Origin of the sequence: Methyloceanibacter methanicus (genome assembly GCF_001723285.1) — a bacterium.
GTDB lineage: Bacteria > Pseudomonadota > Alphaproteobacteria > Rhizobiales > Methyloligellaceae > Methyloceanibacter > Methyloceanibacter methanicus.
On the sequence record NZ_LPWG01000013.1, the window covers coordinates 166241 to 221027 of the forward strand.

General features: G+C 64.0%; 61 protein-coding genes, 1 tRNA gene and 2 pseudogenes (2 of these 64 cut by a window edge). 34 read left to right on the forward strand and 30 right to left on the reverse strand.

The features are described 5' to 3' along the window. A protein-coding gene (locus AUC68_RS12580; protein WP_069437966.1) for a tetratricopeptide repeat protein crosses the window boundary here: on the reverse strand, positions 1–737 show its 5' portion. 142 nt of this gene lie to the left of the window's left edge; the window shows 737 of its 879 coding nt (coding positions 1–737); its start codon is at positions 735–737; its stop codon lies beyond the left edge, outside the window. A gap of 246 nt (positions 738–983) precedes the next feature. Between AUC68_RS12580 and AUC68_RS12585 the strand changes: the two genes are divergently transcribed. Together AUC68_RS12585 and AUC68_RS12590 are read left to right on the forward strand one after the other, a co-directional pair. After that, positions 984–1412: an MAPEG family protein gene (locus tag AUC68_RS12585; protein ID WP_069438176.1), complete on the forward strand. Its 429-nt coding sequence runs from the start codon at positions 984–986 to the stop codon at positions 1410–1412. Next, the gene (locus AUC68_RS12590) at positions 1412–2707 is read left to right on the forward strand and encodes an RsmB/NOP family class I SAM-dependent RNA methyltransferase (protein WP_069437967.1); all 1296 of its coding nucleotides are present in this window, start codon (positions 1412–1414) and stop codon (positions 2705–2707) included. Before AUC68_RS12585 ends, AUC68_RS12590 begins: the two co-directional genes overlap by 1 nt. 42 nt (positions 2708–2749) lie before the next feature. Here the strand turns inward: AUC68_RS12590 and AUC68_RS12595 are convergent, their stop codons facing one another. Then, positions 2750–3790 (reverse strand): methyltransferase, encoded by a 1041-nt coding sequence (locus AUC68_RS12595; RefSeq protein WP_069437968.1) that lies wholly within the window; start codon positions 3788–3790, stop codon positions 2750–2752. 195 nt (positions 3791–3985) lie between these two features. Here AUC68_RS12595 and guaA point away from each other — a divergent pair, with 195 nt between their 5' ends. Both guaA and AUC68_RS16535 read left to right on the forward strand, forming a co-directional pair. Next, the gene (guaA, locus tag AUC68_RS12600; protein WP_069437969.1) at positions 3986–5572 is read left to right on the forward strand and encodes a glutamine-hydrolyzing GMP synthase; all 1587 of its coding nucleotides are present in this window, start codon (positions 3986–3988) and stop codon (positions 5570–5572) included. Between the two features lie 134 nt (positions 5573–5706). Next, positions 5707–6426, forward strand: a complete 720-nt coding sequence (locus tag AUC68_RS16535; RefSeq protein ID WP_141701270.1) for a class I SAM-dependent methyltransferase — start codon at positions 5707–5709, stop codon at positions 6424–6426. Between the two features lie 115 nt (positions 6427–6541). Here the strand turns inward: AUC68_RS16535 and AUC68_RS12610 are convergent, their stop codons facing one another. Beyond that, positions 6542–6724 carry a hypothetical protein gene (locus tag AUC68_RS12610; RefSeq protein WP_069437971.1) on the reverse strand — a complete coding sequence of 61 codons (183 nt, stop codon included), beginning with the start codon at positions 6722–6724 and terminating at the stop codon, positions 6542–6544. Positions 6725–6803: 79 nt separating this feature from the next. Beyond that, positions 6804–7277 (reverse strand): YaiI/YqxD family protein, encoded by a 474-nt coding sequence (locus AUC68_RS12615; RefSeq protein WP_069437972.1) that lies wholly within the window; start codon positions 7275–7277, stop codon positions 6804–6806. Between the two features lie 120 nt (positions 7278–7397). On the opposite strand from AUC68_RS12615, the gene AUC68_RS12620 reads away from it, so the two are divergent. After that, the gene (locus AUC68_RS12620) at positions 7398–8534 is read left to right on the forward strand and encodes a TIR domain-containing protein (RefSeq protein WP_158008311.1); all 1137 of its coding nucleotides are present in this window, start codon (positions 7398–7400) and stop codon (positions 8532–8534) included. A 31-nt stretch (positions 8535–8565) separates the two neighbouring features. Here the strand turns inward: AUC68_RS12620 and AUC68_RS12625 are convergent, their stop codons facing one another. Beyond that, a complete protein-coding gene (locus tag AUC68_RS12625; RefSeq protein ID WP_141701271.1) occupies positions 8566–9126 on the reverse strand; it encodes a hypothetical protein in 561 nt (186 codons plus the stop codon). A gap of 203 nt (positions 9127–9329) precedes the next feature. Further along, positions 9330–10406: a cysteine synthase A gene (gene cysK / locus AUC68_RS12630; protein ID WP_069437975.1), complete on the reverse strand. Its 1077-nt coding sequence runs from the start codon at positions 10404–10406 to the stop codon at positions 9330–9332. Positions 10407–10615: 209 nt separating this feature from the next. On the opposite strand from cysK, the gene AUC68_RS12635 reads away from it, so the two are divergent. The 9 genes and pseudogenes from AUC68_RS12635 to AUC68_RS12675 all read left to right on the forward strand — a co-directional run bounded on the left by AUC68_RS12635 (position 10616) and on the right by AUC68_RS12675 (position 18912). After that, positions 10616–10870, forward strand: a complete 255-nt coding sequence (locus tag AUC68_RS12635; RefSeq protein ID WP_244500518.1) for a YdeI/OmpD-associated family protein — start codon at positions 10616–10618, stop codon at positions 10868–10870. Positions 10871–11075: 205 nt separating this feature from the next. Further along, on the forward strand, positions 11076–12434 hold the full coding sequence (locus tag AUC68_RS16540; RefSeq protein ID WP_069437976.1) for a murein L,D-transpeptidase catalytic domain family protein: 1359 nt from the start codon (positions 11076–11078) through the stop codon (positions 12432–12434). 28 nt (positions 12435–12462) lie between these two features. Further along, a complete protein-coding gene (locus tag AUC68_RS12645) occupies positions 12463–13194 on the forward strand; it encodes a class I SAM-dependent methyltransferase (protein WP_069437977.1) in 732 nt (243 codons plus the stop codon). 222 nt (positions 13195–13416) lie between these two features. Further along, positions 13417–14424 (forward strand): murein L,D-transpeptidase catalytic domain family protein, encoded by a 1008-nt coding sequence (locus AUC68_RS12650; RefSeq protein ID WP_083240750.1) that lies wholly within the window; start codon positions 13417–13419, stop codon positions 14422–14424. A gap of 101 nt (positions 14425–14525) precedes the next feature. Beyond that, positions 14526–15097: pseudogene (locus tag AUC68_RS12655) on the forward strand (NnrU family protein). Between the two features lie 95 nt (positions 15098–15192). Then, positions 15193–16050 carry a 3-methyl-2-oxobutanoate hydroxymethyltransferase gene (gene panB, locus AUC68_RS12660; RefSeq protein ID WP_069437978.1) on the forward strand — a complete coding sequence of 286 codons (858 nt, stop codon included), beginning with the start codon at positions 15193–15195 and terminating at the stop codon, positions 16048–16050. Positions 16051–16236: 186 nt separating this feature from the next. Beyond that, the gene (locus AUC68_RS12665; protein WP_069437979.1) at positions 16237–16980 is read left to right on the forward strand and encodes a tetratricopeptide repeat protein; all 744 of its coding nucleotides are present in this window, start codon (positions 16237–16239) and stop codon (positions 16978–16980) included. 103 nt (positions 16981–17083) lie between these two features. Then, entirely contained in the window at positions 17084–18454 is a 1371-nt protein-coding gene (gene der, locus AUC68_RS12670) for a ribosome biogenesis GTPase Der (RefSeq protein WP_069437980.1), read from the forward strand. Next, entirely contained in the window at positions 18454–18912 is a 459-nt protein-coding gene (locus AUC68_RS12675) for a DNA polymerase III subunit chi (RefSeq protein ID WP_069437981.1), read from the forward strand. Before der ends, AUC68_RS12675 begins: the two co-directional genes overlap by 1 nt. Positions 18913–18932: 20 nt before the next feature. On the opposite strand, the gene AUC68_RS12680 is transcribed toward AUC68_RS12675, so the two are convergent. Beyond that, a complete protein-coding gene (locus AUC68_RS12680) occupies positions 18933–19283 on the reverse strand; it encodes a DUF3147 family protein (protein WP_069437982.1) in 351 nt (116 codons plus the stop codon). Between the two features lie 162 nt (positions 19284–19445). On the opposite strand from AUC68_RS12680, the gene ndk reads away from it, so the two are divergent. Continuing rightward, on the forward strand, positions 19446–19868 hold the full coding sequence (gene ndk, locus AUC68_RS12685) for a nucleoside-diphosphate kinase (RefSeq protein WP_069437983.1): 423 nt from the start codon (positions 19446–19448) through the stop codon (positions 19866–19868). An 81-nt stretch (positions 19869–19949) separates the two neighbouring features. Here the strand turns inward: ndk and AUC68_RS12690 are convergent, their stop codons facing one another. From AUC68_RS12690 to purM, 3 genes are all read right to left on the reverse strand, one after another. Then, a complete protein-coding gene (locus tag AUC68_RS12690; protein ID WP_244500519.1) occupies positions 19950–21314 on the reverse strand; it encodes a cytochrome P450 in 1365 nt (454 codons plus the stop codon). 292 nt (positions 21315–21606) lie between these two features. Continuing rightward, positions 21607–22308, reverse strand: a complete 702-nt coding sequence (purN, locus tag AUC68_RS12695) for a phosphoribosylglycinamide formyltransferase (RefSeq protein WP_069437984.1) — start codon at positions 22306–22308, stop codon at positions 21607–21609. Next, positions 22305–23384, reverse strand: coding sequence for a phosphoribosylformylglycinamidine cyclo-ligase (gene purM, locus AUC68_RS12700; RefSeq protein ID WP_204377034.1), 1080 nt, complete (start codon positions 23382–23384; stop codon positions 22305–22307). The genes purN and purM overlap by 4 nt, the downstream gene beginning before the upstream one ends. 289 nt (positions 23385–23673) lie before the next feature. Between purM and AUC68_RS12705 the strand changes: the two genes are divergently transcribed. The 9 genes from AUC68_RS12705 (at position 23674) to AUC68_RS12740 (ending at position 31689) form a co-directional block, all read left to right on the forward strand. Then, positions 23674–24618 carry a hypothetical protein gene (locus tag AUC68_RS12705; RefSeq protein ID WP_141701272.1) on the forward strand — a complete coding sequence of 315 codons (945 nt, stop codon included), beginning with the start codon at positions 23674–23676 and terminating at the stop codon, positions 24616–24618. Beyond that, positions 24615–24752, forward strand: a complete 138-nt coding sequence (locus AUC68_RS16845) for a hypothetical protein (RefSeq protein ID WP_158008312.1) — start codon at positions 24615–24617, stop codon at positions 24750–24752. The genes AUC68_RS12705 and AUC68_RS16845 overlap by 4 nt, the downstream gene beginning before the upstream one ends. 148 nt (positions 24753–24900) lie before the next feature. After that, a complete protein-coding gene (locus AUC68_RS12710; RefSeq protein ID WP_069437986.1) occupies positions 24901–25554 on the forward strand; it encodes a CDP-alcohol phosphatidyltransferase family protein in 654 nt (217 codons plus the stop codon). Then, on the forward strand, positions 25551–26228 hold the full coding sequence (locus AUC68_RS12715) for a P-loop NTPase family protein (RefSeq protein ID WP_069437987.1): 678 nt from the start codon (positions 25551–25553) through the stop codon (positions 26226–26228). Before AUC68_RS12710 ends, AUC68_RS12715 begins: the two co-directional genes overlap by 4 nt. Positions 26229–26330: 102 nt before the next feature. After that, the gene (locus tag AUC68_RS12720; protein WP_069437988.1) at positions 26331–28511 is read left to right on the forward strand and encodes an RNA degradosome polyphosphate kinase; all 2181 of its coding nucleotides are present in this window, start codon (positions 26331–26333) and stop codon (positions 28509–28511) included. A 9-nt stretch (positions 28512–28520) separates the two neighbouring features. Continuing rightward, positions 28521–30038, forward strand: coding sequence for an exopolyphosphatase (ppx, locus tag AUC68_RS12725; protein ID WP_069437989.1), 1518 nt, complete (start codon positions 28521–28523; stop codon positions 30036–30038). 165 nt (positions 30039–30203) lie between these two features. Continuing rightward, positions 30204–31148: a DnaJ C-terminal domain-containing protein gene (locus AUC68_RS12730; RefSeq protein ID WP_069437990.1), complete on the forward strand. Its 945-nt coding sequence runs from the start codon at positions 30204–30206 to the stop codon at positions 31146–31148. Further along, the gene (locus tag AUC68_RS16545; RefSeq protein ID WP_141701273.1) at positions 31145–31534 is read left to right on the forward strand and encodes a MerR family transcriptional regulator; all 390 of its coding nucleotides are present in this window, start codon (positions 31145–31147) and stop codon (positions 31532–31534) included. Before AUC68_RS12730 ends, AUC68_RS16545 begins: the two co-directional genes overlap by 4 nt. Continuing rightward, a complete protein-coding gene (locus AUC68_RS12740; RefSeq protein WP_069437992.1) occupies positions 31492–31689 on the forward strand; it encodes a DUF2905 domain-containing protein in 198 nt (65 codons plus the stop codon). Before AUC68_RS16545 ends, AUC68_RS12740 begins: the two co-directional genes overlap by 43 nt. Here AUC68_RS12740 and rnd read toward each other — a convergent pair. Continuing rightward, positions 31657–32826 (reverse strand): ribonuclease D, encoded by a 1170-nt coding sequence (gene rnd, locus AUC68_RS12745; RefSeq protein WP_069437993.1) that lies wholly within the window; start codon positions 32824–32826, stop codon positions 31657–31659. The two genes, AUC68_RS12740 and rnd, sit on opposite strands and share 33 nt — an antisense overlap. A 221-nt stretch (positions 32827–33047) precedes the next feature. On the opposite strand from rnd, the gene aspS reads away from it, so the two are divergent. The 4 genes from aspS (at position 33048) to AUC68_RS12765 (ending at position 38661) form a co-directional block, all read left to right on the forward strand. Next, positions 33048–34826, forward strand: a complete 1779-nt coding sequence (aspS, locus tag AUC68_RS12750) for an aspartate--tRNA ligase (RefSeq protein WP_069437994.1) — start codon at positions 33048–33050, stop codon at positions 34824–34826. A gap of 227 nt (positions 34827–35053) precedes the next feature. Further along, the gene (locus AUC68_RS12755) at positions 35054–36175 is read left to right on the forward strand and encodes a ceramidase domain-containing protein (RefSeq protein ID WP_069437995.1); all 1122 of its coding nucleotides are present in this window, start codon (positions 35054–35056) and stop codon (positions 36173–36175) included. Positions 36176–36283: 108 nt separating this feature from the next. After that, positions 36284–36371, forward strand: a tRNA-Leu gene (locus tag AUC68_RS12760). Between the two features lie 154 nt (positions 36372–36525). Continuing rightward, entirely contained in the window at positions 36526–38661 is a 2136-nt protein-coding gene (locus AUC68_RS12765) for a molybdopterin-containing oxidoreductase family protein (protein ID WP_069437996.1), read from the forward strand. A 34-nt stretch (positions 38662–38695) separates the two neighbouring features. Here the strand turns inward: AUC68_RS12765 and hmuQ are convergent, their stop codons facing one another. The 13 genes and pseudogenes from hmuQ to AUC68_RS12820 form a co-directional block, all read right to left on the reverse strand. Next, a complete protein-coding gene (gene hmuQ, locus AUC68_RS12770) occupies positions 38696–39025 on the reverse strand; it encodes a heme-degrading protein HmuQ (RefSeq protein ID WP_069437997.1) in 330 nt (109 codons plus the stop codon). A 64-nt stretch (positions 39026–39089) separates the two neighbouring features. Next, positions 39090–39323, reverse strand: a complete 234-nt coding sequence (locus AUC68_RS18390) for a hypothetical protein (RefSeq protein WP_342027487.1) — start codon at positions 39321–39323, stop codon at positions 39090–39092. Then, positions 39305–39487 (reverse strand): cation:proton antiporter, encoded by a 183-nt coding sequence (locus tag AUC68_RS18395; RefSeq protein ID WP_342027488.1) that lies wholly within the window; start codon positions 39485–39487, stop codon positions 39305–39307. Before AUC68_RS18395 ends, AUC68_RS18390 begins: the two co-directional genes overlap by 19 nt. Before the next feature lie 4 nt (positions 39488–39491). Beyond that, the gene (locus tag AUC68_RS12780) at positions 39492–39761 is read right to left on the reverse strand and encodes a K+/H+ antiporter subunit F (protein ID WP_069437998.1); all 270 of its coding nucleotides are present in this window, start codon (positions 39759–39761) and stop codon (positions 39492–39494) included. Continuing rightward, positions 39758–39982: a Na+/H+ antiporter subunit E gene (locus AUC68_RS18400; protein ID WP_342027489.1), complete on the reverse strand. Its 225-nt coding sequence runs from the start codon at positions 39980–39982 to the stop codon at positions 39758–39760. The genes AUC68_RS12780 and AUC68_RS18400 overlap by 4 nt, the downstream gene beginning before the upstream one ends. Before the next feature lie 23 nt (positions 39983–40005). Continuing rightward, entirely contained in the window at positions 40006–40248 is a 243-nt protein-coding gene (locus AUC68_RS18405) for a Na+/H+ antiporter subunit E (protein ID WP_342027490.1), read from the reverse strand. A gap of 2 nt (positions 40249–40250) precedes the next feature. Next, positions 40251–40688, reverse strand: coding sequence for a proton-conducting transporter membrane subunit (locus AUC68_RS18410; RefSeq protein ID WP_069437999.1), 438 nt, complete (start codon positions 40686–40688; stop codon positions 40251–40253). Next, positions 40649–41101, reverse strand: a complete 453-nt coding sequence (locus AUC68_RS18415) for a proton-conducting transporter transmembrane domain-containing protein (protein WP_342027491.1) — start codon at positions 41099–41101, stop codon at positions 40649–40651. Before AUC68_RS18415 ends, AUC68_RS18410 begins: the two co-directional genes overlap by 40 nt. Continuing rightward, a complete protein-coding gene (locus tag AUC68_RS18420; protein WP_069438001.1) occupies positions 41098–41859 on the reverse strand; it encodes a proton-conducting transporter transmembrane domain-containing protein in 762 nt (253 codons plus the stop codon). The genes AUC68_RS18415 and AUC68_RS18420 overlap by 4 nt, the downstream gene beginning before the upstream one ends. Beyond that, on the reverse strand, positions 41856–42209 hold the full coding sequence (locus AUC68_RS12805; RefSeq protein ID WP_069438002.1) for a Na+/H+ antiporter subunit C: 354 nt from the start codon (positions 42207–42209) through the stop codon (positions 41856–41858). Before AUC68_RS12805 ends, AUC68_RS18420 begins: the two co-directional genes overlap by 4 nt. Before the next feature lies 1 nt (position 42210). Then, positions 42211–45069, reverse strand: a pseudogene (locus AUC68_RS18795) (monovalent cation/H+ antiporter subunit A). 92 nt (positions 45070–45161) lie between these two features. After that, a complete protein-coding gene (locus AUC68_RS12815; RefSeq protein ID WP_069438003.1) occupies positions 45162–46400 on the reverse strand; it encodes an FAD-dependent monooxygenase in 1239 nt (412 codons plus the stop codon). Positions 46401–46412: 12 nt separating this feature from the next. Next, entirely contained in the window at positions 46413–46676 is a 264-nt protein-coding gene (locus AUC68_RS12820; RefSeq protein ID WP_069438004.1) for a zinc-finger domain-containing protein, read from the reverse strand. A 76-nt stretch (positions 46677–46752) separates the two neighbouring features. On the opposite strand from AUC68_RS12820, the gene AUC68_RS12825 reads away from it, so the two are divergent. From AUC68_RS12825 to AUC68_RS12840, 4 genes are all read left to right on the forward strand, one after another. Then, a complete protein-coding gene (locus AUC68_RS12825; protein ID WP_069438005.1) occupies positions 46753–47505 on the forward strand; it encodes an alpha/beta fold hydrolase in 753 nt (250 codons plus the stop codon). A gap of 94 nt (positions 47506–47599) precedes the next feature. After that, positions 47600–48442, forward strand: coding sequence for a serine O-acetyltransferase (cysE, locus tag AUC68_RS12830; protein ID WP_069438006.1), 843 nt, complete (start codon positions 47600–47602; stop codon positions 48440–48442). 25 nt (positions 48443–48467) lie between these two features. Continuing rightward, entirely contained in the window at positions 48468–48680 is a 213-nt protein-coding gene (locus AUC68_RS12835) for a DUF3126 family protein (RefSeq protein ID WP_069438007.1), read from the forward strand. Between the two features lie 112 nt (positions 48681–48792). Continuing rightward, positions 48793–49104, forward strand: coding sequence for a DUF6949 family protein (locus AUC68_RS12840; protein WP_069438181.1), 312 nt, complete (start codon positions 48793–48795; stop codon positions 49102–49104). 160 nt (positions 49105–49264) lie between these two features. On the opposite strand, the gene AUC68_RS12845 is transcribed toward AUC68_RS12840, so the two are convergent. The 3 genes from AUC68_RS12845 to AUC68_RS12855 all read right to left on the reverse strand — a co-directional run bounded on the left by AUC68_RS12845 (position 49265) and on the right by AUC68_RS12855 (position 51548). Next, entirely contained in the window at positions 49265–49801 is a 537-nt protein-coding gene (locus AUC68_RS12845) for a transglutaminase-like cysteine peptidase (protein WP_244500520.1), read from the reverse strand. Between the two features lie 370 nt (positions 49802–50171). Beyond that, positions 50172–50819, reverse strand: a complete 648-nt coding sequence (locus tag AUC68_RS12850) for a PilZ domain-containing protein (RefSeq protein WP_083240723.1) — start codon at positions 50817–50819, stop codon at positions 50172–50174. 132 nt (positions 50820–50951) lie between these two features. Next, entirely contained in the window at positions 50952–51548 is a 597-nt protein-coding gene (locus tag AUC68_RS12855) for a PAS domain-containing protein (RefSeq protein ID WP_069438009.1), read from the reverse strand. A gap of 290 nt (positions 51549–51838) precedes the next feature. On the opposite strand from AUC68_RS12855, the gene AUC68_RS12860 reads away from it, so the two are divergent. Further along, positions 51839–52480, forward strand: coding sequence for a rhomboid family intramembrane serine protease (locus tag AUC68_RS12860; RefSeq protein WP_244500521.1), 642 nt, complete (start codon positions 51839–51841; stop codon positions 52478–52480). 106 nt (positions 52481–52586) lie between these two features. Beyond that, positions 52587–53018, forward strand: a complete 432-nt coding sequence (locus AUC68_RS12865; RefSeq protein ID WP_069438183.1) for a CBS domain-containing protein — start codon at positions 52587–52589, stop codon at positions 53016–53018. 106 nt (positions 53019–53124) lie between these two features. On the opposite strand, the gene AUC68_RS12870 is transcribed toward AUC68_RS12865, so the two are convergent. The 3 genes from AUC68_RS12870 to folE form a co-directional block, all read right to left on the reverse strand. Continuing rightward, on the reverse strand, positions 53125–54054 hold the full coding sequence (locus AUC68_RS12870) for a patatin-like phospholipase family protein (protein WP_069438011.1): 930 nt from the start codon (positions 54052–54054) through the stop codon (positions 53125–53127). Positions 54055–54198: 144 nt separating this feature from the next. Further along, a complete protein-coding gene (hisI, locus tag AUC68_RS12875; protein ID WP_141701274.1) occupies positions 54199–54672 on the reverse strand; it encodes a phosphoribosyl-AMP cyclohydrolase in 474 nt (157 codons plus the stop codon). 34 nt (positions 54673–54706) lie between these two features. Then, a protein-coding gene (folE, locus tag AUC68_RS12880) for a GTP cyclohydrolase I FolE (protein ID WP_069438012.1) crosses the window boundary here: on the reverse strand, positions 54707–54787 show its end. The gene runs 573 nt beyond the window's last position; only the last 81 of its 654 coding nucleotides appear in the window; its start codon lies off the right edge, out of view; it ends in the stop codon at positions 54707–54709.

Sequence of the window (54787 nt, forward strand, 5' to 3'; positions counted from 1 at the left end):
CCCTGAATCTTCAGCGCCGTATCGAAATCGGGACCGGCCTTGTCGAGGTCGTCCTGCAAGACATAGACCCAGCCGCGGTCGACATAGCCCTTCGCAGTCTCCGGATCGAGCTCGATGACCTTGGTGTAGTCGGCAACCGAATTGTCGTACTCCTTGCGCTTCCGATAAAGCTCCCCGCGGCTCGCGTAGCCGTTGATCGCTTTCGGATCCAACGCGACTTTCTTGTTCAGGTCGTCGAGCGCGGCGTCGTACTCATTCTTGTGGCTGTAGACGAGACCGCGCAGGAGGTAATAGTCCGCGTCGTCGTCCTTCAATTCGATGGCCGTATCCAGGTCGGCAACCGCCTTGTCGTAGTCCTTCTTGGCATCGTAGGCGGCCGCGCGCATGAAGTAGCTGTTGGCGCGCTTCGGATCGATATCGACCGCGGCGTTGATCTCGACCATGGCGGCGTCGATATCGCCGGTGGCCGACAAGCCCATGGCCCGCACGCTGTGGGCGCGGATGAGGAGCTTCTTGTCGTCGTTGCCGTTGTCGATGAAGGCCTGACAGGCGTCCAGCACCTCCTTGATGCTCAACTTTCCGTCGAAGCAGGGGTCAGAGGCCGCGTCGTCCATCGCGGCGGCAGGGCTCGCGACAGGGGCCGCGATGAGGGCCGTGGCCAGCAGCCCGGCCGAGAGCGCGGCGCTCACGGACAACGCGGCGCTTGCCGAAAAATTACGAAAAGCGCGGATGCGCATGGAAATCCTCCTTAGGAACGCTTTGAACTTTGCTGTTTTGCGTAGGTTTAAAAGGGGCGGAGCTGTCCCGTCAATTGAACATCCCTCCATGTTTCGAGGACATTCTGGTATGGATCGGGGTCGGGGCGGAAATTCGAGACGTTGGACGAACGTCGTCTCTACAAGGTTAGGCGCCGCGGAGTATAAAGGCGCAAAGCGCGCGCAATGCCGATGCTGCCGCGCATCGCACCCCACAAAGGATACCGCATGTCGTTCGGAGCCATCCTACTGCCTATGTTTCTGCAGGTCGCGCTGACCTTTGCCCTGCTGTTCTGGATGATCATTCTGAGGCTCCGGGCCGTCCGGAAAGGCGAGGTCCAACTCGAGGCCGCCGCCACGCGCCAGGCGGACTGGCCGCCTTATGTGCAGCAGGTGAGCAACGCCTTTCACAACGCCATGGAGATGCCCACGCTGTTCTACGTCGTCGTGCTACTCGGCTTCATGACCAAGACCCTCGATACGACCGTCTACGTGCTGATGTGGATGTTCACGCTCTCCCGGATCGGCCATACCGCCATCCACGTGACGAGCAACAAGCTCGCGCATCGCACGCCCATGTTTCTGCTGGGCGCGATCGCGCTGGCGCTGATGTGGATCCTCGTGGGCGGCCGGATCATCGTGTTCCAGACGCTGTAATGACACCGGCAGGGCGGGCCAGCGCGGCTATCGAGGTGTTGACGGATCTGGCGGCGCGCAAGCGGCCGGCCGCCGAGGCGCTGAAGGATTGGGGGCTTGGCCACCGCTTCGCGGGATCGGGCGATCGGGCGGCGATCGGCAGCCTCGTCTACGATTGTCTGCGGCAGCGCGCCTCGTCTGCTTTCGCCATGGAGGACGACAGCCCGCGCGCACTGGTGCTGCGGGCGCTCGTGAGCGCCTGGGGCATGACCCCCGAGAGCATGGGCACGCTTTGCGACGGAAGCCGGTTCGCCCCCGAGCCGTTGAGCGATGCCGAGCAGGCGGGACTGACGCGGGTGCTCCCGCCGGACGCCCCATCCTGGGTTCGGGGCGATTACCCGCAATGGCTGGAGGCGGCGTTCGCGGGCATCTTCGGCGCGGCGGCGGCCGAGGAGGGCGCGGCGCTGTCGCTCCGCGCACCGGTCGATCTGCGGGTGAACACGCTCAAAGCAAAGCGCGACAAGGTCTTGAAAGCACTCGCGCGTTCGAACCCCAGCCCACCGGCCTACGCGGCGCCGGGCCTGCGCATCGCCCCCCGGCAGGGCCCCGCCCGCACGCCGAACGTGGAGGCGGACGCCGCCCATGGGAAGGGCTGGATCGAGGTGCAGGACGAGGGCTCTCAGATCGCCGCGCTCATGTCGGGGGCGGGCCCTCGGCAGCAGGTCATCGACCTTTGCGCCGGCGCGGGCGGTAAGACCTTGGCGCTGGCGGCTGCGATGGAGAACACCGGTCAGCTCTACGCCTATGACGCCAACCGCGTGCGCCTGCGTCCGATTTTCGAGCGGCTGCGGCGCGCGGGCGCGCGAAACGTCCAGGTGCTGGAGGCCGGGCAAGAGGACGGGCTCAAGCCGCTCCGGGACCGGATGGATCGCGTGGTCATCGATGCCCCCTGTACGGGGTCGGGAACCTGGCGGCGGCGTCCGGACGCCAAATGGCGTTTGAGCCCGGACATGCTGGCCGCGCGCGTGGCGGACCAGGCGGCGGTGCTCGATGCCGGCGCGGCGCTCGTGAAGCCGGGCGGCAGCCTCACCTACATCACCTGCTCGGTGCTGCCGCCCGAGAACCGGGAGCAGGTCGACGGGTTCCTCTCCCGGCACCCGGACTTCGCCGTGAAGCCCTGGCGCGAGGCCTGGGACGCCGCGATCGATGCAGAGGCGCCGCCGTCCGCGGACGGGTCCGACGAGACGCTGCTGATGACGCCGCGCAGCCACGGCACGGACGGATTCTTCGTCGCGAGTCTCGAACGCCGGGCCTGATCCGCGACGCGGGTTTCGCGAGTCCTTTGAATCGGTTGGCCGCTAGCCTTGCGTTTCCGAATCAAGGCGCCGCGCCTCGATGGCCGTCATGCCGTCTGCTGTCGTGCGGTCTCCGGTGATCTCGAACCCGGCGTTCGCGAGCAAGGTTTCCATCTCCATCCGGGTGCGCGCCTTGCCGCCCGTGATCGCCAGCATATGCAGGTCCAGCATGATCGCGTCCGGGTCGTCGAGGGGCTCCGCCGCCATCAGCCGCTCATGGACGATGAGCCGCGCGGTTGGAGCCATGGCGGCGCGGCAGTTCCTCAGGATCGTCGCGGCTGCGTCGTCGTCACGCTGCTGGAGCACGCTCTTGAGGACATAGACATCCGCTTCGACGGGGACCTCCTCGAGGATATCGCCGGGGAGGAACTGGACCCGGTCGGCGAGCTCCAGGGCATCGAAGAGCCGCATGGCATCGTCCAGCACCGGCGGGGCGTCGTAGACGATGGCGTTCAGGGAGGGGTTGCCGTTCAGGACAGGTGCCAGCCAGGCGCCATAGCCGCCATAGAGGCTGGCGACGACGGCGCCGTCCGGCACCGCGCCCAGGGCTTCGGCGATCCCGCCCGGATTGGCGAGGTCCTCCTTGGCCACGTAGCGGAAGAAGAAGCGGCCTTCCTCGGATCTCGCCCCGCGCCAATCGGCGACGGATTTGTTGAGCGCGAAGGGGAGCGAGGGTTCGCCGGTGCGTAAGGAATACATCATCGACATCCACGGCATCCAGTACTGGCCCACGGTGACGAAGGATTTCTCGCTCAGGTTCGAGGGATTGCCAAAGGTGAGCGCGTTGGCGGCGGGCGTGAGGACAAAGCGCCCGTCCTCCCGTTCCTCGCAAAGCCCCATGGCGGCGAGGCCGCGTAGGAATCGGCGCAAGGGTTCGGGCTTCAGACCTAAGTCGGCGGCCAGCACCTCCGGCGTGCGGGGCTCGGCTTTCAACAGATCGGGCAGGCCCGCCGTGACCGCCGTGAAGAGCAGGGCCGCTTCGTGATAGGAGGCTAGTCTGTCCTTGAGCCGCTCCTCGATGGCCCGCTGCTCGTTCTCGTCCATGCGGCAATTCTCCTTGAGGGCGACTCGCGTTCCCTTGATAGGAGCAAAGCGACGCCTTTCCGAGCGGAAAACTCGGAAAGGGCCGCCTGAAACCCCTGTTCTCGATGAGACTCCTGCTATAACGAGCGGCCAAAGAGGCCCAGATCGCAAGGCCCAAACCAACACGCCCAAACGGCGGAACCGAACACGGCGCAGATGGATCAAAAGACCAACGACGAGACCGCTATCGACGCCGCCCCGGACCGGGTGCTGATCGTCGACTTCGGCAGCCAGGTGACCCAGCTCATCGCCCGGCGCGTGCGCGAAGCCGGCGTCTATTCGGAGATCGTCCCCTTCGACAAGGCGGAAGAGGCGCTGGCCGCGGCAAAGCCCAAAGCCATCATCCTGTCGGGCGGGCCGGCATCCGTGCACGAAAGCGGCACGCCCCGCGCGCCGGATACGCTCTTCACCGCCGGCGTGCCCGTGCTCGGCATTTGCTATGGCGAGCAGGCCATGGTGGCGGCGCTGGGCGGCCAGGTGGAAGCGGGGCACGAGCGCGAGTTCGGGCGCGCCGAGCTCGAGGTCGTCGGTGACACGGCGCTGTTCGACGGCGTGTTCGAAACGGGCGAGCGCGCGCAAGTCTGGATGAGCCATGGGGACCGGGTGACCAAGCTGCCGCCCGGTTTTCGAGCGGTGGGCGTCTCCACCGGCGCGCCCTTCGCCGCCATCGCCGACGACGCGCGCAAGCTCTACGGCGTGCAGTTCCACCCCGAGGTGGTGCACACGCCCAAGGGGGCCGCGATCATCGAGACCTTCGTGCGAAGAATAGGCGGCTGCTCCGGGACATGGAGCATGGCCCAGTTCCGCGAGGCCGAGGTGCAGCGCCTGCGCGAACAGGTGGGCACGGGCCGCGTCGTGTGCGGCCTATCGGGCGGCGTGGATTCGTCCGTGGCTGCGCTGCTCATCCACGAGGCCATCGGCGATCAGCTCACCTGCATCTTCGTGGACCACGGCCTGTTGCGCAAAGACGAGGGCAAACAGGTCGTCGAGCTGTTCCGCGGGCACTACAACATTCCGCTCGTCCATGTGGATGCGTCGGACCGGTTCTTGCGCGCGCTCGACGGCATCTCCGACCCGGAAGCCAAACGCAAGATCATCGGGCGGCTGTTCGTCGAGGTGTTCGAGGAGGAATCCGAGAAGCTCGAAGACGCGCAGTTCCTTGCCCAAGGCACGCTCTATCCGGACGTGATCGAAAGCGTCTCGGCGACGGGGGGACCTTCCGTCACCATCAAGTCGCACCACAATGTGGGCGGACTCCCTGAGACCATGAAACTGAAACTGGTCGAGCCCTTGCGCATGCTGTTCAAGGACGAGGTGAGGGCGCTCGGCCGCGAGCTCGGCCTGCCCGAGACCTTCGTGGGGCGCCATCCCTTTCCGGGGCCGGGGCTCGCCATCCGCATTCCCGGCGAGATCACGCATGAGAAGCTGGAGATTTTGCGCGCCGCCGACGCGATTTACCTCGAAGAGATCCGCAACGCGGGCCTCTACGACACGATCTGGCAGGCCTTCGCCGTGCTGCTGCCCGTGCGCACCGTGGGCGTCATGGGCGATGCGCGCACCTACGACTTCGTCTGCGCGCTGCGCGCCGTCACCTCCACCGATGGGATGACGGCGGACTATTTCGACTTCTCCCACGATTTTCTCGGCCGCACCGCCACGCGCATCATCAACGAGGTGCGCGGCATCAACCGCGTGGTCTACGACATCACCTCCAAGCCCCCCGGCACGATCGAGTGGGAGTAGATATTTATAACCTTGATTTAGCGTAAGTTTTTAGCTTCGCGCCACTTTCTCCAAGCAGTTAAACATTTGTGCAAAGTGCTTTGATTTATTGCGGGCATGCTCAAGCGTTCCTTGGCTCAAGGTAGGAAGAAGACATGACGTACAAATTGCCAGATTCTGCACGTGAATATGTTTTGTACCAACGAACAGAATTGCTTCCAAAGTGGAATGCAGGATGGCTAAAAATAAAACTTCTCCGCCTCGGCTTCATGAAAGATAACTATAGAGATTTTGTGAGGAGTGTCGCCGAGCAGGACGGTCATAATATCGATGAACAGTATTTCAGTATAATGAAGAATAAAGCTGACAGCATAGTTGAGTTTATACCAAATTCTGTATCATCTGTTCTTGATATTGGTTGTGGAATAGCGGCCCTAGATTTGTTCTTATTCGAAAGATTAAATATTCGCGACATCTTTTTGCTGGACAAAACGGATATGGAAAGCCAAATCTGGTACATGTTTGAGCAGAAGGGGGCCTTCTACAACTCACTTGACCTCGCGAAAGAGACGTTGACGATTAATGGTGTTGACCCGTCGATAGTTAAACTTATCGAAGCGCCTAGCAATGGCGAAATTCCCCTCGAAGAAAAAAGTATTGATCTCGTTTTATCTACTATATCTTGGGGATTTCATTATCCTGTCAGCACCTATATTGATAGTGTTGCTAAGATATTGAGCGATGACGGAGTTCTTATTATTGATGTGCGAAAAGGCACCGATGGCGTTGCGGAATTGCAAAATCACTTCAAGGTGAGCGTGATTGAGGAAATAGGGAAAATTCAAACTGTGAAATGCACCAAGGAGATTGCGTAGCGGCAGTTCGGCCGCTGGCGCTTCCGCCGTTTCCAGTAGGGTGAAGAACATGTGCGCGGTGTTGGCGATCAGCTGATTCGACGATGTTGAGTACGATGTCCGTTTGCTAATCCCCTCACCACTGCGCCATCTGATAGCCGGGCGTGGACTTCATGAGGGCGCGTTCGTCCTCGGTCATGACCTCTTCGATGTTTTCGAACAGCGGGGTCGAGAGATAGCGCTTGCCGCCGGCATCGACTTGGGGCGCATCATCGACAAGGTGTGCGGCGCGGGCGCGTCTGTCTACGACATCACTCAAAGCCCCCCGGCACGATCGCGTGGGCGTCATCCCTCTCTGCGGCGCGCATCACGGCCCAGGCCGATCCGTCGGGTGACCCTTAATCCGTGGGGTGACCGGTGCGCTTCAGACGCACGATTGCCGCATCGAGCGCCTGGAGGAAGGCCGAACGGTCGGCCTTCGAGAACGGGCGCGGGCCGCCGGTGATCTCGCCCGCCGAGCGCAAATCGGTCATCAGATCGCGCATGGCCAGCGTCATGCCGATGGACGCGTCGGTGAAGGCTTTGCCGTTCGGCGCGATGGCCTCGGCCTTTGCTGTCACGGCGCGATGGGCGAGTGGCACGTCGTTCGTCACCACGATCACGCCCGGGGCGGGCCGCTCCGCGATCCAATCATCGGCAACGTCGAGGCCCTGATCGACGATCACGCGCTCGATGTTCGCGTCCTTCGGCAGCATCATATAGGCGTTGGAAACGACGACGGTCTTGACCGCGTATCTTGCGGCGACCCGAAAAACCTCGTCTTTTACGGGACAGGCATCGGCGTCGACGAGGATCAGGATGGGTTCGAGCATGCTAGGCATGTTTAGCAGCCGCGCCCCCGCAACAGCAACGCGGTGCGCGGCGCGGGCCGCGTCGTCACCGACATGACGTTAAAGCCACCGGGGACTATTGAGTGGGAGCGGGGGGCGGGCATGAAGATATTTCTCGGATACCCTGCTGAGCACGAAAACATAGCTCGGGAAGTTTTTGGACTCCTAACGGCGAAAGGCGATGACGTCTGGTTTGACAAGGAGCGGCTCGTACCGGGAATGGATTGGGACGCGGAGCGCGACAAGGGACAGCGCGAAGCGGATCTCGCTATTCATCTCTGCTCTGATGCGATTTGGGAGCGTCGGGGCGTCGTCAATCGAGAGATTCGCCAATCGTTACGGCTTGCTGAGGATCAACCGTTTGGAGCTCGCTACATCATCCCGATTAGGATTGGCTCATTCAATTTGCCCGTCGAATTGACCCGGTTCCAATACTTTGACTTCGGTGACGGTTGGGAGGAACAACTTTCTAGCGGCGTGGAAAAGCGTCGGGAGCAGATTTCCGTTGGGGCACCTGAGCGGTCCAGGCAGGCAGTGACAGCGGGGCGTTCCCATGAGGGACTGCGGAAGGTCGAGTTTGAAAACATTACGGAGGACCACGATTGCCGCGGGGAGTATCTCAACTACGAAAATGAAGGTTTGTACTGGACCTACTTGAACGGTGCTATCGCGGCCTTGGTATTGGAGGGTTACTTTAGTGCTCTGAGTGATTTCAAACGGCTGTACCCGGACAACATGGGCGAGGACAGCGGCGAGAGGAAACATGAGTGGTCAATCAGGTCAGAGGAGTTCTTTCGCTTCGGTGACATGTTGTCCGTTAGATTTTACTCTTACATTGGCCTAGCTCATGCGGCACATCCCAGTCACTACATCACGACCCTGAACTTTTTTGGGGAGGATGCCGGTTCAATTAGCATCCAAGAATTACTCGGGCACTCACCTGATAATGCGCGCAGGGTAATTCGTTATTGTGAGAAGGTCATCATTGCGGAGTTCGAAGATGAGATCGGCCAGGACTCCTTCTTTGGGGGCTATGCGGACGACGAAGATGCGCTTTGGAAGCTGCTCTCACAATTCGGCTTTGACACAAGGGGGCTCACTTTCAACTTTTCTCCCTACGATGTGCTGCCATATGTACTTGGTTCGCATGAAGTCCTGGTTTCGTGGCGCTTTATGGAAGACCTGATTGACGCCGACTACAGGGATATTTTGAATAGGCTCTCGCCTCAGTCAGGTTAGAGCAAGCGTCGGTGGCTGCGTGGACTTGCCCTTAATCGCTAAGCGCGCCCCTTTGTCGTGCCTTCCTTTGTTCAACAATGGTACGGAAGAACTGTGTTTTCAGTTCGCCTGGGCGAATGGCGTCAGTCTGCCACAGCGTGGCGCGCGCTGGGAAGAAGGCTTTCGCTTGGTCAATGATCCGAAAGAGCAAAACCGGCTCGCCATCCAGTTGCCCCTGCTGAAGCTCAAACTTTGCTAGAGCAACCTTCTCGCCGCCAATCGCGTCCCACGCGATCCCTTCGATATTTCCTGCAGAAACCTGTCCGTCAATCTGAATTTCCGAAAAGACATAGTGCTTGCCGAGACCGCCTGAGCCTATGGCGCCGGTGACGGTGCCTCGATGGACTCTCATGTCGATGTCCACGGGCATTCCCCGACCGTCCAGTTGCTGCGGTCCTATAGAGCCGGCGATGACATCGCCTTCCGGGGCGCTAGACCACTTGCCGCTGAGCATCTTGTCGACAAACATCCAGTCGTCGACCCGAGTAGCCGCTTTGGGTAACTCGTCAAAGAAAGAATTGAACTTGGCTGGCGCATCCAAGACATCGATCACGAAGGCTGCAGCCGGAGCAAGGACCAAGAGGGCAAGCATTGCCCAGACAGACGGCTGAAAAAACCGACGTGACGTGCCGGTCAGCCTATTCGGTCGAATTCTTGTTTTCCAACCCCGACTCATAATCCATGATATTCCGCCGGGGCAATTGAGATGACAAGTTTGGATTGTGTGGGTGGATACCCAACTCGGTCCTGACAGACCTAGCGCTCCGCCATCTGGTACCCCGGCGTGGACTTCATGAGGGCGCGTTCGTCCTCGGTCATCACCTCTTCGATGTTCTCGAACAGCGGCGTCGAGAGATAGCGCTCGCCAGTGTCGGGCAGCATGGCGAGGATGACGGCGCCGTCTTCCGCCTGTTCGGCGATCTGCCTTGCGACGGCGAAGGTCGCGCCGCCCGAGATGCCTGTGAGGATGCCTTCTTCGGCCGCGAGCTTCCGGGACCACTCGATGGCGGTGGGGCCGGCCACGGGAATGAGCGCGTCGTAATAGTGCCCGTCGATGGCTTCCTGCAGGACGAGCGGAATGAAGTCCGGCGTCCACCCTTGCACCGGGTGCGGCTCGAACGCGGAGTGCCCGGCGCTCGGCGCGCCGTCGGGCCCGCGCTCCTGGGGAATGCCGCTGCCGACCAGCGCCGCGTTGGCCGGCTCGCTCAGGACGATCTTCGTGTCGGGGCGTCTTTCACGCAGCACGCGGCCGACACCGGCCACCGTGCCGCCGGTGCCGTAGCCGCTGACGAAATAGTCGAGACGCTCGCCGTCGAAATCGGCGAGGATCTCTCTTGCGGTGGTGTTCGCATGGACGAGCGCATTGTCGGGCGTCTCGAACTGGTGGGCGAGGAACCAGCCATGTTTCTTCGCGAGCTCCACCGCCTTCTGAACCATGCCGAAGCCCTTAAGCTCCTTCGGGGTCAGCACCACCTTGGCGCCGAGGAAGCGCATGAGCTTCCGCCGCTCGATGGAGAAGCTCTCGGCCATGGTAACCACGAGCGGATAGCCCTTGGCGGCGCAGACCATGGCAAGGCCGATGCCCGTATTGCCGCTCGTGGCCTCGACTACTGTCTGTCCCGGCTTGAGAGCGCCGCGCTTCTCGGCCTCTTCGATGATGCTGATGGCCAGGCGGTCCTTCACGGACGCGGCCGGGTTGAAGAACTCGGCCTTGACATAGAGGCGCACATTCTCCGGCGCCAAGCGGTTCACGCGGATGCAGGGCGTGTTGCCGATGGTGTCGACAATGCTGTCGTAGAGTTTTCCTTGTCCGGTCGTCGTTCGTGAGGTCATCGGTTCGTCCTCTGCGTTGGTCCTTGTTTCGTACTCTTCGGGTTCTTGGTGGGTTTGCCGGACGTCTTGGCCGCCATGTTATGGCGATTGGCGCGGTTTGAGTAGTTCGGCGTGACGCTCCGCACCGCGGTGACGTATGCTTCTCCGGCGGATGTGGCGCGCGGGCGCCGCGTCGCGATTGTCTGGCTTGCACCGAGGCGAAGACGACCGTGCCTTCGAAGACGGAGATTCCCGGCGGCGTGGTCCACGATCTGCCCGCCGATCTGAGACGCGCGCTGACCGCCAATCCGAAAGCGCTGGCGACCTGGGGCGACATCACCCCGCTCGCCCGCAACGAATGGATTTGCTGGATCGAGTCCGCCAAGAAGGCGGAGACCCGAACGCGCCGGATCGATTGGGGCTGCTCCGACCTTCAGGCCGGAAAGCGGCGCCCGTGTTGCTGGCCCGGCTGTCCGCACCGTTGAGCTCCGCAGGCATGGCCGATTGCAGGGAACGGCGGCAGATTGGGCCTCGCCCCCGGTTCACGGCCGATTAACCCTCGCCGCTCTAACGTCTCAAATTGAGGTATATTAAGTAGAGCAACCCGCCTTGCGTGTGTCCGGGTCGGGTTTTGGCCGGCCGGGGCGCTCCTGGGCGGGCCGGACTGTGCGTTTTGAGGGAGCCTGTCTCGTGCTAGGGACGTCTCAATGGACATCTCAGGCCACCAAGGTCTTTGGCGGCACGCCGGGCGTTGTCGTCGGCGCCGTGGTGACGGCCGCGCTCGCGTTTCCTCTTTCCGCCAACGCGCAACAGCTTCCCTGGCTTGCCGCACCGTCGCAAGGCGCGCCGTCGGCGGTCACCACCGTCCCGAAGACACCCTTGAACCGGGCCGTTCCCGGGTCCCGCTATGTGCCGGACGTTCAGGCGCCGCCGCCGCAGGCCATGCCGGCGCCACAGGCGGCTCCGGCGCCGCAGACAATGCCGCCCGGGTATGCGCCTGCCGCGACGGCGCCCTCGCCAGTGATGCCCGTGCCGAACGCGCCGATCGGGCCGGCCCATCAGGCTCCGCCTTATGCTCAGCCCGCGCCTGCCATGCGGCCCGCGCTTGCGCCGGAACCGGCGCCCGCCGTGCCGGTCGTCCCGGGCGTGCCCGCCTGGCTGAACCCGCATATCGGTGACGGCGAGGGGCAGATCTCCGCCACCGTCCTCAAGCGCGCGCACGATTTTCATCGGACGAAGGTCCGTGCCGGCGCGGTTAAGAATTCCTGTTACTTCGCCTTCGACGCGACCCGTCCGGGCGACGGCGCCAAGCGCTTCTACGTGATCTGCGAGAACAACGGCCTGTTCCGGGCGGTCTCGTCGGGCCATGGAGCGGGCCGCAACTTCCCGGGCATCGCCGATCTTTCGAACAATACCCAGTGCGCGAAGAACTTCAGCAACGCCCGCAACTCCCATCTGACGACGGGCGGCGGCTATGTGACTGCGGAAGTCCGCACGTCCTTCAAGGGCTATTACCACGACGACGACGGCTATCAGCCGCTGATGCGTTCCTTCCTCCAGTATGAAGGCGAGGGCGAGACGGCGACCGCCAGGGTGCGCGCCATCGGCGGCCATTCGGCGGCGATCGTGCGGTGGCAGTGCCGGATGAAGATGCCGTCGAGCAAATATGCCGACAGCGGCGGCTACGTTCCCTACGGCAAGCTGGTCGACTACAGCGCCGGGCGCTCAAGCGGCTGCACCAGCTGGCCGCGGGAGATCAACGAGACGATCCTGGGCATCGTGAAAAACCAGCCGACCACGGTCTATGTCTACCCCGAAGCCAAGGACATCGTGGCCGTGGGCCGCGCGGTGCGGGCCGGCCAGTCGCTGTCGCGCGCGGGTCTTTATTGGAGCGCGGCCTGCTTACGAGAGATCGGGGCGCCGAATTTCTGGCCGCGCGAGAAGCTCGAGCCCGCGCTCCTTCTGCTTGCAAAGAAGAGCAGCGGGCGGCCGCGGACCTTGTCCGATTTGCCGGTCTGCAAGAAGACGGTCGTCGGGTCCGCTCGCTAGGGCCGCCGCGCGAGGGTAGGCTTGCCCGATGACGGCCATGAACACCTTCGAGAACAAGAGGTTCCTTGCGCGCATTCGCGGAGGCGACTTCGCCCATCCCGGCGAGGAAGAGGCCATCGATCTCGTCCTGTCCCATGTGAAGCCGCAGCCGCGCGAGACCGTGCTCGATGCGGGCTGCGGTCTGGGGGCGACGGCCGACGCGATCGGCAAGAAGACGGGCGCGGTGGTCGTCGGGGTCGATCTCGACGCGGAGTCCGTGCGCCACGCCAACGCCACCTACCGGGACTTCCAATTCATACCGGGCGACGTCACCAAGCTCGGCGAGCTGGCGCTGCCCAAGATGGACGTGATCTACGCCTTCAACTCGCTCTATGCCTGCCCCGACCTGGACGCGTGCTTTGCGTCGTTCAACGAGGTTGCGAACCCGGGCGCGCGCATCGGGGTGTTCGACTACATCGCCTATGACGCCGGCGCCCTGGCCGCGACCGGCTGCCTGCCGCCAAGCGTTCATTCCATGACGCAGATGCGCCAGCTGCCCGAACGCCAGGGATGGGCGTGCACCGGCATCGTCAACCTCGATCTGGCCTATGCCGCCTGGTATGCCCGCTTCCTTGCCCGCATGGACGAGAATAGGGAGATGCTCGCGGCCGTGCGTTCGCCGGAGGTCTTCGAGGCGGTGCGCAAGAGATACGCGGACATGCTGCATTGCCTGGAACAAGGCACGCTCGGCGGGGCGCTGCACCTTTACGCCCGTGCGTGAATGCTGACGCAGATCGGGTTTCGGACCGTGCGTGGCGGCCAAAGGACGCGTTTTCCGCCTGAAACGCCTCTTTTTACGGCGCAGGGGTTACACGGAGGATTTATCGTCTATGATTAGCATCGGTTGTTCTGCGTGTTCGATTCGCGCCAGCAAAACGCCGCAATAGGGGCATTTTTCCGCGCAGAATCGCAAAGGGAACGATTCGATAGGAGACGACATTTGGTGAGATTGATTCCTCTCCGTCCGAGGGTCGTCAGTCTACTGGCTATTTTGGCCGCGGCGGCGCTGGCCATTTGGCTCGAGCCGCCCTCTGCGCTTGCCGGCGAGCACTTCGAAGCCGTTCCGCCCTGGCTGCAGCGCCATGTGGGGAACGGCGACGGGCAAATTTCCGAGATCGTCCTGCAGCGGGCGCGCGCCCTCTACATGGAGAAGGTCGTGGAGGGGTCGGCCAAGAACCCCTGCTATTTTGCCATGGATGCGACGCGGCCCAGCGTTGCGAGCAGCGGCCGGGTGGCGCGCCGGTTCTACATCATCTGCGAACACGATATGTCGTTCCGCGCGATCTCCTCCGGTTACGGCAACGGACGGAGATTGCCCGGCGCCAACTTCGCCAACGGCCGGCGCTGCGCGAAGAATTTCAGCAACGCCGAGGGCTCGAAACTGACGACGGGCGGCGGCTATGTGACCGCCGAAACCCGAACCTCGTTCAAGGGCTATTACCGGTCTCACGGCAAGTCCGTGGCGCTGGTGCGCCCCTTCGTGCAGTTCGAGGGCGAGGGCGATACGGCCAACGCGCGCGAGCGCGCCATCGGCGGGCATTCGGCCGTGCTGTTGCGGGGCATGTGTCTTCGCAAGCGTCCCGACAGCCCCTACGCGAACGACAAGGGCTATGTGCCTTACGGCCGGCTGCTGAACTACAGCTCCGGGCGCAGCAATGGCTGCACCAGCTGGACGCCGGAAGACTCCAAGCTGATCGTGGATATGATCAAGGAGCAGCCGACCACGGTCTATATCTATCCGGAGTCGGGTGACATCGACGCGGTCGCGAAGGCCGTGAAGGCGCACCAGAAACTCTCCAGCGAGGGGCTCTATTGGAATGCCCGATGCTTGCAGGAGATCGGCACGCCGACATTTTGGCCCAAGGAGAAGCTGGAGCCGATCATCGCCCGTTATCGAAAGGCGCGCCCGGCCCCGCCGCCGCGGCCGATCCCGATCTGCAGCTCCGGCTAGGCCCGGCTGCGATGATGCGTAGCAACGTATGGGACGCACCACGCATCGCAACGCGCCGGTCTGCGTGATAGGTTCCCCCGCGAGATTGAGGGAGGACGGCTATGGCGCTGCTCATCATTGGCATCGTTGTGTTTCTGGGTATTCACCTGCTGCCCACGTTCAGCGGTCTGCGCGATCGGTTGATCGAGAGGCTCGGAGAGAACGGCTACAAGGCGCTCTTCTCGATCCTTTCGATTCTCGGCCTTGTGCTGCTCGTTTACGGGTTCGCCAAGCGCCGTTCATCCCGGTCTGGTCGCCTCCGGCTTGGATGCGGCATGTGGCGATGCTGCTGATGCTGCCCGCCTTCATTTTTCTGGTGGCGGCCTATTTTCCGGGGCGCATCAAGAAGATCGTGAAGCACCCCATGCTGACCGCGATCAAGACCTGGGCGCTCGCCCATCTGCTCGTCAATGGCGATCTTGCCAGCATCGTCCTGTTCGGGTCGTTCCTGGCCTACGCTGTCTATGACCGGATCGCGCTCAAGCACCGCCGGCCCACGGAGCTCATCGAGACGCCGGGGCCGGGGAGCCCGCGCAACGACGTCATCGCCGTGGTTTTGGGGCTCGTGTTCTACGCAGTGTTCCTGATCTGGCTGCACCCGCTCTTGATCGGCAAGCCGGTGGTGGCGATGTAGGCGCGCGCACGGCACACTGTCATTGCGCTGCACAAATGCTTATATGTCTGGCATAACACCCGTCGAACGAACGAAAATTCGCGAGGTCAAGGCCAGTGTCACACCAGACTTACATCAAGCGCACCACCGCGCCGGATATCGCCGGACGAAAAGGTGGCGAGCCCATCGTGGTGCTGACCTCCTACCATGCGCAGACGGCCGCGCTCGTCGATCCCCATGTGGACGTTCTTATGGTGGGCGACTCGCTCGGCATGGTGCTGCACGGCCTGGAAAGCACGGTGCCCGTGCCGCTCGATCTGATGATCGCGCATGCAAAGGCCGTCGTGCGCGGTTCGGAGCGGGCGCTTGTCGTGGTCGATATGCCCTTCGGCTCTTATGAGGAGAGCCCCGCCGTCGCCTTCCGGAGCGCGGCCCGCATCATGAAGGAGACGGGCTGTGGCGCTGTGAAACTCGAAGGCGGCGTGCCGATGGCCGAGACCATCGCCTATCTGACGGCGCGCGGCATTCCCGTGATGGGCCATATCGGCATGACGCCCCAGGCCGTCAATCAGCTCGGCGGGTTCGCGGCGCGCGGACGTCGCCGCGCCGAGTGGGCCCGCTTCGAGGACGATGCCCGCGCTGTGGCCGAGGCGGGGGCGTTTTCCATGGTGATCGAGGCCGTTGCCGAGGCGCTTGCCGCGCGCATCACCAGGGAGGTGCCGATCCCTACGATCGGGATCGGCGCGTCGGCCCAGTGCGACGGGCAGGTCTTGGTGCTCGAGGACATGCTTGGGCTTGCCCCCAGGGTGCCGAAATTCGTCAAGGAATACGCCGAGCTCCGGTCCGCAGTGGAGGGGGCTGTGAAAGCCTATGCGCAGGACGTCCGTTCGCGCGCGTTTCCGGCCGCCGAACACACCTATTCGACGCTGGACGAGGTTCCCGCGGCGCCCAAAAAAGTCAAGATATCAGTCTGATAGCGTTGCCGATCATGCAGGCGTCTCCGGGGCGGCCAGGGGACGCCGGTGGCATTCAGCCTTGCGCGAGCTAGCGGCCTTCACTATACGGCGTGGGTTAGGCCGGGCGTCTGCCCGGGTTCCGCAGCCATCCCCGTTCACCCGCGCCCGCGGGCCGATACGAAAGCCGAAAGAGCCCTTAACCACATGAGCGACAACAGTTTCATTCGCGAGGTCGACGAAGCGGTTCGTCGGGAGCGGTACACGGCACTTTGGGACAAGTTCGGGATCTATGTTATCGGCCTGGCGCTGGCGCTCATCATCGGCGTCGTCGCCTACAATGTGTGGACCTACCTTAAAGAGAGCGCGGCCGAGACGGCGGGCGATGCGTTCACGAGCGCGCTCGCGCTCGAGAGCGGCGGCGACCAGGACAAGGCGAACGAAGCGTTCAAGGAGCTGGCCAAGGACGGGCCGTCCGGCTATCGCGTTCTGTCACGGTTTCAGCTCGCCTCGAGCCAGGCCAAGGTCGGCGAGACCGACAAGGCCGTCGAGGCCTATGAGGCGCTGGCCAAGGACCGCCAGGTCGATGCGATTCTGAAGGGCCTCGCGACGCTTCAGGCTGCCACGCTGCGGCTCGACAAGGCGGACTATGCCGAGATGCAGAAGCGTCTCGACGGACTGGCGAGCGGGAAGAGCGCTTGGCGGTTTTCCGCGCGCGAGCTGTTGGGGCTTTCGGCCTATCAGCACAAGGACATGAAAGCGGCCGAGGACCAGTTCAGCGCGCTCTTGGCCGATGGCGGAACGCCGCGGAATATGCGCGAGCGCGCCAACGTGATGCTTGCTCTCATTCTCAGCGAGACCACCACGGATACCGGGGCCGACACGGATGAGTCCAAGACGGACAATGCCGAAACGGACGGCACCGAGATGGACGGGTCGGCGACCAACTAGCGCTCCGTCGTCTTCATTTGGCGGTTCTTGTTTGGCCGCCTCGTTTGTGTTCCTTCGTGTGTCTTCGTTGGTCTGAAACACCGGACTCCGTGCTCTCGCCGTCATGCCCTTTACCGTCGCCATTGTCGGACGCCCCAACGTGGGCAAGTCCACGCTGTTTAACCGCCTCGCGGGCAGAAAGCTCGCGCTCGTCGACGATCAGCCCGGGCTGACACGCGACCGGCGCGAGGCCGACGTGGTTCTCGAGGGCTGCCCGCTCACGCTCATCGATACGGCGGGGTTGGAATCCGGTGACGACGGCCTGACCGCGCGGATGCGGCTCCAGACCGAAGCGGCGATTGCGCAGGCCGACCTTGTCCTGTTCATCATCGATGCCCGGGTGGGCGTCACGGCGGCGGACGAGATTTTCGCCGATCTTGTGCGCAAGGCCGGCAAGACCGTCGTCCTTGCGGCGAACAAGTCCGAAGGGCGGAGCGCCGAGCCCGGATACTACGAGGCCTTCTCCTTGGGGCTCGGCGAGCCCCTGGCGATCTCTGCCGAGCACGGCCTCGGGATCGGCGACGTGACCGAGGCGATCGCGGAGGCCTATCGCCGCGCCCAAGGCGAGACTTCGGCGGAGGCCGGCCCCGAAGAGGGCGAACCGGACGAGGAGGGCGTTTATCCGTTGCGGATCGCCATCGCGGGGCGCCCCAATGTGGGCAAGTCCACGCTGGTCAACGCACTTCTGGGCGAGGACCGCATGATCACGGGACCGGAAGCGGGGATCACACGCGACGCGATCGCCACGGAGATCGTTTGGGGTTCGCGGCGCCTCCGCGTGTTCGACACGGCGGGGCTGCGGCGCAAAGCGCGGATCGACGCGCGCGCCGAGGTTCTGTCGGTCGGCGACACGCTGCGGGCGATCAAGTTCGCCGAGGTCGTGGTACTGCTGCTCGACGCCGAACAGCCCTTCGAGAAACAAGACCTGCAGATCGCCGATCTGATCGCCCAAGAGGGGCGCGCGCTCGTCATCGCCGTCAACAAATGGGATCTCGTGAGCGACAAGCAGGCGCGGCTCGCCGAGCTGCGCGAGATGTGTCAGCGCCTGCTGCCTCAGGTCAAGGGCGTGTCCTTGGTGACGCTGTCGGCGCAAAGCGGCAAGGGCGTCGACAAGCTCATGGATGCGGTTCTGGCGGCGGACGCGGTATGGAACCGGCGCTTGCCGACCGCCGCATTGAACGACTGGCTGGCCGGCATGATCGACGCGCATGCGCCGCCGGCCGTCGCCGGTCGCCGGTTGAAGATCCGCTACATGACCCAAGCCAACGCGCGTCCGCCGACCTTTGTCGCGTTCTGTTCCCAGCCCAAGGCGCTGCCGGACTCTTATGTCCGCTATCTCGTGAACGGCTTGCGCGAAACGTTCGATTTGCCGGGCGTGCCGATCCGTTTCAATCTACGCAAAGGCACGAACCCTTACGTGAAAGCCAAGTCGTGATGAGTGGCGAGACGGAGGTCTTCTTCTACCATTTGGAGAGCCGCACGCTGGATCAGGTCTTGCCGGCGCTGTTGGAGCGCTCCTTGGAGCGGGGCTGGCGTGCCGCGGTTCAGGCCTCGAGTCCGGAACGGGTCGAGGCGCTCAACACGCTGCTCTGGACCTACCGCGAGGACAGCTTCCTGCCGCATGGCGCCGCCGCCGACGGCGCACCGGACGCCCAGCCTGTCTATCTGACCGATGCCGACACCAATCCCAACGGCGCGGCCGTCCGTTTCCTGGTGGACGGGGCGAACGTCGACGCGGTTGGTGCGTATGCGCGTGTGGTCCATATTTTCGACGGCCACGACGCCGATGCGGTGGCGCGCGCGCGGGAGGCGTGGGCGGCGGCGAAGCATCAGGGCTTCGCGGTCAGCTATTGGCAGCAGGACGAAGACGGCCGATGGCAGCAGAAGGCCTGATTCAATCCGTGGTCGGATCGTTAGATTTTGATGCCGGCCAGCCCTAGGATGGAGAGCATCGTGAAATAGGCGGCGACCGTCAGGGCCATCGAGACCGCGAGGCTCGGATAGAATTCCAGGCCCGCACGCAACAGGATGGGAAGGCTGACAAACAACACGAGGGACGGCACGACAAGCCAGAAGACCCCCGTGGACAGGCGCGCGATCTTCTCCGTGTCGCCGGTATCCACGTAGAGCCAGATCACGGCCAGCACCGACGTGAGCGGGATCGAAGCGATCAGTGCACCGAACAAGGCGCTGCGCTTGGCCGTTTCGGAGACTGCGACCACAAGGACGCTCGTCAAAAGAACCTTGATCGTGGCATAGAGCATCGCTACGTCCTCACTGCGTTATCTGAGCAACGCTTTGGGGCTTTCATATCACACACCAATCGATTTTTGCGCCCGCGCCTTGTGGCTGTCACGACCGATGGCTATAAGCCCGGCCGAGATTCGAAATTCCCGAAGAATCAAAGACTAGAAGGACTTACGGCCATGGCCATGGAACGCACGCTCTCGATCATCAAGCCCGACGCGACCGAGCGCAATATTACAGGGCTGATCGTCGCGCGCCTCGAAGGGGCTGGGCTCCGCGTGGTCGCACAGAAGCGCGTCTGGTGGAAGAAGAAGCAGGCCGAAGAATTCTACGAAATGCACAAGAAGCGCGACTTCTTCGACGAACTCGTCGCATTCATGACCTCCGGCCCCATCGTGGTCCAGGTGCTCGAAGGCGAAGACGCGATCAAGCGCAATCGCTCGGTCATGGGCGCGACCAACCCGGTCGATGCGGATCCCGGCACGATCCGCAAGGATTTCGCCATTAGCCTGCAGCGCAACTCCGTCCATGGCTCGGACACGCCGGAAAACGCGAAGCGCGAGATCGACCTCTGCTTCAAGAAGAGCGAAATCGTCGGGTAGGGGGCGCTCGCCTGGACGCACGATTGCGAACCGACGACCCTGACGTCCGGTACGCGTGTGACCGCGCGCCGACGGCCGCGCCTAGCTGAGTTCGCGGATGCGGAAGGGCAGGCCGCCCTGCGGGCAGAGCGTCACGGTCGCGCGGATCTTGGCCGGGGTGGGCCCGACATATTCCGGCGTGAAGCGGCGCAAGAGCTGAACCAGCGCCAGCGTGTTCTCGATCTGGGAGAGCGCGCCGCCGATACAGGCCCGCTTTCCGGCCGCGAACGGCAGGTAGGAATATTTCCGCCGCTTCTTGGCCCGCTCGGGCGCGAAACGCTCCGGATCGAACTTCTCGGGATCTTCCCAATATTTGGGGCTGTGATGAGCGATGTAGGTCAGCATCGAGACCTTGTCGCCCGCGTTGATCTTGTGTCCGGCGATCTCGTCGTCGCCAGCGGCAATGCGGATCAGCCCCCAGATCGGCGGGTATAGGCGCATGGTCTCTTGGATGACCATGCGGGTGTAGCTGAGTTGATGTACCTGGTCCCATTGGGGATCGGCGTCGCCGCAGATCCGGTGCGCTTCTTCGCGGACGCGCTCCATCGCTTCGGGATGCTGAGACAACAGATAGAGCGACCAGGCCAGCGTCAGCGCCGTGGTCTCGGTGCCCGCCCACAGATATTGCTTCATCTCGTCGATGACTTGGCGGTGGTCGAACTCCGGGAAGTCGGGATCCGCCTCGGCCTCCTGCATCGCCGTCAGCAGGGTCTTCTCGCGGTGATCGATCACGTTTGCGCCGATCACCGTGTCCGGAACCGAGTGCCAAACCTCCATGGCCTTGGCCGGGTCCTCGTCCGTGATCTCCTCGAGTTCGCCGCGCACGTTCTTCAGGCGCACGTTCTTGTGGTTCACGACGTCGGTGTAGGTCTTGACCTGCTTGAAGACGAAATGTGGGTTGAACGGCATCTCGCGGTCGAACAGCGCGCGGCACACCATGTCGGCGGCCATCGTCCAGGTCTCTTCCACCATCTCGACGGTCTCGCCCGACTCCGCGAGTTTCTGCCAGCGCTCCATCTTGGAGTCGATGGCCGACATCAGATAGGGGAAGTACTCCTCGAACATCTTCGGATGAAACGCCGCCTGCTGGGGCACGCGGATCTTCTGCCACAGCGCGCCGTCGATGGTAATCATGCTGCGGCCGAAAACGGGACGGAGCCCGTCGAAATATTTGGTGTAGTTGTCGGCGTTCGTCACCAGAACGCGTTCGGCGTGTTCAGGCTCGCTCAGGAGCACGATGCGTTGGTTCTTGAGATTGACCGGCAGGACGCCGTTGTACTTTTCGCACAGCGCCATGAGAACCTGCATGGGGTCCTCTTGATTCAGAAGCGCCGAAAGCTTGAACCAAATACTGTCTTCTTCTCCGAGACCGTGCGACGGAGAGTAGGCGACCGTCATGTCCGCCATTTACGCCATCCCTCTTATTGTTGGGCCGACTGTCCCCATTGGGCCAAGTATTGGGCCAAGTGTGCCGGACAGGGCTTGAGGCCAAACCGCAAGATCAGCACCAGGTCTCGGGCAACCTTCGCGCGCGCAGGACTTCCGCGCGCGGGTCGTTGTTGCGGAGATCGACTGAATAGACGTTGTTCCTAGCATCCGCTTGTCTGCATTGTCTACGGGGCCTTGCGCCGCACAGTCTTGCGATGCGTCAAGTTTCGCGGGTCCGCAGGCGTATTTTTCCAAGTTTCTGAGGACTCAATCAAAAATTGCCCCGAAGCGGGGGCGAAAAAAGGGCGGATTCGCCGCGTCCTTCGGGCGCATCGGCCCCATTGGACTCGTCTGGCCTCACGGGGATGCCGGCGACCCGCTCACCGTCCACGGCGACCTGCCCGGACGCAACGAGCCGCAAGGCATGGGGATAGAGCCGATGCTCGGCGGCCAGCACGCGGGCGGCGAGAGCCTCCTCTGTATCGCCCTCGAGGACCGGTACGGCCGCCTGTCCCACGATCGGGCCGTCGTCCATGGCCGCGCGCACGAAGTGGACGGTGCATCCGGTGATGCGCGCGCCGGACCGAAGCACCCGCGCATGGGTGTCGAGGCCCTTGAAGGCCGGCAGCAGGGACGGGTGGATGTTGAGGTGGCGGTCCAGCCAGCGGGAGACGAAGCCTTCCGTCAGCAAGCGCATGAACCCGGCATTGCAGAGGAGGTCCACGCCAGCTGCGCCCAACGCCTCGTCCAGCGCGGCCTCGAAGGCTTCGCGCGACGGGAAGTCCCGGTGGTTGACGGTAGAGGTCGGGATGCCGGCCGCCTCGGCGCGGTCGAGACCCTGGACGCCAGGCACGTTGGAAATCACGAGCACGAGATCGGCCGGGTAGTCAGGCGCCTTGGCGGCGTCGATCAGCGCCTGCAGATTGCTGCCGCGGCCGGAGATCAGAACGCCGACTCGCCGCTTCGCGCTCATGCCGGCGCGCCGCCGAGTTGGACAGCCGCGCCGCCACCGCGTGCTTTCAGCGTGCCGATGACTTTCGCGTCGCCGCCGAGGTTCGCGATGACTGCATCGGAATCGGCCGCCGACGTCACCACGACCATCCCGACACCGCAGTTGAAGGTCCGGTACATCTCATGCGCATCGAGCCGTGCTTGCGCCTGCAGCCATTCGAACACGGGCGGCATGTCGATGGTATTGGTGTCGATCCCAGCGGCAATGTCGTCGGGCAGGATGCGGGGCAGATTGTCGATCAGCCCGCCGCCGGTGATATGGCACAGCGCCTTCACGGCGCCCGGTTTCTCGCGAATCGTATCAAGAACTTGGCGGACATAGATACGGGTCGGGGCGAGGAGCGCTTCGCCCAGCTTTGTGTCGGGCGCGAACGGTGCGGGGTCGTCCCAGCCAAGGCCGCTTTCGGCCACGACGCGGCGCACCAGCGAGAAGCCATTGGCATGGACGCCGGACGAGGGCAGGCCGATCAGCACGTCGCCGGCCGCGAGGTCGGTGCGCGGCAGGATCGCGTCCCGTTCCACGGCCCCGACCGCGAAGCCCGCAAGGTCGTAGTCGCCGTCGCCGTAGTGGCCGGGCATCTCGGCGGTCTCGCCGCCGATCAGCGCGCAGCCCGCTTGGGCGCAACCTTCGGCGATGCTGGCCACGACTTGCGCCGCCACCCCCACCTCCAGCCTGCCGGTCGCGAAATAGTCGAGGAAGAAGAGCGGCTCGGCGCCCTGGACCACGAGGTCGTTGACGCTCATGGCGACCAGATCGATGCCGATTCCGCCATGGAGCCCCGTGTCGATGGCGAGCTTCAACTTGGTCCCGACCCCGTCGGTCGCGGCCACCAGGACCGGGTCCTTGAAGCCGCACGCGGCCAGGTCGAACAGTCCGCCGAAGCCGCCGAGATTGCCGAGAACGCCCGCCCGCTTGGTCTTGGCGGCGAGGGGGCCGATGGCCTCGACAAGGGCGTTGCCGGCATCGATGTCGACACCGGCCTCGCGATAGGTCAGCGGCTTGCCGCCAGGCTTGGACACGTCGGAAGGGTGGGGCACGTCGGGTCGTGTGAGCGTTGAGATTTTGGGGCCGCGGCCACGCGGAGTGCATGTTCCGGAGTTCTGTCATAACACTCTTGGCAGGCCAGAGGGATAGAGGCAAGGGCGCCACAGGCAAGAGCCCGCGCGGCGGAAAGGCGGGGCGCCCATCGTCAGGCGAACATTTCCGGACGAACACGTCCGGCGGCGGGCCGGGGAGCTGTCGATGGGGGTTCAGTCAGGCAAAGGTTTCAGGCGGTTGGCGCCATTTTTTGCCAGATTGAGTCGCGCCGTTCTGGTGGGGGCCGGCTTGCTGGCGGGCGCGGAACTTGCCGGCGCCGCCAGCCTCTACAATGTCGCCAAGGTCCATGTGGACGTCACGGCCAAGGACGCGGTGATCGCGCGCGAGAAGGGCATGGCGGAGGCGGAGACGCGGGCCATGGAGATTCTGCTGCGCCGTCTCGTGCCGCTGAGTTCACAGGCCTCCCTCCCCACTTTCTCCCACGGCGAGATCGAAGGGCTCGTGGCCGGCATTGCGATCCGGAGCGAGAAGACGTCCGCCACCCGCTATATCGGCGTCCTCGATGTGCGGTTCTATCCCGGGTCCGTCCAGCAACTCCTGATCAGCCGCTCTATTCCTTTCGTCGATGCGCCGGCCTCGGCCATTTCGATCCTGCCGGTGATGCTCGAAGGCGACGGTGTTGCGCACGATGCGAGCGCGGATTGGCGCGCGGCCTGGGAGCGCCTCGATCTCGAGAACGGCGTCGCGCCGGCGACCCTGGTCGCACCACGCGAAGATCTCGATGCCAGGACGGTCCGCGCGGTTCTGGCGGGAGACGTGGATGCCTATGCGGGCTTGCGCAGCCTCTACGGCTATGGCGGTCTCGTCGTCGCCGCTGGCGAGATCGCGGGCGGGTTCTTCCGTGTCCGTCTAGCCGGCGAGGACGCGGCCGGCAGGGTCGATGCCGTCGTCACCAGCGCGGTCGATGCCAGCGACCGGGGCGCCACGGCGGACGCGGGCGCGTGGGTTGGTCACAGCTCGAACGGCGCTGGCAGACGCGTCTCGATCCGGGGTACGAGGAAGCCGCCGACGGGTTGCTCAGGCGCCGTTCACTCTACCCGGACGAGGAGCCCGCGACGGACGCGGCGGCGCTCGGCCCCGTTGACGCGGTCATCGAGTTCTTCAGCGCAAGGGACTGGCAGCAGATTCATTTTGGGCTTCAGCGGGTGGAAGGGCTTCGCGACTTCGCGGTGACGTCCCAATCCGCCCGCGCCGCCTCGGTGTCCTTCGATTTCGATGGAAGTGTCGATCAACTGCAGGCCGTGCTCGCGCGGAACGGCATTGCCCTTTACGAGCGGGATGGCACGCTTGTGATGCGCGCCCGGTGATGGCATGCCGCTTCCCTGAGACGATCGGTTCGCCAAAAATCGGCCCCGCGCCGATAGCAGTCTGATAGTCTCCGTGCCAAACGCCAAAAGGCGACGCGGCCGAGACGGTACCAACGAGATCCAAGTAAGACGCTCTGGAGAAGCGCCGGTGAATATCCCCAACACGCTGACATTCGCGCGGATCGTGTCCGTTCCGCTCCTGATCTGGCTCATTATCGATCAGGATTTCCTCGCGAGCTTTGTCGTCTTCATGCTGGCGGGAATCTCGGACGCGGCCGACGGCTATCTCGCCAAGCGCTATGGCTGGCACACCGAACTCGGCGCCTATCTCGATCCGATCGCCGACAAGGCGCTGCTTGTCGCCATCTACGTCTCACTGGGTCTCGGCGGTCATTTGCCGGTCTGGCTCGTCATCGTGGTGGTCAGCCGCGACATCCTCATCGTCGGCGCGGTGGTCCTGGCCTGGATCATGGGCCGTCCGGTCGAGGTCAAGCCGCTCGCCGTCAGCAAGATCAATACATTCGCGCAGATTGCGCTAGCCGGCCTCGTCCTTGCCAAGCTGGGACTCGGACTGGGATTGGAGGGTCTGGTCGGCGTGTTGATTTGGATCACGGGCGGCCTGACGATCTTGTCCGCCTTTGCCTATTTCCTGGGATGGCTCCGGCACATGATGAGCTACGAGCCCGAGCCCCCCGAGCCAAGGCGGCGTTCCAAGGGGAAGGCCCGGCCAGCCACGAGCCATGCATCGCGTGCGACCGGCGGCGCGAATGGGGCATCCCGGGCTGAGGTCCGGACGCCGTGAACCCCGGTCAGCTTGCCTTCGACCTGCCGCACCGGGCGGCTCTTGGCGCGGAGGATTTTCTGGTCAGCGATTGCAATCTCGCCGCGGTGCGGATGGTCGATGCGTGGCCAGATTGGCATGGGGCGGTCCAGGTTCTCGTGGGGCCGGCGGCAAGCGGCAAGACCCATCTCGTGCGGGTCTGGCAGGAGCGGTCGGGCGCGGATGCGCTCGATCCATCGACACTGGACATCTCGACGCTCGATGCGCGCGCGCCGGGGGCGGCGATCGCGGTGGAGGATGCCGACCGCGCCGGCTTCGACGAGAGAACGCTGTTCCATCTCCTCAACCTTGCCCGGGAGAAACGCCTTTCCGTCCTCCTGACCGCCCGGGTCAGCCCCAACCGCTGGCCCTTCGCCCTGCCGGACCTGCTGTCGCGTCTGAGCGCCGTACCCGTGACCGAGATCGGCGCGCCGGACGAGGCGCTGCTGCGCACGGTGATGCTGAAACATTTCTCCGACCGTCAACTGACGATCGAACCGAAGGTGCTTGAATTTCTCGCGCTTCGGATCGACCGTTCGCTGGAAGCGGCCGCGGCCGCCGTCGATGCGGTCGACCGCGCGGCCCTGCGCTCCGGCCGTAAGATCAGCCGGCAGCTCGTCGTGGAGGCGTTGGGGCCGCCTGCGACGATGGAGTAGCCAGCCGCAATTGACCTTTACCGTTACGCTGGTGATACAGTTGCCAGTCTAACATGACGACTCTGCCGGACGCGCAACGCGCGTTGTTTCAAGAGGATATCGATGAACGTTCCGGAAACGATGGAGCCGGAAGGCGCGGTTGCCCGAATCGCGGCCTATGGCCCTAGCCGCTATTTCAACCGCGAGCTTTCCTGGCTCAATTTCAACAAGCGGGTGATGGAGGAGGCGGAGAACGACCGCCACCCCTTGCTGGAGCGTCTGCGCTTCCTGTCGATTTCAGCCAACAATCTCGATGAGTTCTACATGGTCCGCGTCGCCGGACTTCGCGCGCAAATGGTGGCGGGGATCGAAACGCCGAGCCAGGACGGTCTGACGCCGGCGCAGCAGCTCGACCGGATCAATCGCTCCGTGGCCGATCTCACGGCGCTTCAGCAAGAGACTTGGGTGACGCTGGAGGCACAGCTCGGCGAGGCCGGCATTCATGTGCTCAGCGCCGATCAGCTCACGGACTCCGAGCGCAATTGGCTGGAGGATCATTTCCTCAACCTGATCTTCCCGGTGCTGACGCCGATTGCGGTCGACCCGGCCCATCCGTTCCCGTTCATCCCGAATTTCGGATTCACGCTCGGACTGGAGCTGGTGCGCGAAGGGTCGTTCCGCACCATGCACGCGCTCCTGCCGATCCCGCCGCAGCTCGACCGCTTCATCCGCTTGCCGCAAAAGACGGACGACGGCACGGGCATTCGTTTCGTGCGGCTGGAAACCGTGGTCGGCATTTTCGTCTCACGGCTCTTCCCGGGCTATCGCGTGCGCAGCCAAGGCGCATTCCGCGTGGTGCGCGACAGCGACATCGAGGTCCAGGAAGAAGCCGAAGACCTGGTCCGGGTGTTCGAATCGGCTCTGAGCCGCCGGAAGCGCGGCTCCGTCATCCGGCTCGAGATGGAAGCGACCATGCCGTCCCGGCTGCAGCGCTTCGTCATGCAGGAACTGAAGGTCACCGAGCGCGAGAGCTTCGTGCAGAAGGGTCTGATCGGACTCGCCGATACGGACCAGCTCATCGTGGCCGAGCGTCCGGACCTGAAGTTCCCGCCCTATGTCAGCCGCTTCCCCGAGCGCATCCGCGAGCACCATGGCGATTGCTTCGCGGCCATCGCCAAGAAGGACATCGTGGTTCATCACCCTTACGAGTCCTTCGACGTGGTGCTGCAGTTCCTGAAGCAGGCCGCGGCCGATCCGGACGTGGTGGCGATCAAGTGGACGCTTTACCGGACCAGCAAGACGTCCCCGATCATCGAGGCGCTGAAGGACGCGGCCGACGCGGGCAAATCGGTGACGGCGGTGGTCGAGCTGAAGGCCCGGTTCGACGAGGAAGCCAACATCAAATGGGCCCGCGATCTGGAAAGCGCGGGCGTCCAGGTGGTCTACGGTTTCATCGAGCTGAAGACCCACGCCAAGCTCAGCCTCATCGTCCGCCGCGAGCGCGGCGAGCTGGCGACCTATTGCCATGTGGGGACGGGCAACTACCACCCCGTCACGGCCAAGATCTACACGGACCTGTCCTACTTCACCGCCGACCGCTCCATCGGTAACGACCTGTCGCGCATCTTCAACTACGTGACGGGCTATGCGGAGCCGGCGGAGCTCGAATCCATGGCCGTCTCGCCGGGCGGCATCCGGGCCCGCATTCTCGATCACGTCCGCGAGGAGATGTACCATGCCAAGGCCGGGCGCCCTGCGGCGATCTGGATGAAGCTGAACTCGCTTGTGGATCCGGAGATCATCGACGCGCTCTACGAGGCGAGCCAGGCCGGTGTCGAGATCGATCTCGTCTGCCGTGGCATTTGCTGCCTGCGGCCAGGGGTGCCGGGTCTGTCGGAGAATATCCACGTGAAGAGTATTGTCGGGCGCTTCCTGGAACATTCCCGGATCTACTGTTTCGGCGCGGGCCACGGTCTGCCGCACCGGAAGGCCGCGGTCTATATCAGCTCCGCCGACATGATGCCGCGCAACCTCAACCGCCGGGTCGAGGCCATGACGCCATCAAGAACCCCACGGGTGCATGAGCAGATTCTGGATCAGATCATGGTGGCGAATCTGAAGGACAACCTTCAGAGCTGGCGCGTCCTGCCGGACGGGAACTCCGTGCGGATCCATCCCGAGGCGGGCGAGGAGCCCTTCAGCGCTCAAAACTACTTCATGACCAATCCCAGCCTGTCCGGGCGCGGCACTTCTCTACCGGAAAACATGCCTCCGCGCTTTACGCGGGTCGAAGAGAACCTCTAGTCTCTCGCCATGGCTGGGAGGAAGAAACGCGCGCCGGTCGCGGTGGTCGATATCGGCTCCAACTCGGTGCGGCTGATCGTCTACGACAGCGCCACGCACGCGCCCGCGCCGCTCTTCAACGAGAAGGTCCTCTGCGGGCTGGGCCGGTCGATCGCGACCACCGGAACTCTCGAACCGGCCGGCGTCGCGCGCGCCTTGCGGGCGCTCCGGCGCTTTCGGGCCCTGATCGCCCAGCTTCACGTCCACCGGACCGAGGTGATCGCCACGGCGGCCGCGCGCGATGCGAAGAACGGCCCGGAATTCATCGCCAAGGCCCAAGAGGTCCTGGGGAAGAAGATCACCGTGCTGTCCGGCACGATGGAGGCGGAACTCGCAGCCCTTGGGGTCGTGTCCGGGATCTACGCGGCCGACGGTTTCGTGGGCGACCTCGGCGGCGGTAGCCTGGAACTGGTGGACGTGCGGGGCGGGCGGTTGTCCGATGCGCTCACATTGCCGCTCGGGGGCTTGCGTCTGATCGATGTCTCGGGCGGAAACCTCAAGAAGGCGCGCGAGGTCATCGATGCGGAGTTTTCCAAGGTCGATTGGCTCGAAAAGGGCCGGGGCCGGGATTTCTATGCCATCGGCGGAACCTGGCGGGCCGTCGCGCGCCTGCATATGGCCCAGACCGATTATCCTTTGCGCGTGATGCACAACTACCGGATGGATGCGCAGGATTTGCTGAAATTCGTCTCGGGGCTGTATGGCCGGCTGGACGAAGATATGCCGGGCCTGCGCGAAATCTCCAGCGCCCGGCGGGAGACCTTGCCTTACGGCGCGCTGGTGCTCGAACGGCTCATCAAGCAAATGAAGCCCCGATCCATCGTGACGTCGGTCTTCGGCATCCGCGAAGGCCTGCTCTACAGCCTGCTCAGCGCCGAGGAACGGGCCAAGGATCCGCTGATCGAGGCCTGCCATACGCTCGCGCTGCAGCGCGCACGCTCGGTGGAGAATGCCAACGAATTGCTGGCCTGGACCGATGGGCTCTTTCGCGTGCCGGGGCCGGTGGAGACGCCCGAGCAGACCCGGCTGCGCCACGCCGCGTGTCTCCTGTCCGATATCGGCTGGCGCGCGCATCCCGACTACCGCGGCGCCCAAAGCCTCAACCTGATCGCGAACGGCGATCTCGTGGGCGTCGATCACCCCGGCCGCGCGTTCCTGGCGCTCACGGCCTATTACCGGAACGAGGGCGTGGTGAGCGACGAGCTGAGCCAGGGTCTGGTCGAACTGGTCGACAAGGAGGCTCTGAAGCGGGCGAAGATCCTGGGGGCGGCGTTCCGTGTCGCCCATATGGTCTCGGCGGCCATGCCGGGGGTCCTGCCGCACACCCCGCTCGCATACGAGGGCGACCGGCTGGTCTGGACGCTGCCCGAGCCCTATGCCGACCTCGAAGGCGAACGCGTCAGCCGCCGGTTCAAAACGCTGGCCAATCTCCTGGAGCGCGAGCCGGAGGTCCGGATGGGAGAGCCGTTTCAATTGGTGGCCAGTTGACGGGCCCGCGCGAGGTTTGCCTTGCGAACTTGCTGAATGACGGGACAATCCCCAAATCACGAGGAGCGAAGGGAAACATGCCCGGAAAGGGCGCCCCCACACTCTTCGAGCACACCCGTTTCCACCCCACGCAAACCCTAAGACTGGCTCAGACCTAAGATACCGATGGCAGAGGATCTCTACTCCGTTCTAGGCGTCGCGAAGTCCGCGAGCGCCGAGGAAATCACCAAGGCGTACCGCAAGCTCGCCAAGAAACTGCACCCGGATCTCAATCCCGGCGATGCGGCCGCGGAGGAGAAGTTCAAGGAAATCTCCAGCGCCTATTCGATCCTCAACGACGAGGAGAAGCGCGGGCAATACGACCGGGGCGAGATCGACGCGAGCGGGCAGGAGCGGCCCGAGGCACGCTACTACCGCGAATATGCCGGCGGTCCTGGGGGCACGCGCTATCGTTCCTCGGCCGGCTACGAAGACATGGGCGATTTCAGCGATCTGTTTGGCGATCTTTTCGGCGGGGGTGCCGGTATGCATGGGGCAGGGATGCACGGTGGGGGCCAGCGTGGCGGCGCCCGCTTCTCCATGCCGGGTCAGGACGCGCAGTATCATCTGGATATTCCGTTTCTCGACGCGGTCAACGGCACCAAGACGCGGATCACGCTGCCTGACGGGAGCACGCTCGACGTGACCATCCCGCCGGGCGTCAACGAAGGCCAGGTGCTGCGGCTGAAAGGCAAGGGGCACCCGGGTCTCGGCGAGGGCCCGCCCGGGGACGCGCTGGTCGAGGTCGGCGTGAAACCGCACCCGGTGTTCAAGCGCGACGGCAGCAATATCGTCGTCGAGCTTCCGATCAGCCTCGACGAGGCGGTTCTCGGGGGCAAGGTCGAGGTGCCGACCATTTCCGGCAAGGTGGCCATGACGGTTCCGGCCGGCGCCACATCCGGGCAAACGCTCCGGCTCAAGGGCCGGGGGGTCAAGGGCAAGGGCGATCAACTGGTCAAGCTCAACGTGGCGATGCCAGAGACGATCGACGACGATCTCAAGCGGTTCATCGAGGAGTGGAAACAGACCCACGCCTACGACCCGCGGCGGACGATGAAGGAGCAGGCGTGATGCTGACCGAGGAGGACGTCGTCGCGCGCGTGTCCCGTCTCACGGTGACGCGGCTGCGTGTGTTCGTATCCCAAGGGCTGATCAAGCCCCGCGTGGCCGAGCCGGACGAGGCGACGCCCCAAGGCTATTCCGAAGCCGATCTCGCTCGTGCGGCGCTGATCTGCAATCTGGAGGACGAGTTGGGCTTCCATGAAGAGGACGTGCCGGTTCTTTTGAGCCTCATCGACCAGATTCATGGGCTGCGCTCGGAGCTGCGCGCTTCGTCGAAGCCATCGAGGAACTGCCGCTGGACATGCGCACGACCGTGCGGTTGCGCATCGAGCAGCGGCGCCGGGGCTAGCCGATGCGCTCTCCCGGCGTCGTTGTGTTCTACGTGCTGCTGGTGATCCTGCTCACCATGGCGAGCGTGCAGTACGGATTGGGACGCTTGCCGGGCGACATCGTCGTCGATCTCGGCAGCGTCTATTTCTACGTGCCGTTCACCACAGGGCTGATCGTGGCGCTGCTCCTAGGCGCCGTCTTCTGGATCGTCCGCCGGTAGGACCGTCACTTCGCCTTTGCGGATGGTGAGGGACAGTGCGCCGCGCTTGAGCGCCAGCGCGTCTTCGCCGAACAGCTTGCGCCGCCAGCCCCGCAACGCGGCCGTATCCGCCTCGTTCGACCGGGCGATCTGTTCCAGCTCGTCGGCGGTGGCGATCAGCTTGGGCGCGACGCCATGGCGCCCCGCCGTAGCTTTCAGCAGCACCCGAAGCAGGTCCATCACCGCTTGCGCCTCCGGCGGCATGGGCTCGCCACGCTGAAGCGGCGGCACCGTGGCCGGATCGCGGTTGAGACCGCGCTCTACCGCCTCGAGCACGGCACGGCCGCGCGAGGACCGGGCGAATCCGTTATGCAAGGAGCGCAGCGCGCCGAGGTCTTCGACCGTGCGCGGCGCCTGGCCGGCGATGTCGTAAAGCGCCTCGTCCTTGAGGACGCGCGAGCGGGGCACGTCCTGGGTCTGGGCCTCGCGTTCGCGCCACGCCGCAAGTTCCATGAGCACGCCCAGCGCCTTTTGCGTCTTGATCCGCATTTTCAGCCGCCGCCAAGCATGCTCCGGATGCAGTTCGTAGGTGGCGGGATCGGTCAGCACCGCCATCTCTTCGTTGAGCCAGCTTGCCCGCTCGGACTTGTCGAGCTGGGCCTGGAGCTTGGGGTAGAGATCGCGCAGATGGGTGACATCGCCCAAGGCATAGGTCAGTTGCCGCTCGGAGAGGGGGCGGCGGCTCCAATCCGTAAAGCGGGAGCTCTTGTCGAGGCTGCGGCTCAGCAGGCGCTTGACCAGCATGGCATAGCTGACCGCCTCGCCAAAACCGCACACCATGGCCGCGACCTGCGTGTCGAAGATCGGGTGCGGCACGACGCCGGCCATATGATGCACGATTTCAATGTCTTGGCGAGCAGAATGAAAGACCTTCAGGACATTTTCGTCGACCATCAGGTCGAAGAACGGCGCGAGATCGATGTCGTGCGCCAAATTGTCGATCAGGATTTCGGTGTCGCCGCCGGCGATCTGGATGAGACAGAGGCGCGGCCAGAAGGTCTGCTCGCGCATGAACTCGGTATCGACCGCAATGAAGGGGGCTTTGGCGAGTTCGGCACAGGCCGCCTCGAGGTGTTCCGTGGTTGTGATGAGATTCATGGATGGCGGATATAGCCTAATGCAAGGCGCGTGGCCAAGTGTCCTCAGCGGCGCCGGCTCAAAAATCGGGTTTGGCGAGGCAGCCGGTCCGGCCGTCCGGCGCCGCGCCGAAACTCGCGCCTCCGCCTTGACAAGGGGAGCCTTCCCGTGCGGTGTTCCGCTCGCCTTCGAACCGCAGGCGTCAGCGATACAACCGTCCCTCCGCCACAGACACGAGAGCCATGCACGCTTTTCGCACTCATACTTGCGGCGCGCTTCGCAGCGCCGATGTGGGCAACACCGTTCGTCTTTCCGGCTGGGTGCATCGCATCCGCGACCACGGGGGGTTGCTGTTCATCGACTTGCGCGACCATTACGGGATCACGCAGATCGTCGCCGATCCGGATTCGCCCGTCTTTGCGGCGGTCGAGACCTTGAAGCCCGAATGGGTGGTGCGCGTGGACGGGACCGTCGTCGCCCGCTCCGAGGACACGGTCAATCCCAACCTGCCGACGGGCGAGGTGGAGGTCCGGGTCAAGGACCTGGAGATTCTCTCGGAGTCTGCCGAACTGCCGCTGCCGGTGTTCGGCGAGCCGGACTACCCGGAAGAGACGCGGTTGCGCTACCGCTTCCTCGATCTCAGACGCGAGACCCTGCACGCCAATGTCATGAAGCGCGCCGAGATCATCTCCTCGATCCGCACACGCATGCGTGACGCCGGCTTCTTCGAATTTCAGACACCGATCCTGACGGCGTCCTCGCCGGAAGTGGCCCGCGACTATCTCGTGCCGTCCCGCGTGCATCCCGGCAAGTTCTACGCCCTGCCGCAGGCGCCGCAGCAGTTCAAGCAGCTCATCATGATGGCGGGCTTCGACCGCTACTTCCAGATCGCGCCGTGCTTCCGCGACGAGGATGCGCGCGCCGACCGTTCGCCGGGCGAGTTCTACCAGCTCGACCTGGAGATGAGCTTCGTCACCCAAGAGGACATTTTCGACACGGTCGAGCCGATCATCCGCGGGTTGTTCGAGGATTTCGGCAACGGTCAGCCGGTTACGAAAGAATTCCCGCGTATCGCCTACAAGGAGGCGATGCACAAATACGGCACCGACAAGCCGGACCTGCGCAACCCCATCGAGATGGAAGACGTGTCCGAGCATTTCCGGGGCTCGGGGTTCAAGGTCTTCGCCGGCATGCTGGAGAAGGATGCCAACGCGCGCGTCTGGGCGATCCCCGGCAAGACCGGCGGCAGCCGCGCCGTGTGCGACCGTCTGAACTCCTGGGCGCAAGGCGAGGGACAGCCCGGCCTCGGCTACATCTTCTTCCGCGACGGCGAGGGGGCGGGGCCCGTCGCCAAGAATATCGGGCCAGAACGGACCGAGGCGATCCGTCATCAGCTCGGACTCGGCGACGGCGATGCGGTGTTCTTCGTGGCCGGCCTGCCGAAGGAGTTCGTGGACTTCGCCGCGAAGGCGCGCACCAAGATCGGCGAGGAGTTGAAGCTGATCGCGTCGGGCCGCTTCGACTTCTGCTGGATCGTGGACTTCCCCATGTTCGAGTGGAACGAGGACGAGAAGAAGATCGACTTCTCCCACAACCCGTTCTCGATGCCCCAAGGCGGGCTCGAAGCGCTCGACACGATGGAGCCGGAGGAGGTCCTGGCCTATCAGTACGACCTCGTCTGCAACGGCGTCGAGCTGTCGTCGGGCGCGATCCGGAATCACAAGCCGGAGATCATGGAGAAGGCCTTCGCCATCGCCGGTTATCCGAGGGAAGAGCTGGAGGCCCGCTTCGGCGGCATGCTGCGCGCGCTGCAATATGGGGCACCGCCCCATGGCGGCATCGCGCCGGGCATCGACCGCATGGTCATGCTGCTCTGTGGCGAGGAGAACTTGCGCGAAGTGGTGATGTTCCCGATGAATCAGCAGGCGGAAGACTTGCTGATGGGCGCCCCGTCCGAGGTCTCTCCCGAGCAGCTCAAAGAGCTCAGCATCCGGATTTCCCTGCAGAAGGCCAAGAGCTAGGGCTCGGCGCCCGTCGCGCATGCGTGCCGCGCGCGTCCCGGCTTTCGTCATTTTCATGACAGCGCTGACAGCGCGCACCATTCGAGGTTAACATGCCTCGGAGGGTGCCGTTGAAAACACAACACGACGGGCGCGTCTGGGGTGCAGGCGCAAGTCCGTGGGCGGTGTTCTGCATGCCGTTGGGGAGGGACTCTTTCCTGGAGTGATGGGCGAAAGGATAGGGGACCATGACGTTAGGCGAGCGCGTCTATTTATATTGCGAGCGGGGAACGAACGAGGCCCTTTGGGCTGAGCCGATCAACGCCATCTCCAATGCCGGCTTCTTCCTGGCCGCGCTGATCTTCTGGCAGCTCGTCTTGTGGCGGCCGCCGGAACAACGCAGCGCGGATCATTATCTGTTCGTGGCGCTCGTCTTCGCGATCTGCTTCGGCAGTGTCGCCTTCCACGTCTACGCGGATCGCGGTACGGAGCTTGCCGACGTCATCCCGATCGCCGTGTTCATGCTGGTCTATCTCGGCTTCGCCTTGAACCGGTTCTTGAACGTGCCGCCGGGATGGACGGTCTTCCTTGTGGTGGTTTTTGCGGGGCTCATAGCCGGTTCCATGCAGATCCATTGCTGGGACGGCGGCATCGGCCTTGCCGGTGGCGCGCCCGGCGCCAAGGTTTGTCTGAACGGCAGCGTGGGCTATCTGCCCGCCCTTGGCGCGCTCATCATCGTCAGCATGTTGGTGGCCGAGCGCCGGCACAAGGCCGCGCCGTATCTCCTCGCGGCCACGGTCGTCTTCGCGGTCTCCATTCTGCTGCGGTCGCTCGACATGGCCTATTGCAGCAGCATCGTCGTCGACGGGCGGAACACGGGCACGCACTTCATCTGGCACATCCTGAACGCGATCGTGCTGTTCCTCCTGATGCGCGCGAGCCTCGAGACGGAAACGAAACCGTTGCCGGCCCCGGTTCCGGTCAAGGAGCCGGCCGAAGAGAAGCCCGAGGAGGCGCCTTCCGAGCCTGAGTCCCAGCCCGAAGCCAAGGATGAGTCCAAGGACGCGCCGAAGGACGAGCCCAAAGACGAACCGGCGGCCAAAGCCGGCGAGGCGCCGAAGGACGATGTCGCGGATGCGCCGGACGACAAGACGGCGCCGGACGACGGAGCGGAGACCGAACCGTCCGAGGACAAGGAGCCGGAGGAAGCGCCTGCCAAGGACGAGTCATCGGAAGCGGAGCCTTCGGATGAGGAGTCTTCTGACGATGAGGCTGACAAAGCTGAAGCGTCAAAGGACGAATCCATCGAGGACAAAGAGCCCGAGGACGCTCCGAAGCCGAAGGGCAGGGCCAAGAAGAAGCCCTCCTAAGGGCACCGCCACGGACGCGCCGCGCGGCGCCCTTAGACAAACCGTTACGCAACGGCTAGTAGGGCTATTCTGGCTGCCGGCCTTCTTTCGCGGGGACCGGCCCGGGTCGCGGACGTGGTGGAATTGGTAGACACACAGGACTTAAAATCCTGAGGCCGAACAGGCCGTGCGGGTTCGACTCCCGCCGTCCGCACCAATTCAGGCTCTTTCCGATCAAACTGGCGACGTCCGTGCGGCTCACGCCAATAATGCGTGCGCCTTCCGCGGCGGCGCCCATCGACAACGTTTTGGACGCATCGTAGGCTTCAAAATGTCGCAGCTTCGATGGGCGCGTGAGAGGGAGGACGCTTGTGAACGAACAGCCGAAACGCGAGACCTTTTTTGGCGGGTGTCCCCATGACTGCCCGGACACATGCGCCATGCTCTACGAAGTCGAGGACGGACAGCTCGTCGATGTGCGGGGCAACAAAGAGCATCCGATGACCCGCGGCGGGTTGTGCGTGAAGCTCAAGGACTTCCACGAGCACCACTACAATCCCGATCGCGTGCTGTATCCGTTGCGCCGTGTGGGGCCCAAAGGGAGCCGCCAGTTCGAGCGCATCTCTTGGGACGAAGCGATCACGGAAATCCATACGCGGTGGACCGACATCATTGCGCAATACGGATCGCAGGCGATCCTGCCCTACAGCTATCTCGGCAACGAAGGGCTGGTGCAGGGGCTCACTTGCGGCGATGCCTTTTTCAATCGCCTCGGCACGACCGTGAACGAGAAGACGTTTTGCGCATCCGGCTCCTCGACGGCGTGGCTGCTGACCGTCGGGCCCACGGGCGGCGTCGATCCGGAGAGCTTCGTCCACTCGAAATACATTGTGATCTGGGCGTGCAATTCGATCTCGACCAACCTGCATCATTGGCCGTTCGTCCTGGAGGCGCAGAAGAAGGGCGCCAAGGTCGTCGTGATCGATAGCTACCGCTCGCGCACCGCCAAGGCGGCCGACTGGCACATCGCGCCGAAGCCCGGCACGGATGGCGCGCTGGCCATGGGCATCATCGCCGCGATGATCCGGGGCGGTTACGTGGACGACGATTGGGTCCACGCGCATACGGTCGCTATCCCGAGCTTGCCCCAACGCGCGCTGGATTTCACGCCGGACTATGTGGAGAAGGTCACCGGGGTCTCCGCCGAAGACGTGGCCCAGTTCGCACGCGAGTTCGCCAGCGTGCAACCGTCCGTGATCCGCATGGGCGTGGCGCTGGAACGTCACGCGGGGGGCGGCCAGACCGTGCGTGCCGTCTGCGCCATTCCGGCCCTTGCCGGTTCGTGGCGTCACGTGGGCGGCGGTCTTTTGCAGATGCCGCTGTGGGAGTTTCCCATCGATTGGGCGAAGGTCTCGCGGCCCGATTACATCCGGCCCTGCACACGGGTCGTGAACAACCTGCAGCTCGGCCGGGCGCTGACCGGAGACATGCGCCTCGATCCGCCGGTCATGGGGCTGTTCGTCTACAACACGAATCCCGTGAGCCAAGCGCCGGAAAGCAATCGCATTGTCGAGGGGCTGTCGCGCGAGGATCTGTTCTTCGTGACGGCCGAGCACTTCGTTACCGACACGGCCGCCTACGCAGACATCGTGCTGCCCGCGACCATGGCGGGCGAGCACGACGACATGATGTTCTCCTGGGGGCACTTCTATTTGACGTTGAACGAGAAGGCCATCGAGCCCCGTGGCGAAGCCAAGTCGAACGCGGAGATCTTCCGTCTGCTGTCCAAGGCGTTCGGGTTCGACGACGATCCGCGCTTCACCATGTCGGACATGGAGCTTGCGGAGCACTACATCCAATGGGATGCGCCGCAGATGGCCGGTGTCGACATGGACTACTTCCGGCGGCACGGCTATTTCCATCTGGCCGTGGGAACCCCGGACGATCGTCTGCCGCACGCGGACGGCAATTTCCCCACGCCGTCGGGCAAGGTGGAGTTCCTCGTCAAGGGCGCGACGAACTTCGTCGCACCGCCGTTCCGCATGATGTACGAGGACAAGCAGTCGGGAGAGGACGTCGATCCGCTGCCGGGTTACCTGCCGCCGCGCGAGTCGCCGGCCACGAACCGGAAGCTTGCGGACCAGTATCCGCTGAACATCATTTCACCGAAGAGCCACGGCTTCCTGAACTCGTGCTACGCCAACGAGCCCCACAAGATCAGAGGCCAGGGCGAGCAGTTCGTCCTCATGAACAAGGCGGACGCCAAGGCCCGCTCGATCCGCGATGGCGACCCTGTGCGCGTGTACAACGACAGGGGCGACTTCGAGGGTCTGGCGCGGGTGAGCGACGACGTGAACAAAGGCGTGATCGTTGCCACGCTCGGTTACTGGCGGAGCCTCAATCGTTCGGATGGCGCGGTGAACTGCATCAGTTCCGACGAATTCGCCAGCCTCGGTCACGCACCGACCTTCTCCGACAATCTGGTGCAGGTCAGGCGCGTGAACTAGGGAACGGGAAGGCCGGCGGCCCGGCGGGGTTCCGCTAGGCCGCGACGTTCCGCGCGCGCACCTCTTGCAGGGGCGTGAAGCCTTCGAACTCCGGGTGACCCAGATAGAGAGGCTTGCCTTCGCCCGCCCGGGCGTGCGCCTTGCGGAAGGCCTCCGAGCGTGTCCAGGCTTCGAAATCGCTCTGGGAACGCCAGATGCTGTGCGAGGCGTAGAGCACGTGATCGTCGCGCTCCGGTCCCTTCAGGAGATGGAACTCGACGAAGCCGGGCACATCCTCGAGATGGGTCTCCCGCGTCAGCCAGACCTGCTCGAAGTCCTTCTCCGCGCCTTTCAGCACTTTGAATCGGTTCATGGCGATAAACATTCATTCGTTCCTTTCGACTTTCTCGTGGGGGTTGGACTGCACCCGGTTGGGCGTCCAAGCCCGGCTAGGTTTCCTTCGCGCCGGCGTCTGCGGATTTGGGCGCCGGCTCCGGCGCATCGAACACGGACCAGCCCACGTCGCGGCCGGTTGGCGGCAGGTTCTTGCGTTCGCTCTTATCGAGCAAGAGATGCGCTTTCGCGACCATGAGCGCCGTGACGGGGGCCGTCAGGAACAGGAACGTCGTGATCAGCAACTCCTGGATCGACAAGGCGTTCCCCTTCAAGAGGAAGTAGAGCATCGAGCGATCAGCGTCGCGCCGATGCCGAGCGTGGTCGCCTTGGTCGGACCGTGCAGGCGCCGCATGAGGTCCGGCAGCTTCGCCAAGCCGAGCGAACCGACGAACAGGAAGAATGCGCCAAGGCAGATCAGGCCTGCCACCACGATGTCGCCGAAATTTGTCATGGGCCTACTCCATCACATTGCCGCGCAAGATGTACTTGCAATAGGCGACGGTCGTCAGGAAGCCGACCATCGCAAACAGCAAGGCGACTTCGAAATAGAGCCCCGTACCCCAGTAGATGCCGGCTAGCACGACCAGTCCGATCGCGTTGATCGTCAGCGTGTCGAGCGCCAGGATGCGCGTGGGCATGTCCGGCCCGACCAAGGCGCGGTACAGGCAGAGCAGCATCGCCGCGCTGATGGCGACGAAGGCGATGGAGCAGGCGATTTCGATCATGTCTCGAAAATCCTTTGCAGTCTGGATTCATACCGTGACTTGATGTCGGACACCGTCTTTTCGGGATCGTCGGTCTCGAGACAGTGGACGAGCAGCGCGCGCCCGTCTGCGCTCAAGCTCGCGCTGACCGTGCCGGGCGTCATGGTGATCGTGCCGGCCAACGCCGTGATGGCCTCTGGCGTCTTCAGGTCGAGCGGCACGGTGACGAAATGCGAATGCAAATCGTCGCCGCGGCGGAACAGGATCAGATAGCGACCAGGAAATTGGCGACGACGATGTCCCAAAGCACGACCAACGCGTACTCGACGATGGTGAGCGGGCTCTTGACCACGGCCCGATCCGGCCAGAACGCGCTGGTGAGACGCGGGACCACGATACCGAGGGTCAGCCCGAGCACCGCGGCACCCGGGGTGACGCCATTGAGCAAGATCCAGACGACGACAATCAGCAGTGTCAGCAGGGGATGGGGAATCAGCCTTCTGAACATGATCAGTGCTCCGCTGGCGCATCGACGGGCGCCGGCGGCGATATCACCGCGTCCGCCGGTTCGGTAATGGGCCGCTCAGGTTCCCTGTTCGTCCTGACGCCCAGCACGGCTTGGACATAAGTCTGCGTGTCCAGAGCCTGGCCAGCCGTTGCGTGCAGCGCCTTGACGGCGGGGCCGGCGAAAACGGCGAGCATCAGGCTCGCGCCCACGAGAAGCGCCACCACGATCATGGGCGTCGCGGCCGCTGTTTCCCAGGTCGGGCCGGTCGTCTGTCCTTCCGCCTTCCAGAAGACAATGCTGCCCGCGCGCGCGAACGCGATCGTCATCATGAGCGATGATAGCAGGATCGTGGCCCAAATCAGCCAGGCCCGCGGCGCATCGAAGGTCGCATCGAGGACCATCAGCTTGCCGACAAAGCCGGAGAGCGGCGGGAGCCCCACGACGCGATCGCCACGAGAAAGAACAAGGCCCCGAGAATGGCCGCTTGGCTGATCGGATTGCCGGGCACTAGTGCGTCGAGCTTGACGCTGCGCCGCGCCGCGATGAGATCGACAATCAAGAAGAGGGCGGCGCCGACAATCGTGCTGTGGACCAGGTAGTAGAGCGCGGCCGTCAGGCCATCCACGCTGAATTGCCCGATCGCGACCAGCAGGACGCCCATCGAGGTGATCGTGTTGAAGGCGGCCAGATCGAGGAGCCTGCGGCTGCCGAGCAGTCCCGCCGTCCCGACGGCGATCGTCACGAGAGCGGCCGGGACGACCCAAGGGGCGGCCACAGAACCGAGACCTTCGCCGCCGTCGCCGAACACGGTTCCGAACACGCGGATGATCGCGTAGGCGCCCACCTTGGTCATGATGGCGAACAGGGCGCGACGGGCGCGGACGCCGCGGCATAGGTCGCCGGCAGCCACCAATGCAGCGGTACGAAGGCCGCCTTGATGGCAAAGACCAGGAGCAGCAACAGCGCCCCGGTCTGCAGCAGCGCCTGGTCGGCTTGCGCCGTGTCGCCCACCTTGACGGCAAGATCCGCGAAATTGAGCGTGCCGGTAACGCCGTAGATCAGTCCAACGGCGATCAGGAACAAGGACGATGCAATGAGATTGATGGCGACGTATTGGAAGCCGGCGCGCAGGCGCTTGGGTCCGCCGCCATGGAGCATCAACCCGTACGACGCGATGAGCATCACCTCGAAGAAGACGAAGAGGTTGAACAGGTCCCCCGTGAGGAAGGCGCCGTTCAGGCCCAGAAGCTGGAAGTGAAACAACGCGTGGAAGTGCCGCCCGCCTCTGTCCCAGCCGGCGATGGCGTAGAGCAGGACCGCAAGGGCAAGCCCCGCGGTGAGGACGAGCATGGTGGTGGAGAGCCGGTCGAGCACCAGCACGATGCCGTATGGGGCGGGCCATGCGCCCAGCCGGTAGGCGTCCGTCTCGCCGTCGCTCACCGCGTTGTAGAGAAACAGCGCGATGCCCAGCAGGGCTACCGTGGAGGCGACCGAAAGGACGCGCTGCATTTCGATGTCGCGCCGGCGCACCAGGATCATGATCGCGGCGGTGATCGCGGGCAGGATGGTCGGCGCGATGATCCAGCTCGTTGCGAGCGGCAAATCCGTCATGTGTCGGACTCCGTCTCGCCGGGGACGTCATCCTCCGGAATGTCCGCCGTGTCGGTCGCGGTCTCGAGGAAGCCGCGCAGCGCAAGCACGACGATCAAGGCCGTCATGCCGAACGAGATGACGATGGCCGTCAGCACCAGAGCTTGCGGCAGAGGGTCGGTGTAGGAGCCGGCGCCGTCGATGATCGGCGGCTTGTCCACGACCAGCCGGCCCGACGAAAACAGGAAGATGTTGATCGCGTAGGACAGCAGGGTCAGCCCGACCACGATCGGGAAGGTCCGTTGCTGGAGGATCAGATAGACGGCGGCGGCCGTCATCAATCCGATTGCGCTGGCGACGATGAGCTCCATGTCAGCGCTCCCCGTTGTTCGCGCCGACGACCCGGCCGTCCTTCAGGGGCACGTCCATGGGCCCTTTGGGAACGGGTTCGGGCTCGGCGCGCGACTCGATGCGGGAGATCTCGGCGAGCGACAGCATGACGACGCCGACCACGGCCAGGAACACGCCGAGATCGAAGGACATGGCGGATGCGAGCTCGAATTCGCCGACGATGGGTAGGTGGACATGAGTGTAGGTGCTGGTCAGGAAGGGCCAGCCGAAGATCAGCGAGACGACGCCGGTCAGTCCCGCGATCAGGACGCCGGTCCCGATCAGGACCTGGCTATCCAAGCGCATCCGCGCCGCGGCCCAGTTATAGCCGCTCGCGACGTATTGCATGATGAGCGCGATCGCGACGATCAGACCCGCGACGAAGCCGCCGCCCGGCTCGTTATGGCCACGCAGGAAGACGAAGGCCGCCACCACGAGGGCCAGCGGAAACAGGACGCGGGTCGCAATCACCAGCATCATCGGATGGGCGTTGACGCTCTGTTCGCGGTCGCTGCGGAGGGAGGCAAGCGTGCGGGCCGCCGCGCCCCGCAGGGCGTTGTCCAGCAAAGCGTAGATCGTGATCGCAGCGATGCTGAGAACGATGATCTCGCCATAGGTGTCAAAGCCGCGGAAGTCGACGAGGATCACGTTCACGACGTTGGTGCCGCCGCCGCCGGGCTTGGCCTCGGCCAGGTAGTAGTCCGAGATCGTCTGAAAATCGCGCGTCAGGATCGCATAGGCGAGGGCGGCAACGCCAAGGCCCACGGCTGCGGCGACCAGGCCCCGGCTGAACCGCCCGCCGGTACTGATCTCTTGCGGGGAGGTTTGGGGCACGAGATTGAGTGCCAGCAGCAGCAGGATCGTCGTGACGATATCGACGGAGATCTGCGTCAACGACAGATCGGGTGCGGAGAACTGGAGGAAGAACAAGGCCGCGATCAAGCCGACGCCGCTGGTCAGGATCAGGGACAGCAATCTGTTCTGGTGCCAGAACAGCAGCGAGATGCACAGGGTCGCGAGCACGACCCAGGCGGCGGTGGCGGGGAAGCCCGCCGGGATGACCGCGCGGCTTCCCGGTTCGTGCGGGGCATCGAAGAAGGCCGCGGCGCCGACTGCAAGGATCGTCACCAGAATGATGCCCGCATAGCGGGAGAACGAACCGTTGTGGGTCGCGTTCGTGAAGGCGCGCGCGCCGCGGACAAGGCCGGAAATGCCTGCGTCGAAGACGCTCTTCGCATCCATCCCGGCGAAGACGAGCCGCAGCTGGTCGGCCGCGTTGTAGGCCCGGAACAGCAGCGCGCCGCCGATAAGGGCGATGGCACTCATGAGCAGCGCCGGCGTGAAGCCATGCCAAAGTGCCAGGTGATATTCGGGCAGCGCCGTGCCGACGACCGCAAGCGCGGTGCGTTCGACGATGCGCCCGCGGTCTGCTCGGGGAACAGACCGATGACGACCACGAGTGTCGCCAGGATGGCGACGGGCAGCCACATGCCGAACGGCGGATCGTGGGGCTTCTTCGGATAGTCGTCCCGAACGGGGCCCAAGAATGTGCTGATAGCGAAGCGGTAGGAATACGCCGCCGAGATCAGCGCCGCCAACGTCACAAGGGTGGGGAACACCCAATGGTGCCCGCCATAGACCGTGTGCGCGGCTTCCTCCAGCATCATCTCCTTGGAGAGGAAGCCGTTGAAGAACGGAATGCCGGCCATGGACGCCGCGGCGATGAGCGCGAGCGTCGCGGTGATCGGCATGAGCGTCATCAGTCCGCCGAGCTTGCGGATATCGCGCGTGCCGGCTTCGTGATCGACGATCCCGGCGCTCATGAAGAGCGCGGCCTTGAACGTGGCGTGGTTGAGGATATGGAACATCGCGGCGACGACGGCGAGCGGCGTGGCAAATCCCAGCAGCATCGTCGTCAGGCCGAGATGGCTGACCGTGGAGTAGGCGAGCAGCGCCTTGAGATCGTCCCGGAACAGCGCGATCCAAGCGGCGATCAGCATCGTGATGAGGCCCACCGGGGCGACGATCAGGAACCACGCATCGGCCGGCGAAAACACGGGCCAGAGCCGGGCCATCAAGAACAGGCCCGCTTTCACCATGGTCGCCGAATGCAGATAGGCCGAGACCGGTGTCGGCGCGGCCATGGCGTGCGGCAGCCAGAAATGGAAGGGGAACTGTGCGGACTTGGTGAACGCGCCGAGCAGGATCAGGAGCAGCGCGGGCAGGAACAGCGGCGATGCGCGAACGGCCTCGCCGCGCTGAAGAATCTCGGTGATCTCGTAGCTGCCAGCGATATGCCCCAAGATCAGCATGCCGGCCATCAGCGCCAGCCCGCCGCTGCCGGTGACGATGAGCGCTATCCGCGCGCCCTGACGGGACTCGGGCAGGTGCCGCCAATAGCCGATGAGCAGAAACGAGGTGAGGCTCGTCAGCTCCCAGAACACGATGAGCAGCAGGATGTTGTCGCTCAGGACAATGCCGACCATCGCGCCTTGGAACAGCAGCAAATAGAAATAGAGCAGGCTGAGCGAATCCTTCGAGCCGAGATAGTAACGGGCGTAGAGGATGATCAGCAGCCCGATTCCGAGAATCAGTGTGGCGAAGAACAGCCCCAGCCCATCGAGGAAAAACGAAAACGACAGCCCGATCGCGGGCAGCCACGGAACGCCCCACGTGACGACCGTGCCGTCATAGACCGCGGGCGCTGGACAGGACGAGCGCTAAGGCCGTCAGGGTGACGGCGCCCGCAGCAAGGGCACAAATGTCGCGCCCAAGTCGGTCCGCCAGCAGGGGAACAACCGCGCCGAGAAACGGCGTGAGCGTGGCAAAGGCAAGGAGCATCCGTGAGACTACCGGGTGTTATGGGGAGGGCGGCCACTCGGGACGGAGACGACCCAATGAGGTTCGTGTGATGTCATCCAAACATAGACGTATCAAGGCGGAAAGTCGCCGGAAACCGGATTCGCACTACCCCTCCGCACCCGGTGCACCATAGAGCCAATCGAGCTGCGCAAGGTGGCCGTTTCCCCCCGGAGGCCGAGAATCGCATTCCGTGAAATGCGAAAAACATCGCCGAGAATCGTATCGCCCATGTGATAGGCGCGGCCAAGGCGCCGCGAGGTCTGCTGAATGCGTCGCGCACGCGGGCGGCGTATTGTCTCGTACGCCCGGTAGGCCGCCGCCGGCCGTTCGCGCGCGGCGCCCATGAGTGCGGCCAGTTTGGCGGCGTCCTCGATGGCGAGGCCGGCGCCTTGTGCGAGGTAAGGCAGGACCGGGTGGGCCGCGTCGCCGAGGAGCACGGCCGCGCCGCGATGCCATTGCGGCAAGGGCTGCAAGGCGAACAGCGACCAGGCCCGCCAGTCGGGCGCGGCCTCCAGCAGGCCGAGCGGCGCATCGCACCAACGGGCGAAAGCACCGAGCACGGTTTCGCGCGGGGCCGACCGGTTCCAACCCTGTTCCTCGTGGCCCGATTCGGTTACGGCCACAACGTTGAGCGCTGCGCCGCCCCGAACCGGATAGTGGACGACGTGGCCGCGCGGGCCGAGCCAGAGCCCGACGACCGGGGCCGAGAAGGGCTCCGGCAGCGTCTCGCGCGGCAGGAGGCTGCGAAAGGCGGTCGCTCCGGTGAAGGACGGCGCCGTGCCGGGGGCGACCCATCGGCGCACCGTGGACCAGAGCCCGTCTGCGCCGATCAGGCGCGGCGCTTGCAGGGTCTCGCCGCCCGGACCGGCGATGCCGGCGCCATCCGCGCCGTCGACGTCGTCGATTTGGGCGACCGTGAAGTTCGGTGTCAGAGCGATGCGCTCGCCAGTGGCGGCGACGGTCCTCAAGGCCTTATGCAGATCGGCCCGATGCACGGTGATGTAAGGTGCGCCATAGCGGCGCTCCGCCACCGCGCCCAGGGGAACAGTCGCAATCTTCTTGCCGCTCATCCCGTCGAAGAGCCAGACGGCGTCGGGGCGGAATGTTTGCGGGAGAAGCGGGTCGAGCACGCCCAGCGCACGGAGAATCCGCGTGACGTTCGGGCCGAGCTGAATGCCCGCGCCGCTTTCCTCGGTGAAGGCGGAACGTTCGAGGACGTGCGTGTCGAGGCCCGCGCGGTCCAGCGCTATCGCGGTCGTCAGTCCACCAATGCCGCCGCCTGCAATCAGGACGGGCCGAGGCGTTGTCATTGAGCCGACATCTTAGGCCGCTGGCGCACCTGCCGGGGCAGTGGCCACGTAGACGCATCCATCGGGTTCGCTTTCGGTTGGAGCAAGAGATGGATCGTACACATAGAGCGTCGAGCAATAGGGGCAGATGATCTCGTCGTCATGGCCCATATCGAGATAGACGTGCGGATGGTCCTGCGGCGGAGAGGCGCCCATGCACTGGAACTCCTTGACGCCGACCTTGATCCGGTTGACGCCTATGTCATTCACAAAATGGGGCACGAGCGTTTGGGCCATGGTGTTCCGTTCGACTGTGGTTGAAGGTCGCTAAGGCCAGCATAGTGACCCGCGATGCAATGCGGTAGACCAAACAATGCAGAGTTTCGATTCCGACGGTGTGCAGATCGCCTATTTGGACGAGGGCGCGGGCGAGCCGATCCTTCTGATCCATGGTTTTGCGTCCAATGCGGCGACCAATTGGGTCGATACTCAGTGGGTGCGCGCGTTGACGCAGGACGGCCGCCGCGTCATCGCGCTCGACAATCGCGGACATGGCCAGAGCGAAAAGCTCTACGATCCGGCGCGCTACGGCGCGCCCGAGATGGCAGACGATGCCATCCGCCTCCTGGACCACCTCGAGATCGACCGCGTGGACGTGCTCGGCTATTCCATGGGCGCGCGGATCGCGGCGTTTCTCGCCTTCGCTCATCCGGAAAGGGTCCGCAGCATCGTTTTCGGCGGGCTCGGGATTCACATGGTCCGGGGCATGGTAGGCGCGGGGCCCTTGGCAGCCGCCCTGGAGGCGCCCAAGCTCGAAGACGTGACCAACGACACCGCGCGCAGCTTTCGCATCTTCGCCGAGCAGACCAAGAGCGACCTCAAGGCGCTCGCGGCTTGTATGCGCGGTCCGCGCGAGAAGGTTCCGCCGGAGAAGCTCGGCGCCTTGACGGTTCCCGTCCTTGTTGCTGTCGGCAGCAAAGATGTGATCGGCGGATCGGGCGCCGCGCTTGCGGAATTGATTCCGAATGCCCAGTTCCTAGAGATCGTCGGCCGCGACCATATGAAGGCCGTGGGCGACAAGCAGTTCAAGCAGGGCGTGCTCGCGTTTCTGGCGTCGCGGCCCTGAACGCCCGATTTGCCAAAAGGGCGGCCCGCGCTAGACGAACTGAAACGATCCTGCTACGGGGGCTCAACCGAGGGGAACCCCGAAGAGGTGAACCATGAACAAGCCGGCAGTCGCGGCACAGCCGCAAGTCGAAAACTGGGATCCGATCTGGAGCCAGGTGCGGCGCGAGGCCGAAGAGGTCAGCGCGGCCGAACCCGCGCTCGGCGGGTTTCTCTATGCTTCGATTCTGAGCCATAGCCGTTTCGAGGACGCGGTGATCCACCGTCTCGCGCGCCGTCTGCAGCACGCGGTGCTCGATCCGGGCCTGATCCACAAGACCTTTCACGAGAGTCTCGAGCAGGACCCCACGCTCGGCGAGGACTTCCGCGCCGACGCCATGGCCTGGATCCAACGCGACCCGGCTTGCGACCGGCTGATCGAGCCGCTCATCTATTTCAAGGGCTATCATGCCTTGCAGACCCACCGCATCGGCCACCGGCTGTGGAAAGCGGGCCGCAAGGATTTCGCGCTCTACCTCCAGAGCCTCGTGTCGCGGTTTCTGCAGGTGGACATTCATCCTGCGGCGCGGATTGGCCGCGGAATCATGATCGATCATGCCACCGGGATCGTGATCGGCGAGACCGCCGTGGTCGGGGACAATTGCTCGCTGCTCCATGCGGTGACCCTTGGCGGGTCCGGTAACGAGCACGGAGATCGCCATCCCAAGATCGGGCGCGGCGTAATGATCGGCGCCGGCGCGAAGATCCTCGGCAATATCAAGGTGGGCGATTGCGCGCGCATCGCCGCCGGCAGCGTGGTGCTCAAGGATATTCCGGCCCGCCGGACGGTGGCCGGCGTCCCGGCCCGCGAGATCGGCGACAACACTTGCCCCGAACCGGCGCTGACCATGGATCAGTTCGTCCCGGGTGAGGATGTGCACGGCGACGACGATTCTTAGTGCGATTCAGAAGGGGGCAAGTGCCGTGACACGCGACGAGATCCTGAAGCTCGAGACATATCTGCAGAAGACGTTCCGCATGGGCGATATCCAGGTGCGTCAGCGGCCGCAGAAGGACGATTCCGCCGAGGTCTATATCGGCGACGAGTTCATCGGCATCCTCTTCCGGGACGACGAAGACGAGGACGACAAGGCCTATCAGTTCCAGATGGCTATTCTGGATTTCGATCTGCAGTAGCAGGCGCGCGCGATCCATTGGGACGGGCGTTAACCACTCGTTAAGAATAAGCGACACCTGCGGCGCCGCTCTGGCTATGGTGCGTCTCATCGAGCGCGCCATGGGGGTGGCAATGAGCGAGGCTCTGGTCTTTGCCTATGTGATGGCGGTCGGGTTCGTCCTGGCTGGCCTGCTGTCGAGTTTCATTCAGCTCGTTTCCGGCGAACCGATGCGCTTCGCCGTCGAGCACCGCTCCTTCACCAAATCGATCGGCAGCGTTCTGCTGCGCGTTCTTGCGGGCCCTGAGATTCTGATGCGCAATGCTTGGCGCGGCATGATCTTCGAACGGCGCTCGAAGGTCTGGTTTTGGCTCGCCGCGGGGGTGGCGGGCTTCTGGAGCCTTCTGATCGGAAGCCTCCTGATCGACGTTCTGCTGGCCGTCTAGCGCGCGGCGACCCGAGGTCCCGGAAAAGAAGGAGCCGGTCTCCAGTTACGGAGGACCGGCTCAAGGAAAAGGCCCGGCTTGGTGGGGATCGGTGGGGGACTGCACCGGGCCTTTGGAATGCCTCCCGTAGAGGGGGATACCAGGAGGCAAAACGCGTTTATTAGCGGTTGGAGGCGGAAATCGCCGGTTGCGGGGTCAAATCTGGCGGCAGCAGCGAGGTCCAGACCAGCGGGTTGCGGGACGATTGCTGCTTCACGAAGGTGTAGGGCGTATCGGCCCAGGCCTTCACCGGGTTCACCTTATTGTCGAGCACGAAGTCGCCACGGTCGGTGCGCACGGTCAGCACCGCATGCCCTTCATTGTTCTCGTCGCGGACGACCGTGATGAGCAGGGCGGTTTCCGGCCAGCCGCGCTCGATCAGGATGCGGCGCTTGAGCAGGACATAGTCCTCGCAGTCGCCCTTCTTCACCGGGTAGGTCCAGCGTTCGATCTCGCCGTACAGATCCATGTCGGTGACCGGCGCGACCGCCCCGTTGACGCTCGTGTTCACCTCGCGCAGTTCGGCCGCCTTGGCGCGGGTAAGCTGAATGCGATCCGCAAAGCGGCGCGAGGGCCGGCACTCGGCCTCGCGTGCCCGGCAGAAGTTCACATAACCGATGGGCGGCAAGGTTTCGCCATAGGATTGCATGAAGACCATCTGGTGTGACTCGGACGGAGTCTTCAGTGTGATTGCATGTCTATTTGTCGCGTCTGCTGGCAACGACGAAATAAACATCAGAAAAGCTGCCCCTAGTACAAAGTGTTTCATTACGTCCCCCTGTTGTTAGGTAGGACTATCCCAGAAACAATTTGCGATCCCGATAAGGAAAGCCTGCGTTTTGAACGGTTGTTGGTAGGAAATTTTTAGCGGCGCCTACTCAAAGCTGAACGTTCTTAGTTACCCAGGCTTTTAGGTAACCCAGGAAGAGCGCGTAATAGCTTGAATTAAATAGGGTTTTGTCCCCGCGCTGCTGCGCGGGGAGGCGGTTGCCGCCGAAAGAATTGGGAAAGGTTAGTCTTGCGTTAGGCTAGCCGAAGGTCCGGGCCAGGTTATCCGGGTCCTGAACTTCAACGAACTCGATCGCAAAGCCCTGGTCGTGGTGACGCACCACGCGGCCGCGCAGGCGGCCAAGGACAACCAGCGATTCGAGTTCGGGCCGCAAGCGCGTTGCAATGGACGCGCCGCTCAAGGACACGTCGATGACCCGGCAATCGCTGACGGTGCCTGTCGGCAGGATCAGTTTCTGGGCGGCGATCCGCGGTGCAAAGCGTTCGTGCACCCGATCCTCGATATTGTGGTCTTCGCTGCTGTACCACGTCAGAACGTTGGCGATGCGCTCCCGCTTGCGGGCGCTGATCTTGAACTCGACCGCGAAGCCGCCGTCGAAGGTCCGCGCGACCGTTCCGTCCAGGCCGCCGAGCTGTTCGATATAGGAGATGACGCGTTCGCCGACGCGCGGACAGAAGGGCGCCTTCACGGCCATGCCCCCCGGCGACATGTTGAACACCTCGCACGGATATTCCTTGGTGTCCTCGACCATGAAGCGTCCGCTGAGCGACACGTCCATCCGCTTGAAGCGGCGGCGCTCCTCCTGGATCTTCGGGCGGCCGACCGCCCCTTCCGCCCGCGCCTGCGGTGCCTCGGTCTCTGCCTCTGTGATGGGCGACGTTCTCATGCCGTGCTCAGGGTCTTTGCCTTCAGATAGACGTTGTCTATTCAACCACCCGTTTCTACACGGCTAGGCATTAAGGAATCGATAAGGGTATCGCTCGAAAGTTGCGGTCGGCGACAATTTTTCGCGAAGCCATTACCTATGGTTGCTGCGCGACAGGCCCCCCTGCACGACGCGGAATTGTTGCCTGGCATGGAGCGCCGCATCCGCGTTGTTGGTGGCCAGAAACGCAGGGAGTCCATCGGGCCAGTGAAGGCCGACATCGCGGAGTTCCAACGCAATCAGCGGTTCGGCGCCGAGCCAGAACGGCGCGTCGATCGCAGTGATGGATCCCAGGATGCGATTGATCGCGGTGCCGGTGTGGATCAACGGGAGCAGCGCGAACTCGAACACCGCCTCGCGATTGCTCTGCGTCACCGCGATGAAGGTGCCGTGTCCGACCGCGCCGCCACTGACGATGTTCCCGAGTGTCGAGGACATGGTGTGCCGGTCCTCGAGCGACCAGAGGCTTAGAAAGTCGACGCCGCGCAGTTCGCGTCCGAAGTGGTGGCAAACTCGGGTTCCGGCCAAGCGAAAGCGAAAAGCCAGCCGGCCGCTGCATTCGACAATGAACGTGTCCCGCAAGAGCTCGGAGATCTTTGCCGGCTCGATCTCGAAGCGCCGCGGCGCGATCCTCCCATTGCGGATCGTGTCCCAGTACGCGTAAAGCTTTCTGGTGGTCGCCTGCTGCATCGGTTACTCGACAAAGGTCCAATTCGGAATGCGTGTTGCCGCGCCAGGACCTGTCTTGCGGGTTTGTGCCGCAGTTGGCCCGGTGCGATAGGGGCTAAGAAAGCAGGGAGTGTGCCAGCGGGGTGGAATCGCAGGATGTGAGGCCGACGGGCCGTTGCCGTTAAGGTTGCCGCCGGTCCCCCTTCGCGCTGGTTTTCAGAAAGTCTCGGATGCCCACTAGAGAACCAATCCTGAACGTGCCGCGCGCGGTCACGCTTTCCGCCGGCGCCATGATCGCGATGCAACTCGTCATGAGCGTGTTGCCGTTCGATACGGGCCTGACCCTGTTCCTGACTTTGGCAATGATTCCAGCGCGTTACGCAGGCGCCGCCGCGGAGCTGCCAGGCGGGTACCTGGCGGCGGTCACTTCCTTCGTCACTTACATGCTGGTGCATGGCGGCTGGCTGCACCTGACGGTGAACGTCTTGTGGATGCTGGCCTTTGGGACGGCCGTGGCCCGGCGGGTCTCGCTGGCCAGCTTTTTTTGGTTTTCGATCCTGTGCGGGGTCGCCGGCGCATTAACCCATCTTGTCTTTCATTGGGGCGAAATGTCTCCCATGGTGGGAGCCTCGGCTGCCATTTCGGGACAGATGGCGGCGGCGCTGCGGTTCATCTTCTTCGCGCGCGGCGGACCACCCGGCCGGGTTCCGGACTTCGCCCACGTCCCCCTCGCACCCCTGAGCCAGGTCCTGCGGGACGGCAAGGTGATGGGATTTATCGTCTTCTGGCTGGCCCTCAACGTCTATTTCGGGATGAACGCCGTTTCCTTCGGCTCTGGACCCGACAGCGAGATTGCTTGGGAGGCCCATATCGGCGGGTTTCTCTGCGGGCTTTTGGTGTTCGGTTTTTTTGACTCCATTCGCCCCGCGCCAGACGTTTCGCATTTGCGGTAAGCATCGGGAATCGTCCGGTGTTTTGCAGACGGCTTGCGCGCACTCCGACTTGCCGACAAAATGCTGCCGCAAACGACTTTGTGGACGCGTGCTGGAGGACACACCGATGAACGTCGCGGCGATTTTGAAGCTGAAGGGCAGGGACGTCCTGACGGCGCCTCCGAGCACCAAGTTATTGGACATCGCCCAGCTTCTCGGCGAGCACAAGATCGGTTGCATCGTGATTGTCGACGGCGAGGGCAGCGTCGTCGGTATCGTCTCGGAACGGGACATTGTTCAGGAATTGGCGCGTGCTGGCACATCCGTCATGGATGAGCCCGTGGAAGTCTGCATGACCAAGTCGGTCGTCAGCTGCCGCGAAGCCGATACCACCGATCAGCTTATGGGTGAGATGACCGCCCATCGCTTCCGCCATATGCCGGTGGTCGAACGAGGCCGTCTGGTGGGCCTGGTCTCCATCGGTGACGTGGTGCGGATGCGCATCGCCGAGGCCGAGATGGAAGCCGCCGCGATGCGGGAATATATCGCCACCGGCTGATTGGCCGCTCCCGAGCGAGACTGCAACCTCTCCGGATGATTGTGAGCGCTCCGCGTTCGGGGTGCGGGCGTGCTCGCACGCGACCGCATTGCTCTCCGCCTGACCGCTACGCCGCGACCGCCTTCAGCGCATGGCGGATTTCGTCCAGCTGCGACTCGGCGGCCTGCGCCCCAAGCGCGATGGCCTCGTCGGCGCGATGGAAATCGAACAGGTTGATGCGGCCGGTCTTGGGGTTGATGGTGATGTCCGGCGGATCGCCCGCGAGCCGCGACCGGGCGATACGGTCCTGGGTGATATTGATCGCGTCCATCATCACCGCCGAAATGCCCGGCGCGCCCTTGCCGCGGCCAAAGAGCTGGCGATGCAGAAGGCGCAAGGCACCGCCGTCCTCGGCCGCACCGGTGCCGCTTTGGATGGCCGGGATCTCCATCTCGGACGGTTCGCCGAACGAGGCATGGTCATGGATCACGCCGGCCTTGCCGAACGGATCGCTGGTGACATTGACCGCGATCACGATGCGGGCGCCAAGCGCCCGGCAAACGGAGACCGGCACCGGGTTAACCAACGCGCCGTCGATCATCCACTGACCGTTGATCTGCACCGGCTTGAAGATGCCCGGCAGGGCGAAGGACGCGTTCAAGGCCGTGACGAGGTCGCCCTTGTTGAGCCAGACCTCGTGCCCCGTCCCGAGTTCCGTAGCAATGGCTACGAACCTCGGATCGAGATCTTCGATTTTGAGACCCTTGAGATGATCTTCAAGCTCCCGGGACAGCCGCTGGCCCGTGATCAGGCCGGAGCCGGAGAGGTTGAAATCCAGGAACCCGAAAATCCGCCGGGGTGTGAGGCTGCGGGCGAAGTCCTCGAGCCGGTCCAGGTTGCGGGTTACGTAACAGGCGCCGGCCACCGCGCCGATCGAGGTGCCGGCCACGACGTCGGGCTCAAGTCCCGCGGCGATCAGCGTGTTCAGGACGCCGATATGCGCCCAGCCTCTGGCGGATCCGCCACCGAGCGCGATACCGACTGTAGGTCTTGCCATTCTCAAAGCCTCTTACGGGACATATGGGTCCCGTATCGACACGTCGCAACGATCATACGCTGCTGTCGCAAGACGCGCGCCAATCTGCCTCAGGCCGGCCCCGCGAGTCGCAGCCTTATCCAATAGAACAATCCTACGAGGCTTTTAAAGTTTCGTTTTGGAGGGACCGCCATAAATGGCGTCCGGGTCGAAATGGCGCTCGGCGTGCACCATCACGAGCTTGCCGCCGGCCCCCGCGCCGAAGGGCACGGCGCGATAGAAGCACGAGAGGCGGCCCGTGTGACAGCACGCGCCGGCGCCGGTCATCTCGGCCGTGAGCCAGAGCACATCCTGGTCGCAATCGGTGCGGATCTCGACGACGCGCAACGTGTTGCCGCTGGTCTCGCCCTTGCGCCACAACGCATTGCGCGAGCGCGACCAGAAATGCGCCTCGCCCGTATCGATCGTGCGGGCCAGGGCCTCGTCGTTCATGTGAGCGAACATCAAGACTTCGCCGGTCTCGGCCGCGGTCACGATGACGGGCAGGAGACCGTGCGCGTCGAACACGGGCGCGAAGATGTCGCCTTCCTCCAGCGCGGCCTTGTCGTCGAGTTTGGGGAAACGTTTAGCGTCGGTCACCGCAATGTCTTCCTGTTGCGGCCGGCGCGTGCCTTTACGAGCGTCCGCGATCCAATGCCAGCTGCATGAAACGGGCTTGCTGCGCCGGGTCTTCCTTGAACACGCCGGTGAACTG

Excerpts from the sequence above, each read along its gene's own strand:
- AUC68_RS12585 (WP_069438176.1), top strand. The coding sequence starts at position 984 with ATGTCGTTCGGAGCCATCCTACTGCCTATGTTTCTGCAGGTCGCGCTG.
- AUC68_RS12590 (WP_069437967.1), top strand. The coding sequence starts at position 1,412 with ATGACACCGGCAGGGCGGGCCAGCGCGGCTATCGAGGTGTTGACGGAT.
- AUC68_RS12595 (WP_069437968.1), bottom strand. The coding sequence starts at position 3,790 with ATGGACGAGAACGAGCAGCGGGCCATCGAGGAGCGGCTCAAGGACAGA.
- guaA (WP_069437969.1), top strand. The coding sequence starts at position 3,986 with ATGGATCAAAAGACCAACGACGAGACCGCTATCGACGCCGCCCCGGAC.
- AUC68_RS16535 (WP_141701270.1), top strand. The coding sequence starts at position 5,707 with ATGACGTACAAATTGCCAGATTCTGCACGTGAATATGTTTTGTACCAA.
- AUC68_RS12615 (WP_069437972.1), bottom strand. The coding sequence starts at position 7,277 with ATGCTCGAACCCATCCTGATCCTCGTCGACGCCGATGCCTGTCCCGTA.
- AUC68_RS12620 (WP_158008311.1), top strand. The coding sequence starts at position 7,398 with ATGAAGATATTTCTCGGATACCCTGCTGAGCACGAAAACATAGCTCGG.
- cysK (WP_069437975.1), bottom strand. The coding sequence starts at position 10,406 with ATGACCTCACGAACGACGACCGGACAAGGAAAACTCTACGACAGCATT.
- AUC68_RS12645 (WP_069437977.1), top strand. The coding sequence starts at position 12,463 with ATGACGGCCATGAACACCTTCGAGAACAAGAGGTTCCTTGCGCGCATT.
- AUC68_RS12665 (WP_069437979.1), top strand. The coding sequence starts at position 16,237 with ATGAGCGACAACAGTTTCATTCGCGAGGTCGACGAAGCGGTTCGTCGG.
- der (WP_069437980.1), top strand. The coding sequence starts at position 17,084 with ATGCCCTTTACCGTCGCCATTGTCGGACGCCCCAACGTGGGCAAGTCC.
- AUC68_RS12675 (WP_069437981.1), top strand. The coding sequence starts at position 18,454 with ATGAGTGGCGAGACGGAGGTCTTCTTCTACCATTTGGAGAGCCGCACG.
- AUC68_RS12680 (WP_069437982.1), bottom strand. The coding sequence starts at position 19,283 with ATGCTCTATGCCACGATCAAGGTTCTTTTGACGAGCGTCCTTGTGGTC.
- ndk (WP_069437983.1), top strand. The coding sequence starts at position 19,446 with ATGGCCATGGAACGCACGCTCTCGATCATCAAGCCCGACGCGACCGAG.
- AUC68_RS12690 (WP_244500519.1), bottom strand. The coding sequence starts at position 21,314 with ATGGCGGACATGACGGTCGCCTACTCTCCGTCGCACGGTCTCGGAGAA.
- purN (WP_069437984.1), bottom strand. The coding sequence starts at position 22,308 with ATGAGCGCGAAGCGGCGAGTCGGCGTTCTGATCTCCGGCCGCGGCAGC.
- AUC68_RS12720 (WP_069437988.1), top strand. The coding sequence starts at position 26,331 with ATGAACGTTCCGGAAACGATGGAGCCGGAAGGCGCGGTTGCCCGAATC.
- ppx (WP_069437989.1), top strand. The coding sequence starts at position 28,521 with ATGGCTGGGAGGAAGAAACGCGCGCCGGTCGCGGTGGTCGATATCGGC.
- AUC68_RS12730 (WP_069437990.1), top strand. The coding sequence starts at position 30,204 with ATGGCAGAGGATCTCTACTCCGTTCTAGGCGTCGCGAAGTCCGCGAGC.
- AUC68_RS12740 (WP_069437992.1), top strand. The coding sequence starts at position 31,492 with ATGCGCTCTCCCGGCGTCGTTGTGTTCTACGTGCTGCTGGTGATCCTG.
- rnd (WP_069437993.1), bottom strand. The coding sequence starts at position 32,826 with ATGAATCTCATCACAACCACGGAACACCTCGAGGCGGCCTGTGCCGAA.
- aspS (WP_069437994.1), top strand. The coding sequence starts at position 33,048 with ATGCACGCTTTTCGCACTCATACTTGCGGCGCGCTTCGCAGCGCCGAT.
- AUC68_RS12755 (WP_069437995.1), top strand. The coding sequence starts at position 35,054 with ATGACGTTAGGCGAGCGCGTCTATTTATATTGCGAGCGGGGAACGAAC.
- hmuQ (WP_069437997.1), bottom strand. The coding sequence starts at position 39,025 with ATGTTTATCGCCATGAACCGATTCAAAGTGCTGAAAGGCGCGGAGAAG.
- AUC68_RS18390 (WP_342027487.1), bottom strand. The coding sequence starts at position 39,323 with ATGCTCTACTTCCTCTTGAAGGGGAACGCCTTGTCGATCCAGGAGTTG.
- AUC68_RS18395 (WP_342027488.1), bottom strand. The coding sequence starts at position 39,487 with ATGACAAATTTCGGCGACATCGTGGTGGCAGGCCTGATCTGCCTTGGC.
- AUC68_RS12780 (WP_069437998.1), bottom strand. The coding sequence starts at position 39,761 with ATGATCGAAATCGCCTGCTCCATCGCCTTCGTCGCCATCAGCGCGGCG.
- AUC68_RS18405 (WP_342027490.1), bottom strand. The coding sequence starts at position 40,248 with ATGTTCAGAAGGCTGATTCCCCATCCCCTGCTGACACTGCTGATTGTC.
- AUC68_RS18415 (WP_342027491.1), bottom strand. The coding sequence starts at position 41,101 with ATGACCAAGGTGGGCGCCTACGCGATCATCCGCGTGTTCGGAACCGTG.
- AUC68_RS18420 (WP_069438001.1), bottom strand. The coding sequence starts at position 41,859 with ATGACGGATTTGCCGCTCGCAACGAGCTGGATCATCGCGCCGACCATC.
- AUC68_RS12805 (WP_069438002.1), bottom strand. The coding sequence starts at position 42,209 with ATGGAGCTCATCGTCGCCAGCGCAATCGGATTGATGACGGCCGCCGCC.
- AUC68_RS12815 (WP_069438003.1), bottom strand. The coding sequence starts at position 46,400 with ATGACAACGCCTCGGCCCGTCCTGATTGCAGGCGGCGGCATTGGTGGA.
- AUC68_RS12820 (WP_069438004.1), bottom strand. The coding sequence starts at position 46,676 with ATGGCCCAAACGCTCGTGCCCCATTTTGTGAATGACATAGGCGTCAAC.
- AUC68_RS12825 (WP_069438005.1), top strand. The coding sequence starts at position 46,753 with ATGCAGAGTTTCGATTCCGACGGTGTGCAGATCGCCTATTTGGACGAG.
- cysE (WP_069438006.1), top strand. The coding sequence starts at position 47,600 with ATGAACAAGCCGGCAGTCGCGGCACAGCCGCAAGTCGAAAACTGGGAT.
- AUC68_RS12840 (WP_069438181.1), top strand. The coding sequence starts at position 48,793 with ATGAGCGAGGCTCTGGTCTTTGCCTATGTGATGGCGGTCGGGTTCGTC.
- AUC68_RS12845 (WP_244500520.1), bottom strand. The coding sequence starts at position 49,801 with ATGGTCTTCATGCAATCCTATGGCGAAACCTTGCCGCCCATCGGTTAT.
- AUC68_RS12850 (WP_083240723.1), bottom strand. The coding sequence starts at position 50,819 with ATGAGAACGTCGCCCATCACAGAGGCAGAGACCGAGGCACCGCAGGCG.
- AUC68_RS12855 (WP_069438009.1), bottom strand. The coding sequence starts at position 51,548 with ATGCAGCAGGCGACCACCAGAAAGCTTTACGCGTACTGGGACACGATC.
- AUC68_RS12860 (WP_244500521.1), top strand. The coding sequence starts at position 51,839 with ATGAGCGTGTTGCCGTTCGATACGGGCCTGACCCTGTTCCTGACTTTG.
- AUC68_RS12865 (WP_069438183.1), top strand. The coding sequence starts at position 52,587 with ATGAACGTCGCGGCGATTTTGAAGCTGAAGGGCAGGGACGTCCTGACG.
- AUC68_RS12870 (WP_069438011.1), bottom strand. The coding sequence starts at position 54,054 with ATGGCAAGACCTACAGTCGGTATCGCGCTCGGTGGCGGATCCGCCAGA.